The organism is Chloroflexus sp., assembly GCF_034432675.1.
Classification (GTDB): domain Bacteria; phylum Chloroflexota; class Chloroflexia; order Chloroflexales; family Chloroflexaceae; genus Chloroflexus.
The window spans coordinates 1-41,980 of record NZ_DAOUBI010000147.1; the positions used below are offsets into that span (position 1 = coordinate 1).

Here is a 41,980-nt window from a genome sequence, read left to right on the forward strand (position 1 = left end):
CGATCCGCAACGGATTGGTCTATACTATCCATCGGTACGTGCGTCTCGATTGATCCGATCGTTGCAACAAAGCAATGAGAAATGGCGAGGAATGAAACATAGAGAACCTGTTGCAAAACCGGTATGGGATCGGGTGGGCAACAGTAATTCCGTCGCCCACCCGTTGCCGTGATCGTAAGCGCTGGCGACCTTTGGCTCAGCCGTCGCTCTCCCAGAAATCGGGGTCATACGCCGGCAATTCACAGCGCAAATGCGGATACTTTCGATACCCCATCACGAAATCTGCCTGCAACAGCTCTTGTAGTTCGCGGGTACCTTCGTAGATGATTGCGCCGCGTGCATTGCGCAGATAACGCTCAACCGGGTATTCATCAGCATAGCCGTAGGCACCATGGATTTGAATGGCATCATCGGCAGCCTCAAAGCTACTGACCGTTGCATGCCACTTGGCTAGCGTCGTCTCACGAGTGTTGCGGATGCCCTTGTTCTTCATCCATCCCGCTCGATAGACTAGCAGACGTGAGGTGTCGAGTTTACGAACCATATGGCTAATCATCCGCTTGACGAGTTGGTGCTCGGCAATGGGTACACCAAAGGTTTGCCGCTCTCGGGCGTAACGAATACTGGCCTCAAGACTAGCCTGGATTAAACCGGTAGCGCCGGCAGCTACCGTGTAACGGCCATTATCAAGCGCTGCCATTGCAATCTTGAACCCTTCACCCTCTTCCCCCAGCCGGTGCGAGCGCGGCACGCGAACATCGTTAAAGACGACACCACCGGTATTACCGGCGCGTACTCCCAGTTTGCCGTGAATGGGATAGCTGCTAACACCGGGCATCGAACGCTCGACGATAAAGGCTGTGATCCCGCGCGGGCCGGCACTGGGGTCGGTTTTCGCGAATACCAGGAAGTTATCGGCCAGATCGGCCAGACTAATCCATATCTTCTCGCCGTTGAGAATATAGTCCTCGCCGTCGTGGCGGGCGGTCGCCTGCATAGCGGCAGCGTCGGTACCGCTGTTGGGTTCGGTGAGACAGAAGGCGGCCAGCTTTTCACCCCGCGCCTGTGGTACCAGGAAGCGTTGTTTTTGCTCTTCTGTTCCCCATTGGAAGATCGAGAGCGAATTCAGACCGGTATGGACACTCATGACCACCCGCAAGAAACTGTCGACTCGCTCAAGCTCTTCACAGACTACCGCCAGCGCCAGGTAATCCATCCCGGCGCCACCGTAGCGTTGTGGAATACAGATACCCAACAGCCCCAGTTCACCCATCCGCTTCAGCACCGGACGTAGATGAGGCCGATCTTCTGGCCCCTCAGCCGCTGCGCCACTCCGATCCCATTCGCGAATATGCGGTGCGACTTCGCGTTCGGCAAAGTTGCGCACCGTCTGGCGCAACATCTCGTGTTCGGGGCCGAGAAACATGTCATAATTTGCCGTCAAATCCATTGTGATACTCCTTTGTATCAGGCAGAGCTGCGCCTCTCGCTCGCCAATGTACGAACGCTTTGATTATACCGCGAGTGCTCTCACTGTGGATGGCGACGGTGAATATATCTTTCTCTAGATGGTGGAGTCGACCGCTCTCCCCTTTTGACGTAGCGCGAAGGATAGTTTACACTTTAAGAAAATCACCATCTGTATCAATACACTTATCCGAAAAGGCCTTACTGAGATAGACGAAAGCCATGCTTTCATCTCTGCATCGTGATAGACTTTGTACGGACTGGTCGGATAGGCGGCGGTCTATCGTTCACCTGTTAGAAAGGAGGGCGTGTATGATGCCACCACGTGAGTTTATCATGCCGGCACAGATGATCATTGGTTCAGGTGCTGTCGATCAGGTTGGAGCACAGTGTGCGAAGCGTGGTTGGAAGAAGGCACTTATCGTCACCGATCAGATCATGCAGAAACTCGGCATCGTCAGCCAGGTCGAACAGAATCTGGCTCATCACGGCATAAACAGTGTCGTGTATGCCGGTGTCAACACCGAACCGGTGGTGGAATATGTGCAAGAGGGGTTGACCACATTCCGGGAAGATGGCTGTGATTTCGTGCTGGCAGTTGGTGGTGGTAGTCCAATTGATACCGCGAAAGCGGTTGCTGTGCTCGTAACCAATCCCGGTTCCATCGAGCAATACAAGGGGATTGGCAAGATTGGCGTCCCCGGTGTGCCTCTGGTCGCCATTCCTACCACAGCCGGTACCGGTAGCGAAGCAACAATCTACACCGTCATTACCGATCAAAAAACTGATGTAAAAATGTTGATTGGTAGCCCCTATTTAATGCCGACCATCGCCATCGTTGATCCGATGTTGACCATCTCCTCGCCACCCAGTGTGACCGCAGCTACCGGTGTTGATGCGCTGGTACATGCGATTGAGGCGTATGTGTCGGTCAAGCGCCAACCGATGACCGATGTATTATGTTTGTCAGCAATCGAGTTGATCGCCGGTAACATTCGACAGGCCTGGGCCAACGGCAATAATATCGAAGCCCGCGAGAAGATGATGTTGGGGGCAACGCAGGCCGGCATTGCGTTCAGTAACTCATCGGTAGCACTTGTCCACGGTATGTCGCGCCCAATCGGGGCCTACTTTCACATCGCCCATGGGGTGTCAAATGCCGCCCTCCTCGCCGTAGTGACTGAATTTAGTTTGGTTGGTGATCCACAGCGCTATGCCGATATTGCCAGAGCAATGGGCGAGCCGACCGAGGGTCTATCGCTGATGGAGGCGGCTGATCGAGCGGTTGTTGCCATCCGTCGTCTGGTGCGTGACATCAAGATACCCTCGCTTCGCCAGTTAGGTGTGGAGCGCGAGCGGTTGATGGAACTGGCGCCGGCAATGGCTGATGCCGCCATCGATAGCGGTAGTCCGGCGAATAATCCGCGCAAGCCCACCAAACAAGAAATTATTGAACTGTATGCCAGGGCCTACGATGAAGGTGATCGGATGAGTGCATGAGTGGTTCGGTTGAGGGTATATCAAATCTGACGTGATCGAGGTCATAGCACGCTATCCGACAAACACCCTGACACTGTACCTGAGCGCGGATGAGTGGATCGACGTTCCTGCTGTGCACACAGTGGTATCACTCTCCTAAGAGCCTATCCGAAACGTAGGGCGAGATGCCATCTCGCCCTACGAAAAGTGCCTCAGAAGCGATGTTTCGATAGGTTCTAAGAGCCTATCCGAAACGTGGGGCATTACAAGCTAAAGCCTGCGGTACAGGGTAAAGCCTGCGCTGTATTTCGTACCGCCGCCTTCAGGCGGTGCATTACAGGCTGAAAAGTGCCTCAGAATCGATGTTTCGATAGGTTCTAAGGGGGTACTATTCCAAGTTCGGGTTATTCGTGGTGCATTGTTTGAAGTGCGGCAGCCACGCAGCCGCACCAACCGTGCTCACGATCAGACGTATGTCGCAACGGTTTTCCTGTAAGTCATTGGGCGACGGGTAGGTAGAGCTCGTCCATCTGGTTTGAGCATTCGTGGTGAGCTGACTGCGCGTGAGCGATGGGGTGGAGCGGGGATCAGGTGTCCAACTTGCTCGTCAGTCTCCGTTCGCTCTTGTAACCCAACGATGACACAGATGATGGATGAGTACAGGTGGGACGTTCAGCCCTTGAAGTGGTGCAACTTCATCACCGGGCGAATGAACGATGAACAATGATGAGTGGCATCAGCAGTGATGCCCGTATCAACGAAGATTATATGCCCTTATCCCGGGTCGGGAACAATCGAGTTGATGGTTCGTGAGCGTGATTTTGAGTACGGATAGTAGTTAACAAGAAGGGGACAACATCTGCTACGCCCCCAAACTCTGACATCTCTTGTGCATAGTCACACTACCCATCAATTCCGCCACTTGCGACAGACGATAGTTGTGCCGACGCCTTCTTTTGACTTAATATCAAACTCGTCCATCAGCCGTTTGGCACCAGGTAAGCCCATCCCCATCCCGCGCGAGGTGCTGTAGCCATCTTGCATCACCAGATCGATATTCGGAATCCCAGGACCTTGATCTTCGCAAATAATTTCAATCCCCTTGCGGAACCCTTTCTCTACATCACGCACCGTCACGTTGCCAGTACCGGCGTAGAGAAAGATATTGCGGGCCAGCTCGCTCACGGCTGTTGCAATACGAGCCTGATCAATCGGCCCGAAGCCGAGCGCCTTGGCCATATCGCGAGCCATGGTGCGCGCGATGACAATATCAAGGTCGCTTCGAATGACAGCAGTCTTACTCTGCGCCATCGTCGCTCTCCTCACCGGTCATCCGCTGCATCATAGCCAACCCCTTTTCGAGGTTAAGAGCCGTGAGTACACGCGGTAATTCAAGTCCTAATTCAACCAGGGTGATAGCAACGGCCGGTTGCAAGCCGGTAAGGACTACATGGGCCCCCATCAGGCCGGCCATTGCGGCAATGTCGGCAATCAGGCGACCGATAAAGCTATCAACAACATCAAGTGCAGTTAAATCAATAATAACACCACGGGCACGGGTGTCGTAAATTTTCTGCAACAGATCATCTTTAAATTGAACTGCTGATGCATCGTGTAGTGCCACCTGAATTGAGGCGATTAAAATGTTGCCTATTTTCAAAATTGGAATACGAAGATTATCCAAGCTGCGCTCCTCTATAACTTCAATGAGCGTTGCTCCACCGGACTAATATTATCATACAATTCCTAGCATTCCGGCAATAACTGCACCGGTCAATAGTGGTACACTTATGTTATCGGTTCCATGAGGCGAAACACCTTCGGCGATTGTCGCTACCAGTCCTGCTACAATACTGGTGATCAGTGCTGCTCCAACATCTAGCGGGGAACTCTGCGGACTAAGCGCTGATCCCGGTGTGAGGAGCAGGGTCAGCAGAATTGCGACAGTGCTGGCGATGAACATCGCCGCCGAACCTTCAAATGAGCGGCGCCCCTGACCGATTTGATAGTAGTGGCGCCCCCAGCGCTTGCCGGCAATCGCTGCCAACGCGTCACCCCAGGTCATGGCCATGGTACCGGCTGCTGCAATATAACCGCGATCATCGGGAGAATTGGTACGCCAGAAGATTAAAAAGAGGATCGTTATGGACAAGGCGAAATAGACTGTGCCTGGTGTGCTGTCGGGAGCGTCAATTGCTGCCAGTAAGCGAAAACGGTAGAAGATAAAATTGAGGACAATAAAGGTTGCAAATGGAATAATGCCAATTGTCCAGTTTTCAAACAGGGCTAGTACCCCAAATACCCACATACCGGCACCAATGTGGACAAATTTGCGGGTGAAATCTTGTGGATACCCTCGCCAGCGGCGAATTACTTCGGCAATAATGATCAGCCCGAATGCATACCCGAACGAGACAATCAGTCCAATGAGATCGCGTGTGCTCATAGTGGTGCCGGTACTATCTATGACGATACTTGGCTTTCATTCTATCTATAACCTGTCAAATCGTCAATTGATTAGCGGTAGTGTACGTGGTGAATATTTAATGACAAATCTTTATATGCGACAATTGGCGCGATGGCGCGATACTGTGGGTAATCGGGTTATTACCTGTGATATGTTGAACATTCTACTGCATAGGAGGCTTCTATGCTGGTTGCCGAGTCGACGGTTGCGATCAATGCAGCCTGCCTAAATGCTGACCATGTGCGACCGTTGTACGATACCTTCGGGTTTGCCCGGATACCGGATACCATTCGCTATCTGTTAACTGGCAAGGCTGAGTCGCCCTTGCCTGATGTTGCTCTTAATGGTTTACCCGATCATGCGGCGGCGGTGGTGATGGTGATGCTCGATTCGTTCGGGTGGCATGTCTTCAGCCGGTATCTCGAACGGGCACCGTTTCTGCGCCGTTTTCTACACCACGGGCGAATTTGCCAGTTGACAACCGCTTTTCCCTCCTCCACTCCCGTCCATGTAACTTTACTCCACACTGGTCTGGCTGCCGATCAAAGTGGTATCTACGAGTGGCATGTCTTTGACCCCGATCTCCAGGCTGTCATTGGCTCATTGCTCTTTTCCCCCGTCTTTGATCGTAAGGCCGATGGTCTGGTGGCGTATGGTGTTGATCCGCTTGCCGTCTACCCTCATAGCCGTTTCTACCAGCAGTTGCAAACAGCAGGGGCGAATAGTGTTGTGCTCATACCGGCGGCGCTGGCTCATTCCGTGTATACCCGTACCCTGTGTCGTGGGGCGTTGGTCGTGCCATTCCAGGATATTCCTGATGCAACTGTCCGCCTGCGGTATTTGTTTGAACATCAGGTGGCACCCACCTTTTACCATCTGTACATCGACTCTGTCGATGCTGCGATGCATCGGTACGGGCCAGAGTCGGTTCAGGTTGAGAATGAAATTGTCACCACGCTTGATCATCTTGAACAGTATGTCTGGCCGCTCCTTCACATGGCACCGCAACCGACCGTCTTGTTATTGACTGCCGATCACGGTCAGATAACGGTTGATCCACAACAGGCAATTGTGCTTAACCGGCTATGGCCCGATCTGGAGCGCTTCCTACGGCAGGGTGGTGATCGCCGACCTCTCCCACCATCGGGATCGCCGCGCGTGACGGTCTTGCACGTGCAGCCCGCAGCCGTCGCTGATGTGCAGCTAGCATTGCAACGTCGACTCGGTGAGCGGGCAACGGTGGTGGCGAGTGCCCGTCTGGTGGAAGATGGCTATTTCGGGCCGCAACCCGGTGAACGGCTGCACTCTCGATTGGGTGAATTGATAATTCTCCCTGCACCTGGAGAAGTGATTGTCTGGGATCATCCGCAAGCCAAACCGTTTACGTATCGTGGCATGCACGGTGGTCTAACCCCGACAGAGATGCTGACGGAACTGTCCTGGGTTGTGGTATAGGTGTGAGGATGATGGTTTTCATGCCGGGTCTTTGTCTGTTGTCGCTACTACCCGCACGCAGCCCTTGCCACGATGTGATAAGATACACGAGAGATGTTTGCATTGTAGCGGAGGCCAGTCTGTGTCTGAGACCGAACCCTCACCTGTTCCGTCAACACCAGGGCCGCGACTGAGTCATGATACGTGGCTGTTGATCGGTGCGTTGGCTTTGCTCGGCCTTGGTGTCGCACTGACGTTCATCTTCTCACCCGGCACCAATGTCGTTGACACGACCCCTACGATCACCTCACCGATAACTCGCCCGCCAACCCTGACTGCGTCGTACCCGGCACCTACCGGTGCTGCCGGTGGAGCGACAACCGGCCCGTATCCGGTTACTGTCCCAACGATTGATGTGGCTCAAACCCAGACCAGTGTGGTACTTGAGACGACTGCTCTGGCCGCTACGCTACAGGCTGAAATGACCGCTACTGCGAGCGGTCTACCGGCATACCCGGTTCCCGAAGGTACCCCACCGTCAATGCCGACAATGGTGCCAACCGCTACAAATCCTCCACCAACTGTGCCTCCGCCGCCTACAGCACCACCACCGCCAACACCAGCCAGCGCCGATCTGATTATTGATGACAGTCCGAAGAATCCGCCGCTGCCAACCGCTACTCCTCTGCCAACGGCTACGCCGGCACCAACACCGATCCCAGCTCTGGTCTTGCGGGGTAGTACGCGCTGGGCCAGCGGGCAGGGGCCAATCGTTCTCAATCGCGATGTGCAGATTCCCCCTGGCAGTGAGTTGATCATTGAGCCGGGTGTGGAAGTACGTTTGGCGCCAGGCGTATCAATCTATGTAGATGGTGGACGCATGATTGCCCTGGGCCAGGTCAGCAGTCCGGTGCGTTTTGTGGGCGCAACCGGCGCACGCTGGAGCGGTATCTTTGGCCGTCCTGGGAGCTTTATTGCACTGGAACATACCGAAATTCGCGGCGGCGGACTGGCTGGGACGGTGCTGGTCAGTGAAGAGGGAGGGCTGGTTGTTCGCGCTGCCCGTATTACCGACAATGGTGGTGGGGTGTTGGTTGTCGACTCGCGGCTTGAACTCAGCCAGAGCGAAATTGCCGGCAATGACGTTCCTTTTGGGGCCGCCCTTGATGCGTCGTACAGTCGTGGGAATAGTGTCACGTTAACCGGTAATCGGATTGCCGGTAATTTACTTAGTGCGGGCGCTCCAATGGTGCGAATTGCGAATCAAAATGTGCGCGACACCTTAATTCTCTCTATTGAAGGTAATCTCTTCCGGGGTGGTAGTATCAATCTCCAGCTTACGACCAACGGTATCTTGCAGGGAGCGATCACCTGCAATGCCTTGATCGGCGGCGATTTGGGATTGGGCCTGCGGAGTGAAACTCTGCAAGTGGCACCTGATGGTGGTTTCCTGATGCCGCTGCGAATTGAACAGAATCTCCTGGAAGGCCATACACCGGTTATCCGTCCAACCTATCTCACCTTTGGCATCGGTCGTGGGGCAGCCAGTGAAGTTGCATTGGATATGCGTAATAACTGGTGGGGGAATGCGTCTGGTCCGTATGAACCAGATGCCAACCCGCAAGGGATTGGTGATGCAGTCGGAAGTAATATTTCCTTTGCTCCCTGGCTGACAAGCCGTCCTGGTTGTGTACCGGCACCTTAATTAAGGAAGATTCTGTTGATTGCACGAATGGCTCGTCCACTGATCTTGGTGGTTGTGATAATGCTTGTGGCGTGTACGGCTTCAGTGCCGGTAGCTGACATGCCGTCGCCAACAGCCGTGGTTCCAACCATAACACCGTCGGCGTTACCCACATCCACGACGGCACCAACGGTTGCTGCGCCGACCGCAGCACTGCCGACCGCAGCACTGCCAACCGTCACCGCAGTACCGGCGACCAAAGTGCCGGTGGTAACGTACCGCGGTGCTCTGGTCGGGCGCGATGCCAATGGTGCGTATACATTGGGTGATCCGGCAGCGCCGCTTACCCTCACCGACTATTCAGATTTTCTTTGTTCGGTATGCCGCCGTCACGTGTTGACGGTTGAACCGGCATTGATCGAACGGTACGTTGTGACCGGGCGTGTCCTGTATGTCTTCCGTCCGGTATTGAACCATGGCGCGGCTTCCCTGATCACGACTGCGGCTGCCTTCTGTGCTGGCGAGCAAGATGCTTTTTGGCCAATGCATGAATTGCTCTTCGAGCGACAGGGCGAAGTAGCGCTGACCCGTGATAGTGACCTACCGGCGCTTATGCGGTCGTATGCTGCTGACTTAGGGTTTGCTATTGAGCCATTTGATGCCTGCATGAATGACGGTGTAGCGCAACGACTGGCTGAGACGCTTGATGCCGAACAGCGTCAGCGTGGGATTCGAGTGCAGCCGGTTTTCGAGATCGGAGATGTTCGCCTGGTAGGTTTGCAGACACTGGAACGATTCGCCAGTTTGATCGAACGACAACCATGACCTGGCAGGCGCTACATCCGGCGTAAGTACGGCGCCTGCCATTCAACGCTTAACACCAGGAGCCAGCCGATCAGTGCGCTACCGGCAACTACCAGCGGAACACTCCCAATCAGCTCAGCAATACTGCCGGCCAGCATACCGCCAAGCGGACTCAGCCCCATCAATGAGAGGGTAAACACACTCATCACCCTCCCACGCAGGTCATCAGGCACGATCAATTGAATAAGCGTATTGGTCAGCGCCATCGTGGTCACACCGGCCCAACCACACAATCCAATAAACAAGAGAGCAAGTGGCACCGTGCGTGCCTGCGTAAAGCCGATCAAGAGCGGTGCGTACAGCAATGAGGCCGTGGTCAGGAGCTTACCGCGTGGCGCATCATCGCGTAATTGAGCGAGCGTCAGTGCTGCCACCAAAGAGCCAAAACCGCTTGCTGCCGACAACCATCCCAGTCCGGCGGCACCGATCTGAAGAATATCACGGGCAAAAACTGGCAAAAGCGGGATATGCACGAAACAGAAGAAACTAACTGCACCAGCCCGTAAAAGCAATGCCCGTACTGCAGGTTCAGTGGCAATGTAGTGCAAACCGGTGCGCAACATATTGCTACGCTGCATACCGTTGGCCTGACGAGCATCCAACTGCATCAGCGAGAGACTGGCTAATACTGCACCAAAACTTAGGGCGTTGAAGAGAAATGCCGGTCCTTCACCGATCCAGGCCACGACAATACCGGCTACCGCTGGCCCCATAGTGCGAGCACCGTTGAAGATGGAAGAATTGAGGGCAATCGCATTCAACAAATCTTCACGTCCTACCATCTCGACGGTAAACGCCTGACGGGTTGGTGCATCAAAGGCATTGACACAACCGAGCAGGAAGGCAAGAATCAGCACATGACTGATATGAACCGTGCCGGTCAGCGTAAGCCCGGCCAGAGTTGCCGCGAGTATCATGGCAACCGATTGTGTGACTAGCAAAATGCGTCGTTTGGGAAAACGATCGGCGACCGTTCCGGCGAAAAGGGTCAGAAACAATACCGGTAGCGAATTGGCCGCCGCAACCAGACCGAGGAGAAAAGGCGAGTCGGTTAATCGTAAGACCAACCAGCCCTGTGCCACACTTTGCATCCACGTCCCGGTCAACGAAATCAGTTGTCCGAAGAAGAAGAGGCGATAATTGCGATGACGGAGTGCCCGAAACATTGCCGGGCGGCTGGACAAGGTCTGGGTGGATCGCATGGTTATTCAGTGTCTTCGTGATCTTGATGCGTTAGTAGCGCTTCATACAAATGTTGCATTGCTTGCTGAAAGGCAGCCAGCTCTTCTGCCGAAAGATAACTCAGGCGCTGTTCAACCAACCGGCGATGGCGCGGTCGCAATTCGTCAATCAGCGCCTTACCGGCCGGAGTCAGTTGCACCAGGGTTACCCGGCGATCTCGCGGATCGGTTGCCCGGCGTACCAGCCCCCGCCGTTCCAGGCGATCAACCAGCCGGGTCAGGTTCGAGTTATCGGCCAGCATCTCGTTACAAATGTAACTAAGTGGAACTCCTTCTTCGGTCGCGTAAAAGAGGATCGCGTACTGCGGGGTCGAAAGATCGTAGGGCCGAAACTCTTCACGGTTAAGCTCCTGGAACCGACGGTGCAGTTTCAGGAAGAGGCGGTAGGCTTCAATTTGTGGTGAATCGCAGGTGCTGATTTCAGGCATAGTTTACATCCTGGACTTGTCAACCATTGTATCAAAAAACGTAGATTTGGCAAGAATAAAATTGCGCCTGCCCCACGAACCGGGTTTCAGGCGCACCGTTGGCTTCACCATCACCAGTAGAAAGCAAAGAGCCAGACCATTAACAGGAACGCGACCATGCCGGTCAGCGTCACTGCCAGGAATACCGGTTTTACTTCTGGATCACCGCTCCATTCAGGTTGCATCCCTCTCTCCTTATCCAGCGTTGTGCTATGAGGTAGTCTGATATGACACATTGTACCGCGTTTTGCCGTGGTCTGTGGCAGCATGGTACCGTACAGATATATTAAGAACTTGCATGCTTCACACAACAACCATATAATATCGCCTACCACACACTGCTCAACGTCATCTGTACTGATGCACGTTTTGATGGCACGCCACGTCTGTTGCGGCAGTCGAGTGACGGAGACGGTTGTGGTAGATGGTTGGGGGTGATCTTGAGAAAGGAACAGCAACGATGCTACGAAAACACACCCTGTCGTGGATTGCGCTGGTGGCCTTGTTGGCCACAGTGCTGGCTGCGTGTGGCGGCGGCCAGCAGCCGACTACCGGTGGCGGAACAGGAAGTGGTGAACAGCAGTCGGTGACGATTCGCTGGCGTACACGTCCCGGTGATGCTGCCGAGCAGCGCGTCTACGAGGAGTTGAATGCGCTGGTGAACGAGAAACTGAAAGACAAGGGCATTACTGCGGTTTACGATCCAGCGCCTAACCAGGGCTACTTCGAGAAGCTAAAGACTGAGCTGGCTGCTGGGAACGCACCTGATATCTTTTGGATTGGTGGCGTTGAACTGGCAGATTTCGTGAATACCGGCCAGATTCTCGATCTGAAGCCGCTGATCGATGCCGACAGCAGCTTCCAGTTGAGCAATTTCTACCCGAACGTGATCGAGCAATTGACACGCGACGGTAAGATTTATGGCCTGCCGCGTGACATCTCGACCATGGTTGTTTACTACAACGAGGACCTCTTCAAGGCTGCCGGTCTCAAGACGCCAAAGGAGCTGGCTGCCGAAGGGAACTGGAACTGGGAGACCATGCTGGATGCCGCACGGAAACTTACCGATCCGGCCAATCAGCAGTACGGCCTCGGTTTTGGGAACTGGTGGGGACCGGCATGGGGGTACTTCGTCTACGCTGCCGGTGGTAGCCCCTTCACGCCTGATCGCCGTGGCTGTGCTTTGAATACACCAGAGTCGATTGAGGGCGCGAAGATGGTGCGTCTGCTCTACGACGAGAAGCTGTTGCCGGCCGGTGATGCCGACGGTGAAGCGCTCTTCAATGCCGGTAAGGTCGCGATGTACTTCAACGGTCGCTGGTTTACCCCTGGTGTGCGAACGAATGCACAGTTCAACTGGGATGTGGCGGTCATGCCGGAGGGTAAGGTGAAGAGTACCTGGCTCTTCTGGGGACCGTACCTGGTGCACGCGAAGACGGCCAATCCACAGGCCGCCTGGGAAGTGCTGAAGGTGCTTACCAGCGCCGAGGCAACGGCGAAGGTGGCTGCTTTGGGCACCAATATCCCGCCCCGCAGCGATCAGGCGGCAGTTGATGCCTTCCTCGCCTCGACACCACCGGCCAATAACAAGGCCTTCCTCGATGGCATTTCCTATGCCGCGCTCGAAGCACCGGTCTGGGATGGCAACTGGGCTGATTTCAGTGGCACTGTCCAGAGCCTCTGGGATCAGATGATTGCTGGCCAGATTACCCCAGAGCAGTTTGGTCAGCAGGCCTGTGAACAGACGGCCAGCACATTTAAGTAGATCATGACACACGGAGCGAACGGTGGGCGTGTACCGTTCGCTCTTGTTGGTTTATAATGCTTCCAGGTCATTGATTGCTCCTACGCATTTGCGTCTCAGATATTCCCCGGAGGTGATACATGGCCAAACAGGCGCCGGCAGCGTTGCCTGCTGCTTCCTCACGCCGGTTCAATGGTCGGCGTGTTCGGCTGTGGCTTGACGCTTTCGGTATGTTGCTGCCTACGATTTTGGGTGTGCTGATCTTTTTCCTGGTGCCACTCGGTATCTCGTTCTACCTGAGCTTTACCGATGCGCGCCTATTTGGCGACCCAAATATCATTGGTTTCAGCAATTACCAGCGTGCACTGTCTGATCCGACCTTCTATCGGGCTATGTGGAATACCGCAGCCTTTTCAATGGTGACGCTGGTTGTCTCGACTGTCCCGGCTCTGTTGCTGGCAGTGATTCTAAATGAACGCATTGCCGGACGCACCTTTTTTCGGGCAGTGTTTTTTATTCCGGTCGTGGCTTCGGTCGTTGGTGTGACCCTGCTCTGGCGATACCTACTCAATATTGATTTCGGGTTTGTCAATTACGCTCTGCGGCTCGTCGGTTTGCAACCAATCCCCTGGTTGACCAGCCCGGAATGGGGGTTGATGAGCGTGATCCTGGTCTTTTCGTGGAAGACTATTGGCTACAACATGGTGATCTTCCTGGCCGGTTTGCAAGGGGTACCTCCCCAACTCTACGAGGCCGCCAGTCTTGATGGCGCCAGTCGCTGGCAGCAGTTTTTTTTCATTACAGTGCCAATGTTGTCGCCTACAACTTTTTTTGTGCTAGTGACGACCTTGATCAATTGTCTGCAAGTGTTTGATGTGCCGGTTGCGTTGGGTCTGACCCGTTCTAACACAGTTGGTCCGGCCGACTCGATGCTAACGGTGGTACCGTTGCTCTGGCGCGAGGCGTTTATTGGTGGGCGGATGGGCTATGCATCTGCGCTGGCCTGGTTGTTGTTCATTATCATTTTACTGTTAACGCTGATCCAGTTTCGGATTTCACGGCGCTGGGTGCATTACGAATAAGCGAGGCCGGACATGGCAAATGCAATCTTACGCCGACCATGGGAGCGATTGCTGGCGTATCTGGTGCTGAGCGTCACAGGCTTCATCATGGTCTTTCCGTTTATCTACATGGCATTATCCTCGCTGAAACCGTCAACGGAAGTGGTACAGGTACCACCAACCCTGTGGCCGAGCGAGATACGCTGGTCAAACTATCTGGAGGTGTTGAGTATCGTGCCCCTGGGTACGCAGTTGATCAACACGATTATCGTGACGGTTCTGGTCGTCTTGGGCTGGGTAGTGACCTCGGTGCTGGCTGGTTATGCTTTTGCCCGTCTCGATTTTCCTGGCCGCGAATGGTTGTTTGGCGCCTATTTGGCGACACTGATGGTACCTTTTGCGGTGCTGATTGTACCAATGTACCGTCTGATGCTGGTATTTGGCTGGGTTGATCGCCTTGAGGCGCTGATCATCCCATGGTTGTTTACTGCTTATGGCACGTTCCTGCTCCGCCAGTTTTTCATGAGTGTGCCGAAAGACCTGGAAGATGCAGCGTTAATTGATGGTGCTTCGCATTGGGGTATTCTCTTTCGTATCTTTTTGCCGCTGGCCCGCCCTGCCATCGCCACGCTGGCGACGTTTGCCTTTCTTTACGCCTGGAATAGTTTTCTCTGGCCGCTGATTATCATTAGCAGTCCGGATCGTAAAGTCGTAACGCAGGGGTTGGTCGATCTCCAGGCCCTCTATGCTGCGCGAGTTGATCTGATCATGGCCGGTTCCACCCTCGCTGTTCTACCGACCCTGATCGTCTTCCTGTTTGCCCAGCGTTATTTCATCGAGGGTATTGCAACCTCTGGCCTGGCCGGGCGCTAAGCAAGCGAGATGTGCATGGAACAGCAAGAACTCTTTCTGCGACCGCACCGCCGCCTGAATCGGCTGACCGGCGAATGGGTGCTAGTGTCGCCGCATCGTACCCAACGTCCGTGGCTAGGACAGGTGGAGACGTTGCCACCGGCTGAATTGCCGTCTTACGATCCGGCCTGCTATCTGTGTCCGGGAAATACGCGGGCGAATGGTGTCCAGAACCCACCGTATACCGAGACGTTTGTCTTCGAGAACGATTTTGCCGCTCTTTTACCCGATATTCCGTTGGATCGGGTCAGCGTGCGGCTGCCCCTCGCCGATCAGCACGACGCAGGGCCGGCGCTGCTCCACGCCGAGGCCGAACGTGGTATTTGTCGCGTGGTGTGCTTTTCACCCCGTCATGATCTGACGCTGGCCCAAATGTCTCAGGCAGAAGTCAGACGGGTCGTTGATGTGTGGATTGATCAGTACAACGAGTTGGGTGCTATCGATTGGGTGCAGTCGGTGTTGATTTTCGAGAATCGTGGCGCGATGATGGGTGCATCCAATCCCCATCCCCACGGTCAAATCTGGGCCAACGAGCAGTTGCCAAACGAGATGCGCAAGGAACTGGCCACGCAAACGGCGTACTGGCACGAGCATCAACGTTGCCTGCTCTGCGACTATCTGGCGCTAGAGTTGCAGCTTGGTGAACGGATCGTGTGTGCCAACGATACCTGGGTAGCGCTGGTGCCGTTTTGGGCTGTGTGGCCTTTCGAGACATTGGTGTTACCGCGGGTGCACGCCGGTGCAATAGGTGATCTTGATGAGCGTGGTCGCGATGACTTGGCGGCGATATTACGCGAGTTAACCGGTCGCTATGACCGCCTCTTCAATGTGTCGTTTCCCTACAGTATGGGATTTCATCAGCACCCAACCGATGGCCTCGCCCATGAAGGCTGGCATCTGCACGCACACTTCTACCCACCATTGCTCCGCTCGGCGACCGTCCGTAAGTTTATGGTAGGTTATGAAATGCTGGGTCAGCCGCAGCGCGATCTGACACCGGAACAGGCAGCCGCCCGCCTGCGCGATCTGTAATCTGTTGTTTGTCTCACATCGGATCGCATCGTTTGAGGGTACGTTAACAACGTGCCCTCTTTTTCTTCCTCATTTGTCATCTCCTGCTCATCTAAGCATCTTCTCACTCACAAGCCAACTTCCTACAATGCAGCGCAGAGGTATCGAAATCAGTATTCGTTGCGCGGCGTCACTACGTCAGGCATCGGTGAGTAACCAGGATGACGAGCGCATCTACAGACAAAGCGAGGAAACTATGATCGCGCCTGCAATGACACCTTCTTATCAATCGCCCCGGCTTCAGGCGCCAGTGGTAGGCGATGAGGTTGCAATTGACGTTACGACAATGGATGTTGCGGATCTGGCCCAACGCTGTGCGATTGAGAGCGAACGGTTTTACCGTGGTCAGTTGCACGACTCGCGCTATAGTTATGAGCTGTTTCGGCGAGCAGTGGTCGAACGTGACGAGATTGCCTGGAGTTACCTCTTTCAGCACTACAGCTCGTTGGTTGAAGGTTGGATTCGTCGGTGTAGTGCGTTTGTCAACAGCGGTGAAAGCAGCGAATATTTTGTGGTGGGTGCCTTCACTAAGTTCTGGCGAGCGGTGACGCCTGAACGGTTTGCGGCCTTTCCGAACCTGGCCGCGTTGTTGCAGTATTTGCAGCTCTGTGCTTCTAGTGTGGTAATTGATGCGGTGCGTGCACAATCGTGGGCAGAAATGATGCCCGAAGAGCGGATCGATCTGCAGCGTATGCCCCACGCAGCACCCGATGAAGAGGCAATGCAACGGGTTGACCGGCAGGAGTTCTGGCGCTACATTGATAGTCAGTTGCACAGTGAGGGTGAACGTATCGTGGTGTATGGCTCGTTCGTCCTGGGTTTGACGCCACGTGCAATCTTCGAGCGCTACAATACGCTTTTCGAGAGCGTCTACGATGTGTACAATATCAAGCGTAATGTGTTGAGTCGGTTGAGTCGGAATAGTCATCTGCGCACCATTGCCGACCAGATATAGAGCCTGTTGGAAAATGATGGTAACGGGGACGTAAAAAAATGTCCCCGTTAACGTTTCTTTCAACAGGAAATGTGTGCAGATCAATCTGCCGGTACTATCTGGAGGCGCGCCGGTATGGAGAACGATCAACGAAGTGACGGCGCAGGTCATCTTTCTGGTCTGGAACTTGTTGCAGCAGTCGATGGTGAGCTTGATGAAGCCAGCGCTCAACACCTTCATCACTGCGATCTTTGTCGTCAGCGTTTAGTAACTCTGCGCAATCTACAGCAGGCTTTACGACGACGGTTATATCGAGTTCTTTGCCCGTCTACCGATCAGTTAATCGATTACTGTCAGGGCCTGCTCACGTCTGCTCAACAGGCCACTATTGCTCATCATCTGAACTCCTGTCCCTATTGCCGGTCTGAGGTTGATCTGTTGATGCAGCGTGATCCGCTGATTGACCGTCTGTTGCTCAGCAGTTTGCTTGATGGGCGGGTGTTACGTTTCTTACGCTGAGCACGTTTTAGAACCTATTTCAAAAAACGTCTACGAGAAGTTGTCTCATTCATTCCTGGACTCTATGAACGTGACGAGCACCCACAGCATTGCCGTGACCAGCAGGGTCAACCGCGTGACACGCACCTGGCACAAAGTACGGCTGGCGTGGCAGCATGGCTGCCGCACTCCACACCGCGCAACATGCGCATGACGAGCGGGCAGGGCAACCAATCCAGCGCGTGATGGCACCGACGATGGTCGGCAGCCTTCCTCGCTGCCATACCGGCAGTCTGGGAGCCGGATATGCTGGCGTTGGCGATTGGTAAGCGTTCATGTGCCTGGGTAACCGGCTGGGAGCACGACAGCACAGCTTTTATGAAAAAGTTCTACGACATCCCGATGACTGCCAGATCCGCTGCATCAGGTGTTCAACTCTCTGCCACAGGGCTACAAGTGCTCATGATCCGCTTGTCAAATTGGGCGGCAAAAACTACGGTGTCTCCGGTATTTTCCCTCTCCGACATGCCAGGGCTGCACCAATTAGAACCTCGCTTCTATCATTGGGCCTGCCGTTGGTGTCCAGGCTGGTAGTCCCCGGCATCTCCCGCTTTGCCAGAAGATTGCCCACGAATTTGCTCATTGTGCGCTACAATACAGGTAGTTGCAACCGTTGCCGACCTCGCATCGTCGCATAGGCGAAGTTATTTCGCCGAATGGCCGTCATGCAGAGACGAGGAGTTTGCCATGGCAGGAGAAGTTACCCTACGTGCCGCATTGGCGCGTCCCTTTCTGGCCGCAACAACCACGCCACAGGTGGCGTATGTTTTGCTTGAAGCGCAGCCGGGTGCAGTATTGACGCAGGTCCGAGTACCGATTCACGTCTGTTTCGTGCTCGACCGCAGCGGTTCGATGAAGGGTGAGAAGATTGAACGGTTGCGACAGGCGGTGGTGCGAGCAATCGAGCAACTCAATGAGCAGGATATCATTTCGATTGTGATTTTTGACCATCGGACGGAGGTGCTGGTGCCGGCCCAACCGGTGCGGCAACGGACAGCGATCCTCGATCTGGTGCATCGGATCCGCGATGCCGGTGGTACCCGAATTGCTCCGGCGCTGGAGAAGGGGATACAGGAATTACAAAAGATGCCGCAGGGGGTGCGCCGACTGGTACTGCTAACCGATGGTCAGACCGAACACGAGAAGGAGTGTCTGCTCCGGGCAGACGATGCCGGACGGTTGGGGATTCCCATCACAGCGTTGGGGATCGGTAAGGATTGGAACGAAGACCTGCTGATTGAAATGGCAAATCGTTCGCGGGGAGTAGCCGATTACATAGCACAGCCCGGCGAGATTGTGCAATACTTTCAGCACACGGTACAGCGTGCCCAGCAGACCACCATCCAGAACAGTGTCCTCACGCTGCGTCTGGTGCAGGGAGTGACACCGCGGGCCGTCTGGCAGGTGACGCCGCTCATTGACAATCTCGGTTATCAGCCAATTGCTGATCGAGCTGTCAGTGTCAATCTTGGTGAGCTGGAGAGTGGGCAGGTGCGGGCATTGCTGATCGAATTAGTGATTGATTCCCGTCCTATGGGGACGTATCGGATCGGTCAGGCTGAAATCAGCTACGATGCACCGGCATTGCAGATTCTGGGCGAGAAGACGAAAATCGATATTATGCTCACCTTCACCGCCGATCCGGCCCAGTTGCAACAGGTCAATCCCAACGTTATGAACATCGTCGAAAAGGTGAGCGCCTTTAAGCTACAAACGCGCGCCTTGCAAGACCTGGCTGCCGGTGATGTCAGTGGGGCAACCCAGAAGTTGAAGAGTGCCGTCACTCGCTTGCTCAATCAGGGTGAAGTAGAACTGGCAGCAACGATGCAACAAGAGATTGCCAACCTCGAGCAGCACGGCCAGATGTCGAGTGAAGGTCAGAAAACCATTAAGTTCCAGGGGCGGAAGACGGTTAGGCTAACCGATATTGAATTACCAAAGGAGTAGTATGTACTTTTTGGTAACCAACGATGATGGCTACCAGAGTCCGGGTCTGGTAGCGCTGCGTGCTGTTTTAAGTGACATTGGCGAAGTGGCTGTCGTCGCACCGGATCGAAACTGGAGTGCTGCCGGCCATTATCGTAAGCTGTTTGATCCATTGCGAGCCTGGGAAGGAACGTTGAGCGACGGCTCACCAGCGCTGATTTGCGATGGCACGCCGGCTGATTGTGTGGCACTGGCGGTTATGGGACTGCTCGACCGTAAACCCGATCTGGTGGTGTCAGGGATTAATCTGGGCGCGAATCTGGGTACCGATCTGCTCTATTCGGGGACTGTCGCCGCAGCGATGGAAGGGCTGGTGTTTGGTATTCCCGGTTTGGCGGTGTCACAGGTGCGCCCGAAGGATGGGAAGTGGGATTTTCGCGCAGCGCAAATAGCGGTGCGCCAGTTGGTTACGCTGATTCATGAGCGTTCCTTGCCTTCAGAGGTGCTGTTAAATCTGAACATTCCGGCAGTACCACCCACCAGCCTGCGCGGGATTAAAGTTGGCCGCCTGGGTCGCCGGGTGTATCGTGATGAGCTAGTGGTGCGGTATGATCCACGAGGGCGACCGTACTACTGGATTGATGGCGCAGAACCTGAAGATCACTACGAGGAAGGCACTGATATTGCTGCTATTAGTGACGGATACGCCAGCCTGACGCCGGTGCATATGGATCTGACTAGTCATCGCTGGTTGGAAGAGCTACGGAGTTGGGAATTGGAAGGGTGAGATCAGGGCTACTTCGATCCACTGGGCTTCGTTGCAGGCACGCACGCCCCAGCCCAGTTGCCCGGTTGGGCGCACAATCGCGTATTGATTATCAATCCAGATCACAATGCTGAGCGGGCCACGGGGTGAGGGTGCCCGTAATACCGGTATACCGTCAACCAGAAGTTCGCTTTCATGCAGTCCCCACCGGATTTCATACTCGTGCCACTGGGCAATATCCTGGCTGATGACTGCTTCGGCGACGCCGACATCGCGCTGGATGCATGGCCAGATTCGGCGGTACAGCGGTGGAATGTTGAGCAGCGGGACAATGACCGGGGCAAGCAGTATCCATTTGCGAGCTGCCGGACGACCTGTATCAACGACGGCGGCTTTCCAGCCGTGGCCGGGTATGCCCATTGCCAGTGGCATATCATGTGGTGGCGCACCGAAAAAGAACCAGACCGCCTGCGGCATACGAAGCGGCCTGGCCCATGGATAGCTCCACAAGCCAAACCCGGCAGTACCAACCAACCGATCTGCCGGATGTGACGTGCGTGCACGCAGACGAAGGGTAAACGGTGGCTGCAACGCTCGTGGGTTACCGGGCCACTGTCCAAAATCATCAATCTGCGCATTCTGATAGCAGTTGGCAGGGCCTGGTGGTCGAAGCAGACGCAAGCCACTTGCTGTTCGGATCACGCCTGCGCCACCGCTACAGCGTGGTCGTAAGTGCCACGGAGATACCATGCTTGTCTCTTACTCCGCCTGAGTGTTGAATGCACCACAGAGACACGGAGAACGTAGAGGAGAATAGACCAATCAGCATTTCGCTACGTATCCGCTTGTGGAATGGAATTATTGCAGCGATGGCACACTCTCGCCTGTACGGGCAGCCGGCCACAAACCAGGCCAGACTGAAGCGAAGAAGATGCCGGCAGCGAAACCAGCCTGTATCCCATTCACCAACAACAGCCAGAGCGGTGCAAACCACCAGCCGCTGTAATGGCCGACAATTTCAAGCGGCCAGAGCAGGAAAGGCAGTGCAGACAGCAACAGGCGCCACGACCAGTGCAGGGAACGATAGCGGCGCAACAAGGCGGGAGCACGGTCACCGATAGCCAGGCGGCCCAGCCAGAGACCAATGGTGGCCCCCCAACAGCGGGCGCAGACCGCCATCGGCCACCCCAGCAACCACAACGATCGTTCTGGAGTCGGGCAGATATAGGTAGCCAGCAACTCACGGGCCAGGGTACCCGTCTCACTGACGAGAGGTAAACCTGTTGCCCGTAACAGTGGCGAGGCTATCGGGCCTAGAAAGAGGATCCACAGGATTACATCAAAAACCAACGGTGACCACGAATGTTGTGAGTGATGTCTGGAGAGAGCGTAAGACGACATAGCACTGTCCATTTCGGCGTGTCAGATTTGATCTCGGCGGGCAAAACTGATTGTATTGTACCAGAAGATCAAACACCAGTGCATTCACGAAGAGGACAGCGTACCGTTACCGCGATAACTTCTTCGTCAAACCACGCACGTCCCACCAGATACCCGGCAAACGCGCAATCTTCTCGTGCAACGGCACATAGGCCCGGCGGGTATATGAGTTGTACTGGTTTTGTTCTATTTTATCGAGAATACCGCTATACACCCGGGCTGCGGCGGCAATCGCCAGTCGCACCTCTGGTGGCAGCAGAGCAATACCTGGCCAGCTCTCGGCGTACAACTGCCGGGCACGTGCAATCTGGAACTGCATCAACCTGATAAACCGCTCGTCGTACACACGGGCCAGAATATCATCGGCAGTCAAACCAAACCGTGCCAGCTCATCTTCAGGCAGATAGACGCGCTGGCGGTCGGCATCTTCGCCAATATCGCGCAGAATATTGGTGAGCTGCAAAGCGACACCGAGCTTGATCGCGTAAGGTTGGGCACCGGGTGCAGCACCGGTAATCCCGATCACCAGCAATCCAACCACTGAAGCCACCCGATAGCAGTAGAGCCAGAGATCGGCAAACGTAGTATAGCGCGAAATCGTGAGATCCATCGCCACACCGGCCAGCAACTCATCAATCAAACTCGGGGCAAGATTGTAGCGCTGACAGGTATCGGCCCAGGCCAACAACACCGGATGTGAAGTGTCAAACCGTGGTCGGCGCGCAATACGCACCCATTCGGCCAGAGCACGCGCCGGGTCCGACTCGGCCATGTCAACCGTATCGTCAGTTGTCCGACAGAAGGCATACAGGGTGCGCACGGCTCGCCGCTGTGCCGGCGGTAGAAACTGGGTGCTGAAGAAAAAGCTCTTGGAATGACGACGAATGATTTGTTCGCAGATCGCATAAGCCTCGGCCAGTGTGCGGCCCGGCGGTGGCGGCAATTCATCGGCATGAGGCGAGACAGGAAGTTCGTTAAGACGGAGGAGTTGGGCAAGCTGCTCTTCAGCCGGTAGCGCCTGGTTCACCGGCAAACTGTTACCTCGCGAAAAGATCGTGAGTGAATTCAGCGACACACCACACTCCTTTTGTCACATATTACGCTTGTTTTTACTATACGCAATATTGAGCTTGAAGGCAATACTGAGTTACGCATTATCAGCCAGGGCATGGTGATAATGCCGGCGATCTACCTGCACCATTAGCGACTGCGACTCAGGAGTGATGCGACGTTCTCAACTGCTTCCTGTGCGTCACGCCCCAAAAATGTGCCCGGCATCTTGTGCGTCAACACCGGATTCAAATTGAATGCACGACCACCATAGCCGAAGAGAGGAGTAGGCGGTGGTAACTGTTGCAATGCCCGACCAATTTCGAGTAATTGGGTGGCCGTTTCGGTCGTTGAAGCAGACAGACACACCAGGTCGGGTTGGATATGCCGTACCGCATCAAGAAGGTCTTTTACCGGCACTTCCGGGCCGAGGTAGATTACCTGCCAGCCGTGGCGCACCAGAAAGACGGCCAGCATCAGGGCACCAAGATCGTGTTGTTCGCTTGGCGCACACCCTACTACAACCAGCCCCCGACCCTCGGTAACGTTATAGGTATTGAACAGGCTTGATAACTTACGCCGAATGAACTGGGTAGCAAAATGCTCTGCGGTTACCGAAAGCCGCCCGGCATGCCACTGCTCACCGATTTCAGCCATTGCCGGCTGGATCAATTTCAAAAAGACATCTTCCAGCGGATAGAGCGCAAATGCTTCACCCAGAATTTGCTCGGCCCGTGTCGCATCAAAATCGGTTAAGGCAGCGATCATGCGTGCCTGCATCCGTTCCCAGGTATGCGGTTCGGTATCAACTGCGGTATTTAGCCACGAAAGACTGGTGTCGCTCCCCTCGATCATCAGGGCAATAGCCTGACTAATCGTCAATCCTTCGGCTGTTCGATCACGCAGCCAGCGAATCGTTGCAATGTCGCGCTCGGAATACAGGCGATGACCACCTTCCGTCCGCTGTGGACGCGGTACACCGTAACGGCGTTCCCAGGCGCGGAAAGTGTCGGCAGGCACGCCCGTCTCCTGTGCGACAGCCTTGGTATTGTAGCGTGGCTTGTCTGAAAATTGGGAGAGAAAATGCTGCGGTGCCATGGTTCCGCGACCCTTCCCAGCGCTTATGCAAAGACGAGACTATTGCGCATAGTTTTTACACTTGAATCCTATTGTACCATCATTCACGAAAATGATTGCACATTGGAATGATATTTTGACCTGTATTGACCAACCGTGAAGCGTGGTACAATGTTACAAATATTGTAACACGGTGCACAATCACTGTCAATAAATTGCACAATCAAACAAGACACTTTTGAACACAAGGTATCAATAATACCATGCGGGCACTCATTACTGGCATTAACGGTTTTGTTGGCGGCCATCTCGCCGAATATCTCCTGGCCGATGGACGCTGGGATGTTTGGGGACTATCACGCTCCTCTTCGCTCGCCCTCCCCGAACTGATCGGTAACGTGCAGATCGTCCAGGCCGATCTGGCCGATGCTGAGGCTACTACGCGTGCCCTGGTGCAGGTGCGACCGAACGTTATTTTTCACCTTGCCGGTCAGCCATTCGTGCCGGAATCGTTTCGCGACCCGGCGGGAACGCTGACCACCAATACGTTGGGTGCCTTGCACATTTTTCTGACGTTGATTGAATACCGCATGACCACCCGTGTGATTGTGATTGGCACGAATGAGGAATACGGGAAGATTGACCCGGAGGATTTACCGATTGACGAAGACACCCCCCTGCGTCCGACCAGTCCGTATGGGGTGAGCAAGGCCGCCCAAAGTTTGCTGGCGTTGCAATACCACTACAGCCACGGTCTGGATGTCGTGTGTGTACGGCCCTTCGCCCATATCGGACCACGCCAGAATGAACGATTTGTGACTGCCGCCTTTGCCCGTCAGATTGCACGGATCGAATTGGGTTTGCAGCCGCCGGTTGTGCAGGTTGGTAATCTGGCTGCGCAACGCGACTTCACCGATGTCCGTGATGTTGTCGCGGCATATGCGTTACTGGCCGAACACGGCGAGAGTGGTGAGGTGTACAATGTTGGATCGGGGCGGGCCGTAATGATACGCGAGCTGCTTGATATGCTATTAGCCGAATGCACGGTACCGGTTGAAGTGCGGCTCAATCCCGAATTGATGCGCCCGATTGATATACCGTTGGTCGTCTGTGATGCGAGTCGGCTCTGTGCCCGCACCGGCTGGCAACCGCGCTATACGCTGACAGAGACGCTGCACGATATCCTGAATTACTGGCGCGCACGAGTCCGTGCAGAAGTACAAGCGACCACCGGCTGAGAAAATCGTCACTCAAACCCCGGTTTGCGGTAAACTTTTTGTGGTCTGATGGCGTTATACTACGCCTATCTATCAGGAGCGTTGTGTACATTTAGTAAGTAGAACTGTCTATGAAAGCTGTTATTCTTGTTGGTGGGCAGGGATCACGTTTGCGCCCGCTGACCTGTCGGACACCCAAACCAATGTTGCCGCTGGTCAATCAGCCGTTCATCGAGTGGATGTTGCTGCGTCTCCGCGACTATGGCATTCGAGATGTCATTCTAGCCGTGCAATATCTGGCCGACCGCTTCCGCACTGCGCTTGGCGATGGTTCCCGGCTGGGAATGAATGTCCACATCGTTGAGGAGCCGGAACCGCGTGGTACTGCCGGTGCGGTGAAACACGTCGAGCATATGCTCGATGGGACAACCTTTGTCTTCAACGGCGATGTGATGACCGACCTTGATTTGCAGGCAATGCTCGATTTTCATCGCGAGCGTGGCAGTAAGGTGACCATCTCACTCACGCCGGTTGATGATCCAACGCAGTTTGGGCTGGTCGAGACCGAACGCGATGGACGTGTGCGCCGTTTTCTTGAGAAGCCTCGCGTTGAAGACATCACGACCAATCTGATCAACGCCGGTACCTATCTGATTGAACCGGAGATTTTCCGCTACGTGCCCCCGAATCAGTTCTATATGTTCGAGCGCGGCCTCTTCCCGGTGATGCTTCAGACCGGTGATCCGATGTACGGATTCCCGTCACGCGCTTACTGGACGGATATTGGCAAGCCGCAGACCTATCTCGACGTGCATCATGACATTTTGATCGGCAAGGTGCAGTATCACTTCCGGGGCCAGCAGATTGGCGAGCGTGTCTGGCTTGAAGGCGAAGCAGAGATTCACTCTAGCGCACAGATTGTTGGCCCGGTGGTTATCGGGCACGGGACACGGATTGGGCGCGGGACACGGATTATTGGCCCGACTGTCATCGGCTCGCGCTGTACGATTGGTCCTGAATGCCAGATCGAAGGCGTGGTCATGTGGGATGGGAATACGATTGAAGAGGGCAGCACACTCCGTAACTGTGTGCTGGGGTACAACAATCGGATTGGCGAGCGATCCCACATTATTGACGGCACTATCATCAGTGATGAGTGTCAGATTGGTCAGGAAAACCGGCTTGAACGCGGCATTCGTATCTGGCCGGGTACCACCCTGGGTGACCGGGCAGTTTCGTTCTGAGGGGCTATCCGATCCGCAGGGTGAGCCGAACGTTCTCCCGCATAGTATTGCAATCGCCGAGAAAGATTATCCCGTCATCGTCCGGTAGGGGCGCACGACCGTGTGCCCCTACCGCTGTCTCTGCTGAGCTGTGCAGGCTTTCATACAGCCCGGAGTGATTAGGAATCTACGCTATGTCAAATCTTGAGCGATAGGGGGAAACACTGCCTGTTACCGCATATGCGCTGAACCGTGACTATCCATCCCCTCTGCGACGATCCGTGGGTGTCACATGCAGGATACGGATGGGCGGGTTCCCGTAGGGACGGGTTTGGAACCCGCCCCTACGGACGTACATTTGCCCGTTCACATTGTCATACGATGATGCGGTATATGACAGGTTATACGTCGTCAATCCTGTACCAAACCACACAGCGCTGCCCACACCCACCTGAATAGATGAAAAGGTAGGGGATGATGCGATCACCCCCTGATCACCCCCGCTGAGCCAACAAATCACGAATTTCGGCTAACAGGCGTTCGCTCGGCGTTGGTTCCGGTAGTGCAGGCGGCGGAACATCCGGCTTACTCCGCATACGATTGACGGTACGTACAATCATGAAGAGCACGAATGCAATCAACAGAAAGTTAATCACCGCCGTCAAGAACGAGCCATAGGCTAACACCGGCCCGGCGGCCTGAGCTTCGGCTAACGTTGTCGCAGTTTGACCGGCCAGCGGAATAAAATAGTTGCTGAAATTGGCCCGACCACCAAACAACAGGCCAATCAGCGGATTGATAATGTCGTTGACCAGCGAATTGATGATCGCTGTAAATGCCGCCCCGATAATCACGCCAACCGCCAGCTCGATCACGCTACCACGGCTAATAAATTCGCGAAACTCTTTGAGCATCATTCCCCCATACAACATAAAAACGCTCTACGCAACCATACTGATTTCATGAATAAAGATTGAGGTGTCGAAGATTGAGAAATGGTCTAAGAATCTTCACACCTGGTTGCGGGCTATTGCACTCTACGTAACCGAATTTGTGATAACGTGTACATAGTATCACCGTTGGCAGAGGGTTTCAAGCCTGAGATAAGCATGCTATGGCACGACCGAAACAACCGCCGCATCCGATGATTGCTCGCGCTCGCGCTCATCTGCGCACTATTGCACCCGATCTGCAATATGCGCCACTGATCCTGCGCACACTCGATGGACCATCTGGCAGCCCGCGCTACGCTGTTTCAGTCGCACGCTGCCAGAATGTGGGAGAATGTCCGTATGAAATGGCCGATCCTTCGGTCTGCACGGTGCCAAGTTGTGATCTCCGCCGCTCACTACGCCTCTTGCTCAACGCCGATGGCAGTCTGGCACAGGTTATCGAAGGCCACCGTCGCTGGAATCCACGCCCACTCGACGATCCCGGGCCGTGAAGGATGATACAACAAGGAGGTTGCAATGTATCGCCACATTCTCGTTCCCCTCGATGGTTCGGCACTTGCCGAGCAGGTATTACCGCACGTCCACGCCCTGGCCGCCAATGAAGGTACGACGAAGATCACATTACTCCGTGCGGTACCACCCATTTTTACTACCAGTGTTGATTACAGCGGTATGCTGGCGACGACAACTGAAGCCATCACGCAGATGGAACAGGAGGCGCTCGATTATCTGAACCATATTGCCAAACAGTTTCAAAGCGAGGGTTATCAGGTACACACCGAAATCAGTGCTCTCCCACCGGCCGAGGCTATTATCGAGTACGCTGCGAATCACAATGTCGATCTTATCGTCATCGCCACCCACGGTCGCAGTGGACTGAGTCGCTGGGTGTTTGGCAGTGTGACCCAAAAGGTTGTGCAGGTTGCTCCCACGCCGGTGCTGGTGATCCGTCCGCGCCACGACCATGACAAGTCGTAACGCCGTATTACCGGCCTGCGACGTGGCTGGTTCAGATATACTGGCAGGGTGTGAAGTCGCACGCCAATCGCTCCTGATCCCAGTCGGTCTGTTCATTCATCCTGAGAGGGCAGAGCTAAAACCTGCCCTCGCGGAACAGGTATTGCCCACCGCTGCTTAGTTCCCCGGTGGAAGGCACGCGCCAGCTATCTACACCAGACCGGTACCGACAACGATACCGGTTTGTAACTCTGGTTGCTCAACAGCTTTGAATTTCCTGTGCAAAAGTTGTGTTGCGACTTACCCTATTGACGCAACCCTCACACCCCTGATAATCTGTTCTTAACAACTTTATTTTCCTTTCCAGCACACGCCCAACGGGCGCGGGCTTGCGTCAAGGAGGACAGCTATGCGAGCGTTCGAATCGGAAAGGATCCACAACATCGGCATATTCGGTCACCTCGGCAGCGGGAAGACAACGCTGGCCGAGGCAATGCTGATGACCGCCCACGCCATCCCGCGGATGGGGCGCGTCGAGGACGGGTCTACGACGAGTGACTACGACCCCGACGAGCACCGACGCGGGATGTCTATTTCGCTGAGTGTGCTGCCGCTAGAGTGGAACGGCGATAAGATCAACCTGATCGATGTGCCCGGTGCCGCTGATTTTGCCGGTGAAGCTGCCGCAGCGATGCGTATCATCGATGGTGCATTGCTTGTGCTGGATGCAAGCGCCGGTGTTGAGGTCGGTACCGAACTCTTCTGGGAGATGGCCGTTCAACAGCGCATTCCACGCATCCTGTTTATCAATAAACTCGACCGCGAAAATGCGAATTTCTACCGCGTGATCGAGCAGGCCCGCGAGTTGCTCGATGCCGCTGTTATTCCGATGCAGATTCCTATCGGCGCCGGTAAAGAGTTCAAAGGGATTATCTCACTGCGCCAGCAAAGAGCCTGGCTGACCAGTCCGAAACACGACGGCGGCTATATTGAGGCTGATGTGCCGGCGGAACTCAATGATCTGATGCACGAATGGCGCACCGCGCTGATTGATAAAATTGCCGCGACTAATGATCATCTGATCGAACGGTATCTTGAAGGCGGTGAAGATGCGCTGACCCGCGAAGAATTGCTGCTTGGTCTGCGCACCGGTATTGCTGATGGTTCAATCGTGCCGGTGTTCTGCGGTTCGGCAACTGAAGTCGTCGGGATTGCCCAACTCCTTAATGGAATCGTTGACTCTATTCCTTCCGCAGGCCGCAAGACGACCACTGCCACCGATCTGAACACCGACCAGGAGGTTGAGCTGCGTCCAGACCGCACCGAACCGCTGGCGGCACTGGTCTTTAAGACGGTCTCTGACACCTACGGCAAGCTTAGCTATTTCCGCGTCTTTTCAGGTGAGGTGCGGGCCGGTATGACGCTTATGAATGCGCGTACCCGCAAGGAAGAGCGCGTTGCCCACGTATATATCGTGCGCGGCAAAGAGCAGATTGAGGTTGAGTCGGTCGGGCCTGGCGATATTGGTTTGTTGACGAAGCTCGGTGATACGCAAACCAACGACACTCTTTGCCTGTCGTCGCGACCACTGGCGCTTGCTCCCATCCAGTTCCCGGCACCGGCCTTCATTGCGACGGTCAAGCCACGCAGCCGTTCTGACCTTGATAAACTCAGCTCTGCGCTCACCAGGATGACCGAAGAGGATCCGTCTCTCCACGTATCCCGCGATCCGCGTACCGGTGAGGCATTGCTCAGTGGTCTGAGCGAGACGCATCTCCAGATTATTGCCGAGCGGATGAAGCGCAAGTTCGATGTGAATATTGACCTCGAACTGCCCCGCATCCCCTACCGCGAGACGATTCGTAGTGTTGCGACTGCTCAGTACCGTCACAAGAAACAAACCGGTGGGGCCGGTCAGTTCGCCGATGTCGCGTTGCGCGTCGAGCCGCTCCCGCCCGATCCGAACCGTGAAGATCCGCTTGAGTTCGTGAACGAGATTGTGGGTGGTGTAATCTCGCGTGGGTTTATGCCGGCCATCGAAAAGGGCATTCGCGAGGCGATGGAAGAAGGCATCATTTCGGGCAATCCGGTCGTCGATGTGCGGGCTGCCGTTTTCGATGGGAAAGAGCATCCGGTTGACTCGAAGGAAATCGCCTTCAAGACCGCTGCGAAAGAGGCGTTCCGTCTGGCTGCCCAAAAGGCCGGTGTGATCATTCTCGAACCGATTTACAATATGGAGATCATTGTTCCCGATCAGTTTGCCGGCGATGTGATGAGTGATATGAGCACGCGCCGTGGTCGGGTGCAGGGGATGCTGCCGACCGGCACCGGCAAGACGGTGATCCACGCCCAGGCTCCTCTGGTCGAGATTCAACGCTACGCAACCGATTTACGAGGGATGACCCAGGGCCGTGGCCGCTTCTCGATCAGTTTCGCGGGTTACGAAGAGGTGCCGCCACATCTGGTTAACCAGATTGTCGAAGCGCACAAGAAAGAACTGGAAGCGGCGCATAGCCACTGAGCCGGTTCTGTCCGAGGGGATCAATGTAGGGGCGGGTTTGGAGTGGGGGCGGGTTCCAAACCCGCCCCTACAGCATTGGGCCTATGCAATGTCGGATAGCAGGTCTCCGGTTTGGTGCTACGTAACGAATCTACTGATGGTAAATGCCAGGTCGAGATGATGAGGGCGATCATCTGGGATGCGAGCCGGAGGTGCGCGCTCCCAGGATGCGGTGTATGTACTACGAACCACGTGAGGGGTTCATTCAAGGAGGTCCGAATCCGAGAAATCTGCGAAGAGACCACTTGCGTAGACAGGTTCTAGCGACACCCTCATCTACCCTGGCAAAGGTTAACAAACAGGCAGTGAAACAGCTTTCCACTACTCTCCCCACTCCCCACTCCCCACTCTCCACATCAATATCCTTACCCCGTTCACCCTGCTTGACGCCGCGCAACTCACGGCGTATACTGTCAGATAACGGCGATGACGGGGACGAGTAGCTATCGCCAGCTCTGCAGCGAGCCTGGGACGGTGTGAGCCAGGTAGAAGCAGCGATAGTGAACATCACCCCTGAGCTGGCAGGTGAACCGCGTGATGGTTTCGTCCGCGCAGTAACCGCGTCCGGAACGCCCACCGTTAGCGGGGCAGAGTGTTGATCGACACTCGTAAAGTGCGGTGCTTTGTGGCAGGTGCCACAGCATCGAATTGGGGTGGTACCGCGGGGTTAATTTGCCTCGTCCCCTGTTGGGGACGGGGCTTTTGGTTTGGTTCGGATGGAGGTTTCATGTTCAGACCAGTTGACACTAACGTGAAGTTCCCCCAGCTCGAAGAAGAGGTGATTGCCTGGTGGGAAGCGAACAACATTGTCGCGAAATCGCTGGCAGCCGGCGATAAGCCGTTTGTCTTTTACGAGGGACCACCAACCTCGAACGGTCGCCCCGGCCTGCATCACACCATCGCACGCAGTTTCAAAGATGTGATCCTGCGCTACCGCGCTATGCAGGGGTATCGGATCATCGGTCGGCGCGAGGGCTGGGATACGCACGGTCTGCCGGTTGAAATCGAGATTGAGAAGAAGCTCGGCTTCAGCGGCAAACCGGATATCGAGCGCTTTGGGATTGCCGAGTTTAACCGTCTCTGCCGCGAAAGCGTCTGGGAGTACATTCAGGATTGGAAGGCGTTTACCAAGCGCATCGCCTTCTGGCTCAGCGAAGATGCCTACATCACCTACGAAAACGATTATATCGAGTCAACTTGGTGGATCTTCCGGCAACTGTGGGATCGCGGGCTGCTCTTCCGCGATTACAAGGTGACGATGCACTGCCCGCGCTGTGGCACGAGCCTGAGCGATCACGAAGTGAGCCTCGGTGCCCGCGATGATGTTGATGATCCGAGTGTGTACATCAAGTTTCGGGTAAACGGCTTTACCACACCGCCCCCTGCCGTTGATGGCACTCTCGAAGGGGCATTTCTGGTGGCCTGGACGACCACGCCCTGGACGTTGCCAGCTAATGTGGCCCTGGCCGTGAAGCACGATGCTGAGTATGTCGAAGTCGAACACAACGGCGAGCGGCTGGTGATGGCTGCCGCTCTGGTCGGTAATGTCTTGCCGGCTGAGAGCTTTACGGTGTTGCGCCACTTCCGCGGCAATGATCTGGTTGGTCTGCGCTATGAGCCACTCTTCCGGGGTGTGCCGGGTGCCGGTGACACCGTCGATTGGGATACTGCCTACCGGGTGATCGCCGACGAAATTGTCAGCCTCGATGATGGTACCGGCATTGTGCACATCGCACCGGCCTACGGTGACCTTGAGGTTGGACGCAAACATGGTCTACCCACCCTCTTCTCGGTTGGGTTGGATGGGCGCGTGCTGCCTGAATTCGCCGAACTCGGCTTTGCCGGTACGTTTTTCAAAGAGGCCGATCCCGATATTACGCGGAATCTGAAACAACGGGGTTTACTCCTGCGCAGTGGCCGGGTCCGTCACTACTACCCCTTCTGCTGGCGCTGTAGTACACCACTGCTCTACTACGCCAAGCGCTCGTGGTACATTCGCACGACCGCGTTTAAGGCCGATCTGGTCGCCAACAACCAGCAAATCCACTGGGTACCAGAGCATATTCGCGATGGCCGCTTCGGCAACTGGCTTGAGAATAACATCGACTGGGCTATCAGCCGTGAGCGCTATTGGGGAACGCCAATCCCGATCTGGACCAACGCCGATGGCTCGCATATGGTCTGTATCGGTTCGCTGGCCGAACTGGAAGAGAAGGTCGGGCGTTCACTGCGCGATGTTGATCTCCACCGTCCTTACATCGATGAGGTGGTGTGGGAAGACCCCGAGCACGGCCTGATGCGGCGCATTCCCGACGTTGCCGACTGCTGGTTTGACAGTGGCTCGATGCCGGTTGCGCAGTGGCACTATCCGTTTGAAAACCGTGACATCTTCGAGATGGCCCACCCCGCCGATTACATCTGCGAGGCGGTTGATCAGACGCGGGGCTGGTTCTATACTCTGCACGCGATCAGCACGCTGCTCTTCGACCGACCGGCGTTCAAGAATGTGATCTGTCTCGGTCATATTCTCGACGAAAACGGTCTGAAGATGAGCAAGAGTAAGGGCAATGTGATCGAGCCGGAAGAGGTGATCAATGCCTACGGGGTTGATGCGTTGCGCTGGTACCTGTTCACCGCTGCGCCTCCCGGCAATGCTCGCCGCTTCAGCATGGCACTGGTCAGCGAGAGTATGCGGAAGTTCCTGCTAACTCTCTGGAATACGTATGCCTTCTTCGTGACCTACGCCAATCTCGATCAGTGGCAGCCGGGCAGCAAGCGTACTGCCGAACTGCAACCGATTGATCGCTGGGCACTGGCGGCACTCAATCAGCTCGTCCAGCAAGTCACGACATGCTTCGAGGAGTACGATGTCTATACGGCGGCCAATGCCATCGAACATTTCGTTGACGAGCTGTCAAACTGGTATGTGCGCCGTAATCGCCGTCGTTTCTGGAAGAGTGAAGCTGATGCTGACAAAGAGGCAGCCTACCAGACACTCTACACCTGTCTGGTGACGGTAGCGAAGCTGGCGGCTCCGTTTATTCCGTTCGTCAGCGAGGAGATCTATCGCAATCTGGTCGCCGAACGTGATTCGTCTGCCGCCGAGAGTGTGCATCTTGCCCAATGGCCGCGTGTCGATCAGTCACTGCTCGATGCGCAACTGGTCAGCGATACCGAAGCCCTGCTCACTGCCGTTTCGCTGGGGCGGGCAGCTCGCAAGCAGGCCAATCTGAAAGTTCGCCAGCCGCTGAGTGAAATCTGGCTACGGGCCAGCACGCCGGCAGTCCTCAACGGTGTACGGCGCTTCGAGAGTGAGTTGCGTGATGAACTCAACGTGAAGGCAGTACGCTACCTTGACGCCAGCAGTGCTGTGGTGGAATACCGGTTGAAGCCAAACCTGCGTCTGGTCGGCAAGAAGTTTGGCAAGCTGGTACCGGCCCTCACCGCTACTCTGCGCGACCTGAACGGTGATGCAGCGCGAGCCGTTGCCCAGGCGGTAGAAGCTGATCAGCCTGTCCACCTAACAGTTGATGGCCAGACGGTAGAACTGTTAGCTGAGGAAATCCTGGTCGAGAGCAGTGCTCCGGCGGGGTACGTGGTTGCCGAAGCTGATGGGATGCTGGTCGCGTTGAATACCACCGTCACCGAAGAGCTGCGACTCGAAGGTGCAGCCCGCGATCTGGTGCGTTACGTGCAGGATGCGCGTAAGAGTGCAGGGCTGGCGATCAGTGACCGCATCCATCTCTTCCTCCATACTGATGACCAGCGTGAGTTGCTTGCCAGTACGCTGGCCCAGTACGATCAATACCTCAAGACTGAAACACTGGCCCTGGAACTCACTGTTGGCACACCGCCGGCCAATGCCTACACCGAAACCCATGAATTCGGTGACGGTGAGGTGACGGTCGGTGTGGTGAAAACAGGCTAGTGTCGATCCAAATCCCAATGCTCTCCGTGTCTCTGTGGTTATATCATACCACAGAGACACAGAAGTCACAGAGAGGAGCGGAAGACATCCAACAAAGCACCTCTGTGTTCTCCGTGTCTCTGTGGTGAAATCGAAATCGCACCGCAGAGGGGAGCGGAACAGGTAATCCAACAAAACACCTCTGTGTTCTCCGTGTCTCTGTGGTGAAATCGCACCACAGAGGTTTTTTTATTCCGTCTGTGCCCCTGGCAGGGGCGGGATGGAAATCGTGAGGTTCATCTGCCTTATCCCAACTGTGAGCAGTGGTTTCCTGGTATGATGAGAATAGTGTCGCTGATCTGTTTGCTGTTTTTTTGTTCTACATCAACGAGGATATTGTTATGCACCGGCTTTTGATTGTGTTTGCCATCTTCATCGTGGCTGGTTGTACCTCTGCAAATGCGCCGCGTCCACTACTGAACGAGGTGCCGACGTCGGTTAGCCAGTTGCCGCGGCCCACAGCAACGATTGGCCCGTCGCCAACGACATTGCCGCCGCTGGCGACGGTAAGTACGTTCGATGAAGCCGTGATAACCACGGCTGGCTTGAATGAGATTGAGCAGCAATTAATCGCACTCTACCGACGTGCTCATCTGGCAGTGGTCAGCCTCGATGTGGTTGTGGATCAGAGTGCGGATCTGCCACCAGGGCATCCACCGGTAAGCCCCGATGGCCTGGTTGGTCAAGGGTCTGGCTTTCTGTTCGATACGCAGGGTCATGTGGTTACCAACCACCACGTGGTAGCCGGTGCAACGAACATTCAGGTGCGGTTTGCCAATGGGGCGACGGTGCTGGCTGAGCTGGTCGGTAGTGATCCCGATAGTGATCTGGCTGTGATCAGGTTAACCAATCTGCCAGAGGGCCTGGAACCACTGCCACTTGGTGACAGTGGTGCGTTGCAGGTTGGTCAGACTGCGGTTGCGATTGGCAGCCCATTCGGCGAACAGAATACACTCACTGTTGGCGTGATTAGTGGTCTGGGACGCACGTTGCGCGCACCGACACGCAGTTTTGGCAGTTTCAGTATTCCCAATGTGATTCAGACCGATGCCGCAATCAATCCGGGCAATTCGGGTGGGCCGCTGTTGAACCTGCGCGGTGAGGTGATCGGGGTCAACACAGCGATTGCCGTCAGCCTGGGTGGACGTGATTTCGAGGGGGTGGGTTACGCAGTGCCGGCGAGTACTGTGGCGCGGGTGGTGCCGGCATTAATCAGCCAGGGCTACTATGCTCATCCCTGGTTGGGAGTCAGTATGACCACGGTCGATACGCTGTTTGCGCAACGTTTTGGGTTGTCGATTGATCGGGGTGTGCTGATCGGCGCGGTGCAACCAGGGAGTCCCGCAGCAGGAGCTGGGTTGCGCGGCGGTACGACCTCTGCCACGTACCGCGGATTACCGGTGCAGCTCGGTGGTGATGTGATCATTGCCTGCAACGACGAAGCGGTCTTCTCAAGTGACCAGCTCGTCGGGATACTTGACCGGTTTCAGGTTGGTGATCAGATTACGCTCACGATTTGGCGGAATAACGAGCCTGTGACCGTCCCGGTGACACTGGCGGCGCGTCCATAGTTGCCGGGATGCGGTAGAATGACGGTAAGGATTGACTTCGGAGCTGCATGTCTATCAGCGTGATGGATGCAGCTAATAGCGTATGAGAGTGATACAGCATGACGGTTCCTATCATCCGCGACATTGATACTGCCCGGGCCGGTATTTTGCGGCGTATGCCACTCGATGACGATGCCGCGACAACTACCGCTGTAGCCGGGATTATTGCTGCCGTGCGCCAACGGGGCGACGCCGCATTACGCGAGTATACGCAACGCTTCGATGGAGTTGATCGGGAAGCGCTTGAAATTCCACGTGAGCGATGGGCTGCGGCGGCGGCTGATCTTGATCCGGCATTACGTCATGCCCTCTTGCTGGCAATCAGTGAGATTCGGCGTTTTCATGAACGGCAACTACGCAACTCCTGGGTTGAATTTAGCGTCGAAGGAGCACTGGGGCAGTTGGTGCGGCCCCTGGATCGAGTTGGGCTTTACGTTCCCGGTGGTGCAGCCCCGCTCCCGTCATCGTTGATCCACGCTGCGGTACCGGCACGTGTCGCCGGTGTACGCGAGATTGTCGTCTGTTCGCCACCACAACGCTCAACCGGTGAACCGGCTGCGGTCGTGATGGCAGCAGCGCATCTGGCTGGGGTTGATCGTTTGTTTGCAGTTGGAGGCGCCCAGGCCATTGCCGCGCTGGCCTATGGTACCGAGAGTATCCCACGGGTGGAGACGATAGCCGGGCCGGGGAATCGGTATGTCATTCAAGCGATGCGCCTTGTGTACGGCACGGTGGGAATCGTCAGTCTGCCAGGACCAACCGAGACCCTGATCATTGCCGATCACACCGCCAGTCCACGGGCGGTCGCGGCCGATCTGCTGGCACAGGCCGAACATGTTGAGGCAAGTGCCATTTTGTTGACACCTGATCCGGTATTGGCCGAACAGGTGCAGGTTGAAGTCGAGCGACAGCTTACTATACTACCGTCACCAAACGCCCAGGCTGCCCGTGACGCTGTGACCCGGCGTGGTGGGATCGTGATTGTGCCCGATCTGGCAACAGCCTTCATGCTGGCTAATGACTACGGGCCAGAACATCTCTGCCTGTTGGTCGCCGACCCGTGGTCGTATGTCGGAATGGTGCGCAACGCAGGCGGTATTTTCCTGGGTGAAGAGTCGTTTGAAGTACTGGGTGATTATGTTGCCGGGCCATCACACATCATGCCAACCGAGGGCACGGCGCACTACGCTTCACCGGTCAATGTGGATAGTTTTCGGAAAGTCATCTCGCTGGTTGGTCTGAATCGGAGCGGCCTCAAGCGGATTGGGCCAGCAGCGGTGCGATTAGCAGAAGCAGAGGGTCTTTTTGCGCACGCCGCAGCCGTCAAGGTTCGTTTTGAGTCGGCAGACGCCGATGGGAGGGAGTAATATGTCAGGCTTTCTGGTTAGTTTTGTGAGCATTCTGTTCACTGTTCTGTTTTACGCCATTCTAGGGCGTGTGCTGGCGTCATGGATTGATCCACAGGGTAATTTTCCGGCCACCCGGTTTCTGCACGAAATTACGGAACCGATTCTAGGGCCTATTCGCAGTGTAATGCCTAACTTCGGAATGTTTGATTTTTCGCCGATTGTTGCCATGCTGCTCCTCCAGCTTCTTGAGCGGCTCATCATCAGTGCAATTCGGTAACGGGTATCTGCCGGTAATGATGATTGAACGCACAACGGACCCTCAAGCACATTACATGCGACATTTGAAGGTGTTCCTTCGATATTCATTATCTAGTTGACATAACAATCAGGTTTCCTGTCGAATGAACGTTGAGGTGTGTTCGCGGACATTGTGGACATAATGCATGGCTCAGGAAACGTTACCCTCGCACGAGACTTCAACAGTAGATGATCGGTTGCTCTTAACCGTGGTGTTTCTGGCCGGGATTGGCACGCTCGGTATCGAGATGGTGATGCCGCGCATGCTGGCACCCTTCTTCGGCACTTCCCAACCGATCTGGGCCGTCGTTATCGGCATGACCCTGGTCTACCTGGCAATAGGTTATCGTCTGGGTGGTGCGCTGGCCGACCGTCGGCCAGACTGGCGGTTGTTGTTTCAACTCATCGGCTGGGCCGGGCTGAGTTGTGCAATCATTCCCTTTCTTGCCCGCCCGATCCTTGGCCTGGCCCAGGGCGCACTACGGAACGTCGCTGCCGGTGGGTTTCTGGCAGCGTTGATCGGGGTTATCGTTCTCTTTGCGGTGCCGGTCATTCTGATGGCAATGGTTGGTCCTTTTGCAATCCGGTTGCAGTTGCGGCGGGCCGACGATGTTGAACACGCTGGACGGACAGCCGGTACCATCTCGGCGCTCTCAACAATTGGCTCTATTGCCGGTACCTTCCTGACGGTGCTGGTGCTGATTCCGGCGATTGGCGTCACCAACACCCTCTTTCTCTTTGCCGGCTTTCTGGTAGTCCTGAGTTTGATCGGTTTACGCGATCCGCGGCGCTTGTTCCTGGTGTTGACAGTTATTTTACTGGCTGGAGCGTATCAGCTCAATACCGGTACTATCAAAGCTGCTGATTGTCGTAATTGCCGGTTGATCGCTGAATTCGAGTCGGATTACAACTACATTCAGGTTGCCGAGCAGGAAGTAACCTACAGTGACGGCGTGGTTGATCGGCGGCGGGTCTTGATTCTCAATGAAGGATTAGCATTGCATTCCATCTACCGGCTCAAATACCGCGAGACGGGTGATCCGCTTGATCTTCTCACCGATGGTGGGCCGTGGGATTACTTCAGCGTTGCACCGTACCTCTACCCCAATACCCGGCCAGAGGATGTGCGTTCACTGGCGTTGCTCGGTGCCGCGGCGGGGAGCATTGCCCAGCAATTTCTGGCTATTTATGGTCCTGATACCGTCATTGATGCAGTAGAAATTGATCGAAAAATCAGTGATGTGGGCAGGCGCTACTTCGACATGGCTGATGGCACGGCGCAGGCGCCCTACTTCACCACCTACAACGAAGATGCGCGCTACTGGCTGGCAACCACCGACCGCCAATACGACGTGATTGGGATGGATGCCTACCACCAGCCGTACATTCCATTTCACCTCACCACCATTGAATTCTTTCGTGAAGTCAAAGCGAAACTTACTCCTCGCGGCGTGGCAGTCGTGAACGCCGGGAGACCGGCGAGTGGTGATGACCGGCTGGTGAATGCACTGGCTTCCACTATGATCGCTGTCTTCCCACAGGTGTATATCATCGATACCCGCTTCAGCAACGCGATCTTGATTGGGGTGAATCAACCGGTTGGCGACGGGGTGATCAACTTTATCGAAAATGCCACCCAGGTCGACGAACCGGCACTGCAACTGGTGATGTACTGGTCATTGTACGAAGGGCGTTTCGGGCCACTGCGTGAATTCACTTCGACGATGGCCCAATTCCAACCCTTCACCGACGATCATGCACCGGTTGAACAACTGATTGATGGTTTAATCTTCAGCGAAGTAGGGAGAATAGATCGGTAATGGGTTGACAAAGTAGCAAAATATATGTTACTTTTATATCGGTTACTCAGATTGTTTGATGGGAAAGCTATATTCTATGGCGCATTCGCCGTTACAACACCGTAGATTATACCACCCGGCACCGTCCGGGCAGCTTGCCTGTTACTGCGCCAGTCGTCATCGCGGGCAGCGCAGTATGGGCGGTGACAGTGCGGCGTTGCAGGCCATAAGGGCAGTTTCTTCCGCAAACCGCATCAGGCCGCTCTAGCACGGGGCCAGGACGCCCCCGGGCAAGAGCCTTTGTTATGGTGATAACATCGGTTCATGTTAAGGGGGTTGTATCTTGGCACAGCGAGTTCTCGTTCTCAACGCAAGTTACGAGCCACTGCAACTGATTTCAGTGCGCCGTGCGCTTATCCTCCTTCTGCAAGAAAAGGCTGAGCTTGTCGAAGCTGCCATGCAGCAGTTGCGGGCGCAATCCGTAACCTACAGTGTGCCGCTGGTTATTCGGCTGGTACGCTACATTCGGATCCCGCGCCAGCTCAGGCTACCCTGTTCGCGACGGGCAGTATTTGCCCGTGATCGTGAGACCTGTCAGTATTGTGGGCAGCAGCCCGGACGGAACAATCTTACGATGGATCACGTTATTCCACGCTCGCAAGGTGGTCAGACCACCTGGGAGAATGTGGTGACGGCGTGTCGTGATTGTAACCACCGCAAGGGTGGGCGTACTCCCGAACAGGCCAACATGGTACTGCTCTCGACACCGCGCCAGCCGCAGTATCTGGCGTTTGCCTTGCTCGGCGAGCTGGAACGGCACGATGTCTGGCGAAAGTATGCCTACACCTAAGCGTCGGTTAGGCGATGTTGGTGAACAGGCGGCAGCAGCGTATCTGGAACGATGCGGATACACGATTATCGCTCGTAACTGGCGCTGCCATGATGGTGAGATCGATCTGGTTGCCCGTGAAGGTGACCAGATCGTTTTTGTTGAGGTTCGTACCCGTCACGATCAGCACGCGCTGGAGACGATTACGCCGGCAAAACAGCAACGTCTGGTTGCGCTGGCGTATCACTATCTTTCGGCGCACGATCTCCCTGCTACGACCCGCTGGCGGATCGATGTGATCGCACTTACCGCTCGCGGTGGACGGATTGTTGAGTACGATCACGTGATTGCCGCTGTGGGTGAGGATTAGAGGTCGGCAAGAACAGCAGGGTAAGCGGGGCGACGTGCACCCGGCGTTGAAGGGATCAGGACGGCGTGGCAGCAGGGGTACGGCATGCCGTGCCCCGACAACTCCAGCGCTGGCGTCAAAGAGATTAGATCGGTGTGGTGGAGGGGCGACGCATGCGTCGCCCCTACAATCCGGCAGCGTACACGTTGTTCGCGGGCCTGGTGTGACACGCGCCCGGCGGGGATTGTGGCGGATGCGGTTTTTGAGGATGACCAACCGGACTCGGCACCAAGCCAAGTGACACGCGCCCGGCGGGGATTGTGGCGGATGCGGTAGGGGTGGCTGGTGTACGTCATCATGCGCTGACCGGTTTTGTGGACAAAAACTGCATCGGATATCCGGCACTGACCGGCTGACTGGCAGTCACGGGTAGTAAGATACTGTTCATACACCAGGAACCAAGTGTTTATACTCTAATTGTCGAACAAATATGTACCTCTGAACTGCGCAGGTTGACAAGCCGATGTTATGGAACAAGATACCAGCATGATCACGTGGCATCACAGTCCAGCACACCTCTTTGTGCCAAATGCGTTTTACATCGTCACGGCTTCCACGCTATGCCATCAGCCCTTGTTCAACTCACCACAGAAATTGCATATCCTGCAAAGTGCTCTCTTCGAGATTATGCAAGCATACAATTGGCAATTACAAGCGTGGGCTGTATTCTCCAATCACTACCACTTTATTGCTCAGTCGCCTGAAGATAGCAGCTCGTTAAAGTCCCTGATCTAACGGTTTCATTCTCAAACTGCACGAGCGATTAATGTTTTGGATGGGAGTAAAGGTCGCAAGGTCTGGTTTCAATACTGGGATACTTGTCTAACCTATGAACAAAGTTACCTGGCACGCCTGAGTTATGTTCACAACAACCCTGTCAAACACGGGCTGGTCGCGAGTGCCGAGCAGTATCCCTTCTGTTCAGCTACATGGTTTAACGAACGTGCGCCAGGTGCATTACGAAGGAAACTGGCAACGATACCGTATGACAACATCGATGTACCAGAGGTACATTGTTGTTGATGTGATCCAGGAGAAATAGTCTCAGCCAAAGCCTGTTATGGACGTTGGACCTTGAACGGCATCATTGCCTATCTGAACATCAATGCCGCATCCCGCCGTGCCCGCTCCTCCCTCCATCCACGTCGTCCGCCTCGATGTCGGAGAC

General features: G+C 55.2%; 36 protein-coding genes and 1 other annotated feature. Of the genes, 25 read left to right on the forward strand and 11 right to left on the reverse strand.

The genetic code is table 11. From position 1 onward, the window contains the following. Positions 1–196: 196 nt before the first annotated feature. A complete protein-coding gene (locus VAE55_RS11165; RefSeq protein ID WP_322815859.1) occupies positions 197–1,450 on the reverse strand; it encodes an acyl-CoA dehydrogenase family protein in 1,254 nt (417 codons plus the stop codon). A 329-nt stretch (positions 1,451–1,779) separates the two neighbouring features. Between VAE55_RS11165 and VAE55_RS11170 the strand changes: the two genes are divergently transcribed. Beyond that, complete coding sequence (locus tag VAE55_RS11170; RefSeq protein ID WP_322815860.1) at positions 1,780–2,967, forward strand: iron-containing alcohol dehydrogenase; 1,188 nt, start codon at positions 1,780–1,782, stop codon at positions 2,965–2,967. A gap of 888 nt (positions 2,968–3,855) precedes the next feature. Here VAE55_RS11170 and VAE55_RS11175 read toward each other — a convergent pair. The 3 genes from VAE55_RS11175 to VAE55_RS11185 are packed head-to-tail and all read right to left on the reverse strand — an operon-like array spanning position 3,856 to position 5,392. Further along, positions 3,856–4,257 (reverse strand): anti-sigma regulatory factor, encoded by a 402-nt coding sequence (locus tag VAE55_RS11175; RefSeq protein WP_322815861.1) that lies wholly within the window; start codon positions 4,255–4,257, stop codon positions 3,856–3,858. Then, positions 4,244–4,630 carry an STAS domain-containing protein gene (locus tag VAE55_RS11180; protein WP_322815862.1) on the reverse strand — a complete coding sequence of 129 codons (387 nt, stop codon included), beginning with the start codon at positions 4,628–4,630 and terminating at the stop codon, positions 4,244–4,246. The genes VAE55_RS11175 and VAE55_RS11180 overlap by 14 nt, the downstream gene beginning before the upstream one ends. A gap of 51 nt (positions 4,631–4,681) precedes the next feature. Then, entirely contained in the window at positions 4,682–5,392 is a 711-nt protein-coding gene (locus tag VAE55_RS11185; protein WP_322815863.1) for a phosphatidate cytidylyltransferase, read from the reverse strand. A 204-nt stretch (positions 5,393–5,596) separates the two neighbouring features. On the opposite strand from VAE55_RS11185, the gene VAE55_RS11190 reads away from it, so the two are divergent. From VAE55_RS11190 to VAE55_RS11200, 3 genes are all read left to right on the forward strand, one after another. Further along, on the forward strand, positions 5,597–6,868 hold the full coding sequence (locus VAE55_RS11190; protein ID WP_322815864.1) for an alkaline phosphatase family protein: 1,272 nt from the start codon (positions 5,597–5,599) through the stop codon (positions 6,866–6,868). A 121-nt stretch (positions 6,869–6,989) separates the two neighbouring features. Further along, positions 6,990–8,552, forward strand: a complete 1,563-nt coding sequence (locus tag VAE55_RS11195; RefSeq protein WP_322815865.1) for a hypothetical protein — start codon at positions 6,990–6,992, stop codon at positions 8,550–8,552. Between the two features lie 15 nt (positions 8,553–8,567). Then, a complete protein-coding gene (locus VAE55_RS11200) occupies positions 8,568–9,356 on the forward strand; it encodes an Rcas_1661 family thioredoxin-like (seleno)lipoprotein (protein ID WP_322815866.1) in 789 nt (262 codons plus the stop codon). 11 nt (positions 9,357–9,367) lie between these two features. Here VAE55_RS11200 and VAE55_RS11205 read toward each other — a convergent pair whose 3' ends face one another. Together VAE55_RS11205 and VAE55_RS11210 are read right to left on the reverse strand one after the other, a co-directional pair. Then, the gene (locus tag VAE55_RS11205) at positions 9,368–10,597 is read right to left on the reverse strand and encodes an MFS transporter (protein WP_322815867.1); all 1,230 of its coding nucleotides are present in this window, start codon (positions 10,595–10,597) and stop codon (positions 9,368–9,370) included. Between the two features lie 2 nt (positions 10,598–10,599). Continuing rightward, complete coding sequence (locus VAE55_RS11210) at positions 10,600–11,064, reverse strand: MarR family transcriptional regulator (RefSeq protein WP_322815868.1); 465 nt, start codon at positions 11,062–11,064, stop codon at positions 10,600–10,602. 499 nt (positions 11,065–11,563) lie between these two features. Here VAE55_RS11210 and VAE55_RS11215 point away from each other — a divergent pair, with 499 nt between their 5' ends. The 9 genes from VAE55_RS11215 (at position 11,564) to surE (ending at position 20,096) form a co-directional block, all read left to right on the forward strand. Further along, positions 11,564–12,868: a sugar ABC transporter substrate-binding protein gene (locus VAE55_RS11215; protein WP_322815869.1), complete on the forward strand. Its 1,305-nt coding sequence runs from the start codon at positions 11,564–11,566 to the stop codon at positions 12,866–12,868. A 119-nt stretch (positions 12,869–12,987) separates the two neighbouring features. After that, entirely contained in the window at positions 12,988–13,929 is a 942-nt protein-coding gene (locus VAE55_RS11220) for a sugar ABC transporter permease (protein ID WP_322815870.1), read from the forward strand. Positions 13,930–13,941: 12 nt separating this feature from the next. Further along, a complete protein-coding gene (locus tag VAE55_RS11225) occupies positions 13,942–14,781 on the forward strand; it encodes a carbohydrate ABC transporter permease (RefSeq protein WP_322815871.1) in 840 nt (279 codons plus the stop codon). Between the two features lie 15 nt (positions 14,782–14,796). After that, complete coding sequence (locus tag VAE55_RS11230; RefSeq protein WP_322815872.1) at positions 14,797–15,852, forward strand: UDP-glucose--hexose-1-phosphate uridylyltransferase; 1,056 nt, start codon at positions 14,797–14,799, stop codon at positions 15,850–15,852. Positions 15,853–16,087: 235 nt separating this feature from the next. After that, positions 16,088–16,846, forward strand: a complete 759-nt coding sequence (locus VAE55_RS11235) for a sigma-70 family RNA polymerase sigma factor (RefSeq protein WP_322815873.1) — start codon at positions 16,088–16,090, stop codon at positions 16,844–16,846. Between the two features lie 114 nt (positions 16,847–16,960). Next, entirely contained in the window at positions 16,961–17,344 is a 384-nt protein-coding gene (locus tag VAE55_RS11240) for a hypothetical protein (RefSeq protein ID WP_322815874.1), read from the forward strand. A 155-nt stretch (positions 17,345–17,499) separates the two neighbouring features. Next, the gene (locus VAE55_RS11245) at positions 17,500–17,652 is read left to right on the forward strand and encodes a hypothetical protein (protein WP_322815875.1); all 153 of its coding nucleotides are present in this window, start codon (positions 17,500–17,502) and stop codon (positions 17,650–17,652) included. Positions 17,653–18,070: 418 nt separating this feature from the next. Then, complete coding sequence (locus tag VAE55_RS11250) at positions 18,071–19,330, forward strand: vWA domain-containing protein (protein WP_322815876.1); 1,260 nt, start codon at positions 18,071–18,073, stop codon at positions 19,328–19,330. Position 19,331: 1 nt separating this feature from the next. Further along, positions 19,332–20,096 (forward strand): 5'/3'-nucleotidase SurE, encoded by a 765-nt coding sequence (gene surE / locus VAE55_RS11255; protein WP_322815877.1) that lies wholly within the window; start codon positions 19,332–19,334, stop codon positions 20,094–20,096. Here the strand turns inward: surE and VAE55_RS11260 are convergent. From VAE55_RS11260 to VAE55_RS11275, 4 genes are all read right to left on the reverse strand, one after another. Further along, on the reverse strand, positions 20,070–20,777 hold the full coding sequence (locus VAE55_RS11260) for a hypothetical protein (RefSeq protein WP_322815878.1): 708 nt from the start codon (positions 20,775–20,777) through the stop codon (positions 20,070–20,072). The two genes, surE and VAE55_RS11260, sit on opposite strands and share 27 nt — an antisense overlap. 156 nt (positions 20,778–20,933) lie before the next feature. Further along, positions 20,934–21,476, reverse strand: a complete 543-nt coding sequence (locus tag VAE55_RS11265; RefSeq protein ID WP_322815879.1) for a DUF2085 domain-containing protein — start codon at positions 21,474–21,476, stop codon at positions 20,934–20,936. A gap of 106 nt (positions 21,477–21,582) precedes the next feature. Next, positions 21,583–22,590 (reverse strand): phytoene/squalene synthase family protein, encoded by a 1,008-nt coding sequence (locus tag VAE55_RS11270; protein ID WP_322815880.1) that lies wholly within the window; start codon positions 22,588–22,590, stop codon positions 21,583–21,585. A gap of 125 nt (positions 22,591–22,715) precedes the next feature. After that, positions 22,716–23,663, reverse strand: a complete 948-nt coding sequence (locus VAE55_RS11275; protein WP_322815881.1) for a MerR family transcriptional regulator — start codon at positions 23,661–23,663, stop codon at positions 22,716–22,718. Positions 23,664–23,905: 242 nt separating this feature from the next. On the opposite strand from VAE55_RS11275, the gene VAE55_RS11280 reads away from it, so the two are divergent. Then, positions 23,906–24,880 carry a GDP-mannose 4,6-dehydratase gene (locus VAE55_RS11280; protein WP_322815882.1) on the forward strand — a complete coding sequence of 325 codons (975 nt, stop codon included), beginning with the start codon at positions 23,906–23,908 and terminating at the stop codon, positions 24,878–24,880. A gap of 110 nt (positions 24,881–24,990) precedes the next feature. Further along, positions 24,991–26,103 carry an NDP-sugar synthase gene (locus VAE55_RS11285; RefSeq protein WP_322815883.1) on the forward strand — a complete coding sequence of 371 codons (1,113 nt, stop codon included), beginning with the start codon at positions 24,991–24,993 and terminating at the stop codon, positions 26,101–26,103. A 473-nt stretch (positions 26,104–26,576) separates the two neighbouring features. On the opposite strand, the gene mscL is transcribed toward VAE55_RS11285, so the two are convergent. Next, a complete protein-coding gene (gene mscL, locus VAE55_RS11290) occupies positions 26,577–26,996 on the reverse strand; it encodes a large conductance mechanosensitive channel protein MscL (RefSeq protein ID WP_416181192.1) in 420 nt (139 codons plus the stop codon). A gap of 200 nt (positions 26,997–27,196) precedes the next feature. Between mscL and VAE55_RS11295 the strand changes: the two genes are divergently transcribed. The 10 genes from VAE55_RS11295 (at position 27,197) to VAE55_RS11340 (ending at position 40,773) form a co-directional block, all read left to right on the forward strand. Next, entirely contained in the window at positions 27,197–27,526 is a 330-nt protein-coding gene (locus tag VAE55_RS11295) for a hypothetical protein (protein WP_322815885.1), read from the forward strand. Between the two features lie 25 nt (positions 27,527–27,551). Beyond that, positions 27,552–28,013, forward strand: a complete 462-nt coding sequence (locus VAE55_RS11300) for a universal stress protein (RefSeq protein WP_322815886.1) — start codon at positions 27,552–27,554, stop codon at positions 28,011–28,013. A 388-nt stretch (positions 28,014–28,401) separates the two neighbouring features. Beyond that, a complete protein-coding gene (gene fusA / locus VAE55_RS11305) occupies positions 28,402–30,513 on the forward strand; it encodes an elongation factor G (protein WP_322815887.1) in 2,112 nt (703 codons plus the stop codon). Between the two features lie 456 nt (positions 30,514–30,969). Next, positions 30,970–31,240 (forward strand) — a binding site (T-box leader). 39 nt (positions 31,241–31,279) lie between these two features. Then, on the forward strand, positions 31,280–34,480 hold the full coding sequence (gene ileS / locus VAE55_RS11310; RefSeq protein WP_322815888.1) for an isoleucine--tRNA ligase: 3,201 nt from the start codon (positions 31,280–31,282) through the stop codon (positions 34,478–34,480). Positions 34,481–34,860: 380 nt separating this feature from the next. Next, positions 34,861–36,090 carry a S1C family serine protease gene (locus VAE55_RS11315; RefSeq protein WP_322815889.1) on the forward strand — a complete coding sequence of 410 codons (1,230 nt, stop codon included), beginning with the start codon at positions 34,861–34,863 and terminating at the stop codon, positions 36,088–36,090. A 98-nt stretch (positions 36,091–36,188) separates the two neighbouring features. Next, positions 36,189–37,496, forward strand: a complete 1,308-nt coding sequence (gene hisD / locus VAE55_RS11320) for a histidinol dehydrogenase (protein WP_322815890.1) — start codon at positions 36,189–36,191, stop codon at positions 37,494–37,496. A gap of 1 nt (position 37,497) precedes the next feature. Continuing rightward, positions 37,498–37,755, forward strand: coding sequence for a YggT family protein (locus VAE55_RS11325; protein ID WP_322815891.1), 258 nt, complete (start codon positions 37,498–37,500; stop codon positions 37,753–37,755). A 166-nt stretch (positions 37,756–37,921) separates the two neighbouring features. Beyond that, positions 37,922–39,595: a fused MFS/spermidine synthase gene (locus VAE55_RS11330; RefSeq protein WP_322815892.1), complete on the forward strand. Its 1,674-nt coding sequence runs from the start codon at positions 37,922–37,924 to the stop codon at positions 39,593–39,595. A 322-nt stretch (positions 39,596–39,917) separates the two neighbouring features. After that, entirely contained in the window at positions 39,918–40,424 is a 507-nt protein-coding gene (locus VAE55_RS11335; RefSeq protein ID WP_012258555.1) for an HNH endonuclease, read from the forward strand. After that, positions 40,411–40,773 (forward strand): YraN family protein, encoded by a 363-nt coding sequence (locus tag VAE55_RS11340; protein WP_322815893.1) that lies wholly within the window; start codon positions 40,411–40,413, stop codon positions 40,771–40,773. The genes VAE55_RS11335 and VAE55_RS11340 overlap by 14 nt, the downstream gene beginning before the upstream one ends. Positions 40,774–41,980: the final 1,207 nt, after the last annotated feature.

What these genes read in the sequence shown, in the direction of transcription:
- VAE55_RS11210 (WP_322815868.1), bottom strand. Translation starts at nt 11,064, where the DNA reads ATGCCTGAAATCAGCACCTGCGATTCACCACAAATTGAAGCCTACCGC.
- VAE55_RS11225 (WP_322815871.1), top strand. Translation starts at nt 13,942, where the DNA reads ATGGCAAATGCAATCTTACGCCGACCATGGGAGCGATTGCTGGCGTAT.
- VAE55_RS11230 (WP_322815872.1), top strand. Translation starts at nt 14,797, where the DNA reads ATGGAACAGCAAGAACTCTTTCTGCGACCGCACCGCCGCCTGAATCGG.
- VAE55_RS11240 (WP_322815874.1), top strand. Translation starts at nt 16,961, where the DNA reads ATGGAGAACGATCAACGAAGTGACGGCGCAGGTCATCTTTCTGGTCTG.
- VAE55_RS11275 (WP_322815881.1), bottom strand. Translation starts at nt 23,663, where the DNA reads ATGGCACCGCAGCATTTTCTCTCCCAATTTTCAGACAAGCCACGCTAC.
- fusA (WP_322815887.1), top strand. Translation starts at nt 28,402, where the DNA reads ATGCGAGCGTTCGAATCGGAAAGGATCCACAACATCGGCATATTCGGT.
- VAE55_RS11220 (WP_322815870.1), top strand. Translation starts at nt 12,988, where the DNA reads ATGGCCAAACAGGCGCCGGCAGCGTTGCCTGCTGCTTCCTCACGCCGG.
- VAE55_RS11245 (WP_322815875.1), top strand. Translation starts at nt 17,500, where the DNA reads ATGGCTGCCGCACTCCACACCGCGCAACATGCGCATGACGAGCGGGCA.
- VAE55_RS11280 (WP_322815882.1), top strand. Translation starts at nt 23,906, where the DNA reads ATGCGGGCACTCATTACTGGCATTAACGGTTTTGTTGGCGGCCATCTC.
- VAE55_RS11235 (WP_322815873.1), top strand. Translation starts at nt 16,088, where the DNA reads ATGATCGCGCCTGCAATGACACCTTCTTATCAATCGCCCCGGCTTCAG.
- VAE55_RS11330 (WP_322815892.1), top strand. Translation starts at nt 37,922, where the DNA reads ATGGCTCAGGAAACGTTACCCTCGCACGAGACTTCAACAGTAGATGAT.
- hisD (WP_322815890.1), top strand. Translation starts at nt 36,189, where the DNA reads ATGACGGTTCCTATCATCCGCGACATTGATACTGCCCGGGCCGGTATT.
- VAE55_RS11250 (WP_322815876.1), top strand. Translation starts at nt 18,071, where the DNA reads ATGGCAGGAGAAGTTACCCTACGTGCCGCATTGGCGCGTCCCTTTCTG.
- VAE55_RS11295 (WP_322815885.1), top strand. Translation starts at nt 27,197, where the DNA reads ATGGCACGACCGAAACAACCGCCGCATCCGATGATTGCTCGCGCTCGC.
- surE (WP_322815877.1), top strand. Translation starts at nt 19,332, where the DNA reads ATGTACTTTTTGGTAACCAACGATGATGGCTACCAGAGTCCGGGTCTG.
- VAE55_RS11215 (WP_322815869.1), top strand. Translation starts at nt 11,564, where the DNA reads ATGCTACGAAAACACACCCTGTCGTGGATTGCGCTGGTGGCCTTGTTG.
- VAE55_RS11205 (WP_322815867.1), bottom strand. Translation starts at nt 10,597, where the DNA reads ATGCGATCCACCCAGACCTTGTCCAGCCGCCCGGCAATGTTTCGGGCA.
- VAE55_RS11325 (WP_322815891.1), top strand. Translation starts at nt 37,498, where the DNA reads ATGTCAGGCTTTCTGGTTAGTTTTGTGAGCATTCTGTTCACTGTTCTG.
- VAE55_RS11315 (WP_322815889.1), top strand. Translation starts at nt 34,861, where the DNA reads ATGCACCGGCTTTTGATTGTGTTTGCCATCTTCATCGTGGCTGGTTGT.
- VAE55_RS11165 (WP_322815859.1), bottom strand. Translation starts at nt 1,450, where the DNA reads ATGGATTTGACGGCAAATTATGACATGTTTCTCGGCCCCGAACACGAG.
- ileS (WP_322815888.1), top strand. Translation starts at nt 31,280, where the DNA reads ATGTTCAGACCAGTTGACACTAACGTGAAGTTCCCCCAGCTCGAAGAA.
- VAE55_RS11285 (WP_322815883.1), top strand. Translation starts at nt 24,991, where the DNA reads ATGAAAGCTGTTATTCTTGTTGGTGGGCAGGGATCACGTTTGCGCCCG.
- VAE55_RS11175 (WP_322815861.1), bottom strand. Translation starts at nt 4,257, where the DNA reads ATGGCGCAGAGTAAGACTGCTGTCATTCGAAGCGACCTTGATATTGTC.
- VAE55_RS11340 (WP_322815893.1), top strand. Translation starts at nt 40,411, where the DNA reads ATGCCTACACCTAAGCGTCGGTTAGGCGATGTTGGTGAACAGGCGGCA.
- mscL (WP_416181192.1), bottom strand. Translation starts at nt 26,996, where the DNA reads ATGCTCAAAGAGTTTCGCGAATTTATTAGCCGTGGTAGCGTGATCGAG.
- VAE55_RS11185 (WP_322815863.1), bottom strand. Translation starts at nt 5,392, where the DNA reads ATGAGCACACGCGATCTCATTGGACTGATTGTCTCGTTCGGGTATGCA.
- VAE55_RS11265 (WP_322815879.1), bottom strand. Translation starts at nt 21,476, where the DNA reads ATGTCGTCTTACGCTCTCTCCAGACATCACTCACAACATTCGTGGTCA.
- VAE55_RS11300 (WP_322815886.1), top strand. Translation starts at nt 27,552, where the DNA reads ATGTATCGCCACATTCTCGTTCCCCTCGATGGTTCGGCACTTGCCGAG.
- VAE55_RS11170 (WP_322815860.1), top strand. Translation starts at nt 1,780, where the DNA reads ATGATGCCACCACGTGAGTTTATCATGCCGGCACAGATGATCATTGGT.
- VAE55_RS11190 (WP_322815864.1), top strand. Translation starts at nt 5,597, where the DNA reads ATGCTGGTTGCCGAGTCGACGGTTGCGATCAATGCAGCCTGCCTAAAT.